Below are 57,671 nucleotides of genomic sequence, written 5' to 3'. Positions count from 1 at the left end.
GTGGATGACAGGGGCGGTCATTGACCTCAGACTGCGGGCTCAAGAACAAGCGTCGCGCACGCCGAGGAGACGGATATGAGCGATTGGGGCAGACTCGAATCCCTCATGATCGGACTCCGAACGGAGATCGCGAAGTCCTCTGACCCACGGGTGTTGGCGCTCGACCAGCACGCCGCGAAGGTCGCTCAAGACGTGGTCACGGCAAAAAATGCTGGGAACGATGCCGCTTTCGATCAGTTCGACGTCGCAGTGAGGAATCTGTGGGCGGACGTGCAGCGGCCGGTGGGCAGTGTGGCGAAAGAGTCCAAGTTGGGAATGATGGGTGGCATGGCGGGCGTCGCCGCCGTGATTATTGGCACCACCCTGTTGCTCTGGACGTTCGTCAGCAGATCCTCAGGGGGCTCCCTCCTAAACATCGACGGCGTGCGGCCCATCATCACGTTTGCAGCGATCATTTCCACAGTGGGCTTCGGAGGCAGCCTGGTGTTTGCAGCGCTGTTCGCAAGCGATGCGAACTTCGAGACCCGCTTCCGGACGGCGCGTGAGATTTTCTTGGTTTTCTCCAGCGTGTTTGCAACCGTGGTCGGGTTCCACTTTGCCGGCGGGACAGGTGTTCCGCCTCCGACGCCCGTTCCACTCACCGTCACCGAGATGAAGGACGTGGGCGGGACGATCTACCTATCCATCAATGGGGGAACGCCGCCGTACACGGTCGAAGCAGACTTCGAAGGCGTCAAGGTGGACCCCGTGACTGGATCTTCCCCTCTCGCCTTGAATATGAGCAAGGTCACCGCCTACGGAACCGTGCTGACCCCAAAAAGCCAGATCACGGTAACGGATAGTGCGAAGGGTGTACGTAAGCTGCCCATGAAAGGCATCAAGCTCGACAAAGATACGGATTTGCCCGTTCCCACACCCGCCCCGGCGGCGCCAGCGCCGGCTGCGGCCCCGCCCAATCCACCTCTAGGTCAAGCAGGGAAATAGCCCGGGTCTTAGAAAAGCCTGTCCGCGGCGCCGCGGGCAGCGCCGCTCGCCATTGTGGCGCGTGGGTCTCGCGAGAACTCGTCCGCTTCACATGCGCGGCCGCTCGGTGGGCACTGGTTGGCGTCTCGGCTGCTCTCGATTGGCTCGACAAGGCGTTCGAGGAGCGCTCCAATTGGCTCGTGTGGCTGCGCCTGGACCCGCGCTGGAAAACGCTTCGCGAGGATGACAGGTTCACCGCCATGGTCGAGCGGTTGAAGTTTCCACCATGAAGCGCGACAAGTTGCCAGGCCAAAGATCAAACCCCTGCTTGAACACCGAGGACTCGCGGGAGACTTCTCTCGGCGGCGACCAAGTTTCCAGTTGGAGGGATCGGGCATGAACGACCGTCGGACTTTCATGATTGGCGTGACCGTCGCAGCGATGCTGTTCAACCGCGGCGCGGGTGCCCAGGCAAAAAAGGCTTCGGGCGTTGGCACCGAGGGTGATTTGCGCAACGCCATCGTGCAGTTCGAGAAGCCTGGAACCAGCACGACGTCGATGCCTGGCTGGCCTTGATGACCGAGGACGTCTGGTTCACGCAGACGCTCGACTACTACGAGCGCATGAAGGGCAAGAAGGCGGTAAAAACGACCTTCGAGTACGACGTCAAGAATACAGACCTCAAATGGGACGTGCAGCGCGACCGCATGATGCCCGACGGAACAGCCAGCGTCGTGTTGCGCCAAGTCGGTTTGATTCCGCCCAAGACCGATGGCAAGTACAAGCGCGAAGACGTGAGCGAGCCGAGCTTTAGTCGCTGGCGTCTCGAGGGCGGCAAGTGGAAGCTATTCTTCTTCACATCGAACAGGGGGTGGGCTCTGGATGAAATGAAGAAGGACGGACTGAACTAGGAACAGGGCAGCGACGCGCCATGCCCAGTCACAGTCGCCTTCTGTAGAACACGCGCTCGTAGCCACTCTGGGCTCGGCGGTCATACTCGACATAGCCAATCATCGGATAATGGAGCTGGTTCTCGGTCATCCTGGAATTCGTGCAGAGATAAACAGACTCCCGCCTTGACGACCGCCATGGCGACGTTGTTCGTCGCCGCGCCGTTCATGAGAATTCCAATCCGGGGCGTGCTGCTCGGTTGCTGGGCACGGGAAGCTCCGAGGAAGAGCCCCGCAAGAGCCAAGAAACCCGCACGAGCAATGCTCTGAAGGTCCATGCTTACCTCCTGTGCGCGTTCAGATCTAGTGCCCTGAAGCTCGCCGCTGGTCGACGGCCGCGCCGGAGAGTGGACTCCAAACCTCCAGTGAACACAAGCTGCGGTCCGCCGAGACAGATTCGATTCACCACAGACTGGTTCGCTTCGAGCCGTACCTCTCGTTGGAGATCATCACGGCCGACCACAACACGCCGCGCGCCAGCGCTACATCGTAGGCATGTCTCGGCACCCTTGTGGTGTTGACCCAGTGCTGGTGCTGATCAACATTCAGGTAGTCAATGTGCAGGGAACTGGCAGCAAGACAGAAGCTGGATCTCTCGTAGCTGATGCCCTTGTCGCGCACGTCGACCAGACACCTTTCAGCCACGTCTGAGAACCGCGCGGCTGCATTGCGCGCTGCTGATGGGCTGATGCTGGTCAGCGAGATGAATGGATCTTTCTTGCTTCCGACTATCGAGAGCATGTCGTCATCACGCATCCACTCCCAGATCGTCTCGCCAGGCGGGAACGACTTTGTACTGTTCGCGGCGCCGTACCTCCGCGCCGCCGCGGACGCCGCTTTCTCAGGATGGCAAATTTCCCATCTTCATCAGAAGGGGAAAATCTCACAAGACTGCTGGAGTTGGAAGGCGCCCGCAACAAGAATTCGACGGCAAGCGGTGAGAGCTTTGGGATCGTTTTGGCTAGGTCGGCCTCACCGAGGCTAATAGCAGAGCTCACCAAACGGCTCGAAAAACTTACCTCGCCAACCTTGACCTCGTCGGCGGTACAAAGCTTGACTGCAATGGCGTCAAGCAGGCTGTAGATAGGGGCAAAAAAACAGCACGAGAGCCGCAATGCCGAATGCGGGCCAACTGGCAGCCAGTGCTTTGAAGACATCCATGCCTCGCTGTTTTTCGACGGGCGGTCTACGAGCGTTGGTAGCGTCTTCGATCTTGGATAGCCGCCGGCTGAGGTCAGTCATCGCCGCCGCCACCACGCCGGAATCTCGCTCTCTGCCAAACATGTCAGGCTCCGAGTGGTTGCGCAAGCAGCATTGTTGGTCACGTTTGAGAAACTCGCGACCATCGGGATGGGGTTGCACGATGGCGTCGATATGGCATACAGCCGCCCCCGACGCCAAGTGGTCGATGCCACGTACGTGAAGACGCGCGAGGCCGGGCGCATTGTGAGCGTGGCGGTGATAGTGGCGGTCGGCGTGAACACCGACGGCCAGCGTGAAGTGCTGGGTTTGAAGGTCGGGGCCTCGGAAGCCGAGCCCTTCTTCGGGCGCCTGAAGAAAGAGCTGTTCTACCCTCGACAGTGGCGCTCCAGAACCATCGAGCAGTTCGTGCAGGCCCTCGACTCCTACATCCGCTGGTACAACGAAAAGCGGATCAATATCTCCCTTGGCTCGCGCAGTCCACTCGAATACCGTGCGAGCCTCGGACTTGCGGCATAACCCAGACCAAGAATTCCGCCGCGCCCCCGGTGGGTCAAAGTTCAACCGGCGCGAACACCTGGCCGGCGCATTGGAAGCGCCTGCCACCCGGGCCGCCTTTCGTACTGAGCTCGCCAGTCTTCAAACCGATCTGTGTCACTACGCAGGCTCCTGTCGCAGATGGCGGGGGTAGAAGATTTGACATCCCTTGACCTTCCCAAGGAATTCCCAGGCGGCAAGAACAATCCTCTTGCCAAGCGTCCGAGTCTGATGCGATGCTCGCGCGGCGCCGCGCGGTCGCTCCGCGCGCGAAGTAAATGTACAAGAGGGGTCTCAGATGTCGGAATCCGAACTGGAGGGACGGTCGCGCGAGGAGATTGTGTTGGAGGAGAGTCGCCGCGCAGAAGTATTGGCGCAGTGCAAGGAGGCGAAAGCGGCTTGGGACGCGAAGCCGGGGCGGAACCTCGTTCTCTTCTTTGACGGCACCGGAAACATCCTCGGCAACAGCGCGGACACCAATGTCGTCAAGCTGATGCACATGTTGGTCAAGCGACGACCGTACGTACATGCACAAGAGCAGATCGTCTACTACGACCCAGGGGTTGGAACAACCAATGAGTTTCCACCCGCGGGATTCTTCGCGCGAACCAGGAGCCTATGGCAACTCGTGAAAGGGCTTGCTCTGGGGCAAGGTGCCTTCGAGAACATTGCGGAGGGATACGAATTCCTGTGCCGCACGTATGCGCCCGGCGATCGGATCTGGCTCTTCGGCTTTTCTCGAGGGGCCTTTACGGCACGTGCGGTTGGCGGAATGGTCAATATGTATGGGCTTGTCTATCCCTCAGGCCTGTCCATCGTGCGTACCCTGGTGCGAACCTATTTCGCGAATACCAGTCCTGAACGCAACAAGTTTGCCAGTGACGTGATCGAGCATTTCTCTCTCGGCCGGACGCCACTCATCCACTTTTCCGGGATGTGGGATACGGTCGAAGCCATCGGCCTCACGAGTGGGGTCGCCATCACGAACTCCACGAGTTTGACCTACAAGCGATTCGCTCACATACGTCATGCTCTGGCGCTCCACGAGACCCGTCACATGTACCGGGCCCGCGAGTACGCCGAGCCGCAATTCACGACGGATGAGAAGACCGTGCGATCGTTCAAGCAGATTTGGTTCAGAGGCGTTCACAGTGACATTGGTGGATCGTACAGGGAGTCCGGACTTTCGAACATCACCTTGAACTGGATGGTCAACGAGGCGAGATTCTGTGGCTTGGAAATCAATGATGTCTCCGTGGCGCCCGAAGATCCCAACCAGCGCATGCATGATCAGACGCTGGATAGCCCGTATTGGGTGCTCTCCGGGCTGAATACGCGCGATCGCTCGAAGGTGGGAGCCGACATCCATGCCTCAGCCAGTCCAGTCCAGGACGCCCGGCCGGCGCGCCGTTCCGCCGAGGCGTGGTTTGTCCCGACTCTCGGCATTGAGCTCTACCTGATCGCGGCGATGCTTCTGGTGATCATCTGGAACCTCGACGGTGCGCGTGCAATTGATGTGGATTTCGCACTGATTGCCGTTTACGCGGTATGGCTCCCGATCCCCGCGGCATGGGCAATTCGCCGGTGGGGTACACATGCGATTCGCGGCGGCTACGCATTGCCTGGCATCGCTGGGAAGGTCCAACTCGCGCTTGTCGGAGCGCCGCTCGCAGATCTATGCGAAAACTTGGTGGCACTTCAGCAGCCCCAGGATGGCTGGCTGAGGTTTTGGCTGGCATTTTTCTCCACCGTCAAGTTCGAGTTCCTTGCCTGGACTGCGCTTGTAGTCGCTGCGGGCGCCTCTCGACAACTGCAGATTCGGATTGAAGCGATTGGGCGATGGTTTTCTTTGCGCGCCAACGCGAAGAATGAACGAAAGCACGGGCGGAGAGCGTCCATGCGCGGTTGAGGGAGCCTTTTGCTTCGGAATGGGTCGAGCTCCGACGGTCCTCGCAGTCCGCACGTCGAAGCGATGGCAGTCGGACCGTGCCCAGACGAGATCGCGAGCGTGCTAACTCAGGCCTCTGAAGAACGGGTCGATGAGGAGTCCGCGGCGCTGGAAGCTGGACCTTTGCCGTCGCTCGTCTTGTATGCGTTGGCCGCACGCATGAGAGGGCCGCATGCTAGTACGCCAGCGAACCCGACAGCCAATAGGAATGGCGAACTATTCAGCAACGGCAACAGTGCGTTGACTTGATCGAGGAACAATCGTTGAATTCCTGTTGCGGCGCCGAAAGCCGCTGCGGCCCACCCCACGACGTAGGGTGCACTGCTAGCGGTCAAGAGTTCACCCCTGGATTGGAGCCAAGCTGTCGAGAGAGCCAGTCCACCGAACGCACCCGCCAGAATGGTCAATAGGTCCGCAGTCGGCGGTGATCGCCTTCCCCACTCGGCCTCAAGATCTGTAATGACGCGGCTCAGGCTATAGGACCCAGCTTGGTGGCCGCGGTCGCCTTTCCATACATGCACGACGAGCTCCCCGGCGGCCGGAGCCTGAAGGTTGGAAAGCAATTCAGCTTTGAGTGCCTGATAAAAGTCATGCTTTGGTAGCGCGCCCACGCCGGTCCCAAGAGCTGGAATGATGATGGCGTCTGGGAGCCCCATCTTCGCCTCGCGCACCTCATCGAACGCTCGCTTCATTCCAGTCTTCACCGTCTCGCTAATGCACGCGAAGTACTTTTCCTGTTCGCCTTCTCGCGTCGCATCGTAGCAAGGGGCCTTGTCCGAGTAGCTCTTCCAAGTGACTACCGCGACGTTGACGATTCGGTTGATTCGAAAGTCACTTCGAAGCTTTTCGGTACAGCGATGCATCGAGGCATCACCTGCGGTCAGCTTGGAAAGCGTTGCTGCTTGGCGCTCGTTCATGCACCCCTGTATCACTAGTCCGCTCATGCCTCCAGAGACGTTTTGATCTTCGTCGACAGAGTTCAGGAGTACAGCATCAGACCATGGGGCGCTGCGCCAACCCTCAGCGGGAGATGCGATGCCATCTTCCCTGCTGAACGTGCCCTCCATTACCGAGACGGTGACTTCCTGCCCAGAAGGTGCTCGGAACTTGGTGATGGGTACCCGCTCACCTTTCTCGATGTCATGAATTCGCTTCTGCAACACCTCCGCCCGATTTTCGGCGCCGGCATGCTCGATCGCCATCACCCACCGTGACTGTGTGACTCGCCATGCAAGGAACCCGCTGAGCAGGCTTAGGCCGACCAAGAGCAACGGGGCAAGGCGTATCAGCGCGATGCCGGTTGGGGTTGAGATCATCGGCTTTTCTGACATTGACCCTCCGGGGCGACAGATAGTGGCAGCGCGCAACCAGAATTTCAGCAAATCGTACAGTCAACCTCGAGATACTCAAGTGAATCTCTCCCCTTGATGGGGTACGTTGTTCGCCTCCTACCGTGGATCCCGGCGCCGGATGGGGACGAAGTCCCAGCCGTTGACCGCCTACGCTTACTGTTCGACGAATCAACGCCTGCGCGTGGTGCCGTCAGGGATCCTGAAGGACACCACCGCGCAGGAGCGGATGGTGTTTGGTGGGGTGATCTCGGTTTTCGTGTATTTTGTGGCGCTTTGGTTTCGCAGCCCTGCCGGGAAGCGCAGAATTCCAGACCTTCGTCGCTGGCTACTCTGGCACGGAGCCAGAACCGCAAGAGACCCCCGTGTCCAGCTATTACCTGCGTTTCGTCGGCGCCGACCGGCTCCCCCGGACCCTGTCCGAGTTCGATGTCGCCCGATTCTTCAGTCTGCTGCCCGACGATGCAAAGGAGATCAGAGAGCGCTTCAGGGCGGACCGGCGACTTGGCGTCGCCATGCAGTTCGTGTTCCTGTGCGCCAGCGGCCGGCCGCTGGATCGGCACGGCGCAGCCATCGCGGGGGTCGAGCACTACAACAGCAAGCACCACCACCGCCTGTCGATGCTTACGGTGGATAACCACCGGCTACACGCACGCCGGGATGGCCGGAGCAAAGCTGCTGGGCTCCGATCTGTGCCCTCGGACGATCGCATCCGGATCTCCCTGCTCGCTGTCGACACGCACGGTCTCACGAGCGTCGCGATGGCCATTGCAAAACTCCAGCCAGGGGCGGTAATTGAGCGAATGAAGGCGCAAGAAATGGCATGGCAAGTCTCCTGCCAGGATACGAAATGCGCGGGAGCCGGCGATGCCGACCCCGAACGCAATGACAGTTTGTCGCAGGCCCGCGCCAGACCGGGGTGCCCTCTTCCTCCTATGCCCTGCGGTATTCTCTTGGGCAGGGAGGGCGCGTAAAACCTTCCACTCCCCGGCCGGATCGACCTCTTCCCCCGCCCTCCCCGCTCAGCCGCGTTTTCCCAGCAGCCTTTGAGGGGACCCGGTAGAGGTTGCTTAACATAATTGTGTTTGACCGATCGCTCCTACACGACCGTGGTCACGCGGCAGTGTTGCTACCCTGCGTGGCCTTCTGCCCGAGCCTGCCGCGATTGCATCCGTCCAGCCGAAAGGCGGCTACACGCCGAACAGTCGATCCGCCCCACCAGGACCCAACCGTATAAGGATTGGATGAATCTTCTGGCTGATCTACATCCAGCCAACCAAGGTTTAGCTCTCGGACGGTGTGGCCTGGGCATCTTGCGTCGGCCTTCAAGCACTGTCGTGACGTCAGAAGTCATTGACCCGAGCGATCGGTACATGCGGTGATGGCGTACTGATCGTCATCCGACAGGATGACCTTCACCTCGGCGATCCCGGACAAGAGTTTCAACGCTTTGGGGTCATTCACTGTGGACAGCAGGACAGCCACCTGGCCAAAAGTGGCAGCTGTGACCGGCGTGTATCGGGCGGCGTTCATCGAGATGGCGCCAGCCCCCGCAAATGCATACGCCAGCTTCATGAGGGCAGTGTTGAGCTTGTACACGGTTGCACTGTATTTCTGGTCGTTGGGACTCACCGCAAGGCTCGTGTAGACACCTTGCCTGGCCAACCAGTGCAAAGACAGAGGGTCGCTTGACTCCACCAGCGCCCGCTCGGCGAGTTGGTGGCGTTGAATGATGGTGGATAGTCGCTGTGCTGCCTTGTAGGCGGTCGGGGGCGAGAGCTTGCGAAGATCCTTGGCATCCAGCCAGAAAAATCCGCTAGCCGAGTACTGGGAGAGCACAGACTCCAACTTCAGCGGGTTGCCGTCGAATAGGGCGTAAGGACGATCGTGGGAGACCAAGAAGTCATTCAGTTCGCGGTCAAAGAGGATATCGAGTTCCACCCCGACCGCGCCGCGCTCGAACGCACCTTTCACACTCTGCAGACTGTTCTCGCGTCCAGTCTCGGCGTGCCCGCGGTGCGCCCAGACCTTGTGGCATGCCGAAAAGGGAAAGGCCGGTGCTTGCGCAATAGCACGCTGATAGAGAGTCTCGCTCAGCAGCAGCAAAGAAACGAACACGAGGAGTGGGACCAGCAGGAGCGCCCACCAGCGCCGCCTGGAAGTTGCAGCAATCATAGGTCGTCCGTCGGGTGGGTGTAGTGGGTCATGGGCGATTCGAGACTCTCGATTCCGTGCGAAAGTTCATTGAAGGCCGCAGCTTCGAGGCCGACGGATACCGCACCGCGGATGCCTACGCCGAACAGTGGCGGACGAGATTATCCAGCAGGGCTCATCGTGGCACCACGGGGACGTTCAACGCATTGACGTCAGCGCGAAGCGTTCACTTGGAACATCGGCGAGCGGACTGTCGTCGAACCGCTGCGCCTTACCCGGGAGACGACATCAGGACCAGAGCGCTGTCCGATCCGGCCGGGAGCGCAGTCGTCGCTTTGATCGATCTCGGCCGCCCGAGATTGCAGTGAAGCCGGCCTGCCGGTCGCGCTGCTTGAAAAGAGCCTCAGAGGCAGTCCACTTGCTGCGGGTCAAGCTCAAAGCATGAGCCTCGCATGATCGAAGACTATTTTCCTCGACGACACTTTCGACGTTTTCGACCGCTGCCCCGCATCCGAGGCGACTACTGAATGCCGACTTCCACGCCTTGAACGGTGGCGTTGGCGACGCTCATCGACACACAAAGCGCGCGTCTTTTTGTGCCCGCGATCCTGCTTCAGGCCTCCCAAGCCGACCAAGACGCGAGGCCATGCCCAAGAGCATCCCTGAACCGCTGTAGGCGCACCACAAGGCCCTCAGCCCGCCGTGACAGTTGCGCTGGAACGCGCCCCTGCAGCGTCGGGCTACAACAGACTCGCAATCAGCTGAAACATCACCTGCTTGGGCTTTCCTTGATTGGGCGCCGGCAAGCTGTCCAGCCCCCAGGCGAAGGTCAGCCGCGCACTCAGGGACTTTCCGACTGCCGCGTTGAATCCAAATCCAACCCCGGTCAACTTTTCACTCGGCGACAGCAGCGACCCCACCGGCCGAAACGGCTCCACGTTGCCGTAGTCGGTGAATACGAACGCACTGGTCGGAACCGTCTGCGACGCCACGGTGAAGACCGGGAGCGGATGGTGCACTTCCAAATTCACCGTGTAGCCGCGATCCCCCGCGATCGTGCCGATCGGGTAGCCCCGCACACTGCCCTCCCCGCCCAGGATGAACTGCTCGGCCGAAGGCAGGTTCCTGTCCGTCGTGTATTGGCCGTTGAAGTTGGCACGCAGCGCGAAGTCTTGCGGCAGCGCCTGGTTGTAGCGCAGCCAGCCACGCTGGGCCTGGTAGCTGCGGCTTTCGACGGTGGTGGCCTCGATCCAGTTCTGCACGACGCTGGCCGAGACCGTGCTGCTGGTGCCGATCCATTGCCATTCGACGCCGAGGTTGCGGTCGTGCGAGTCGGTGCGCTGGAGGAAGGTGCCGTCGATGTAGTTGCTGCTGTCGCGCCACAGCGCGCCGCCGACCAATGTCCACTGCGTGGTCGTGTCGACCCACACGGGCTGGCGCAGGCCGAGGATCTGGGTGCTCGAATTGCCGGTGATGTTGAGACTCGACAAGGTGCCGTACTTGATCGCCGTCTTGTCTTCATAGAAGCCGACGTTCACGCGTCCGCCCCAGGGGTTGAAGGGCACCGAATAGGTCAGCGCCCCGCTGTCCTGGCCGCTCGCCCCGGTGTATGAAGCAAACAGTTCGTCGCGGAAGCCGAAGAGGCTGCGGTTGCGGTACGAGACACCCCCGCGCCATTCACCGGTGAGCGGGCTGCCGAGGTTGTCGAGCGTGAGCAGCAGTTCTTGCCGGGGCGGCTCGACCACGTTGACATTGATGTCCGTGGTGCCGAAGGCCGTGCCCGGTTGCAGGTCTGCCTGCAGCCGGATGTCGTTGGTCTCGTTGAACCAGATCAGGCTGCGCTCGAGCCGGTTCAGGTCGACGAGCATGCCGCCGCTCAGGCCGAGCCGCGATTCGATGTAGCTGTCGCGCGTGGATGCATTGCCGGACAGGCGCACCGCGCCGACCCGGCCTTCGACCAGTCGCACTTCGATCACGCCGTTGGTCACGTCCTGCTGTGGGATTGTCGCCAGCGCGGTGACCACGCCCTTGGCCTTGTAGAGCGCGTTGACCTGGTTGGCCAGTTGCTGAAGCTCGGCCAGCGACACAGGGCGGCCTCGGTATTGCGCAGCGATGGCTTCCAGTTCCTCCTTGCTCAGGATCTCGGACGGCGAGAAGCGAATCTCCTTCACCGTGATGCGCACGTCGGCATCGGAGCGCGGCACCGCTGGCACCGCGGGTGCGGCCGGCCGGGTCAACGGCTGCGCGGGTTGCGGCAGTCCGGTCTCGGCCTCGCGGCGGCGGTTTTGCTCGTCGATCTGCCGCTGCTGCTGCGCGCCGGAATCGATGGCGGGCGGCAGGACCAACTGCGCACCCGCCTGTGCGGCGGCGAGGGTCGTCAAGGCCGCGGCGGCGACGCGATGCATCCTCCTCATGGCTTGCACTCCGGCACCAGGCCGCATTGGCCGGTGAGCGACACCGGCGCGCCGGCATAGGTCACCGGCGATGCCTGGGCAGCGTCGCCTCGTCCCGGCGTTCCCGGATCGTCGGGCGGCCGGTTGGATTGCGTCGCGACGGCCAGCGAGATCTCGCTGTATTCGGCCGCGCTGCGGTTCAGGCCCATGCTCGCGATCTGGTCATGGTTGGCGTCGCGGTAGACGACGAAGCCGTCGGTGAACACGTGGTTGTCGAAGAATGAAAGCTGCATGGGCGCACCGAACGAGTAGAGCTGGAGGTCCGCACCCGCGCGAATGGAGCGGTCGTGCTGGTCGATGACGATTTGCGTTTCCGGATGTTCGATCGTGGCGCGGTCCACCACGCGCAGGTCATTCACCGAATACATGCCCTTGCCCACGCTCACCTTGGCGGTGTGCGTGTAGAACTTGTCGATCAGGAAGCCGCCCTGCCCCGCGAGCGCCAGCACCACGTCGCTGGCCACGGCGCCGCCGTAGCCGGTCACAGTGCCGCGCACAGGGTTGGCGCCGCCATGCACGGTGGCGTCGATGCGGTCGCCGGCCAGGCTGAAGAACGACGCGATGTTGAGCAGGCCCGCCTTCACCGTCCCGGCCGCGTTCAACGCCACGCCGTTCGCGGAAAGCGTGCCCGTCGTCACGTTGCCGCGCGTGGAGGTCAAGGTGAAGGTGCCCGGCGAGCTGCCGTTGCCGAGCGAGACGTCGCCGCTCGACACGAGCGTGAAATCGCGCCCGGCCGTGACCGAGCCCACCGCCAGCTGGCCTTGCGGCGCACTGAGCGTGCCGTCGAGCAGCGCGCTGAAGCGCTGCACCCTCACGTCGCCGGTGCGCGACATCGCGGCCACGCTGCCCTGCACGCTCGTCAGCTGGTCGGCCGTGAGGTTGCGGCCGGCATCGAGCGCGATGTCGCCGAGCGCGGTCACGGTGCCCAGCGTCATGTCGCCGCCGCTGGTCGCGTCGATGCGGCCCGCGCTGCTACCGAGGCTGTTGGCCTGCAACGCGCCGCCCGCCGTGAGGGCGATGTCGCCACGGGCGGCCACGCTGTCGAGTTGCATGCCGCGCGCCGCACTGGCGGTGAAGGCGCCGCCGGCCTGGCTGGTGCCGGCCTGGAGCGAACCCGCCGTGCTCGTCAACGTGATGTCACCACCCGCGGTCGTCGTGCCGAGCGTCATGTCGCCGCCGCTCGTGGCGCCGACGCGGCCCGTGCTGCTGGCGAGGCTGTTCGCCTGCAGCGTGCCGCCCGCCGTGAGTGCGACGTTGCCCTGCGCAGCCACGCTGTCGAGCTGGATGTCCCGCGCTGCGCTGGCGGTGAATGTGCCGCCGGCCTGGCTGCTGCCGGCAGTGACCGAGCCCGCTGCCGCGGTCATCGCGATGTTGCCGCCTGCCGCCGTCGTGCCCGCGTTCACGTTGCCTGTACCCGCAGTCATAGTCACGTTGCTGCCCGCCGTCGCCTGGATCATCGACAGGCCCTGTGCGGCCGTGGCGTCGATGTGGCCGCCCGCATTGGTCTGCGCCGCAATCACCGATCCGGTGGCAGCACCCAGGATGACGTCGCCCCGCGCATTCGTGCCGCCGGCATTCACGTTGCCGGCGCTGCTGGTCAGGCTGACCCCGCCGAGCGTGCTGCCGACCTGCGTCGTCGTGATGTCGCCGCTCGCGGCCAGGTGCACACTGTCGATCGCAGCGATGTGGCCGACCTGCACGCCGCCCTGAACGGCCAGGTCGGCGCTTCCGCCCGCGTCGGCGTCCAGATGCAGCAGGCGCATTTCCAGCGCGTTGCCCGGGCCGATGCTGCCACCGGCCTGCAGCGTGACGCCGGCCGCCGGGGCGGTGTCGGCCACGACGTCGAGGCGTGTGTCGCCCGCGTCGCGGATGTCGCCGCCGGCGCTGATGCGCACTGCGTTGGCCGTGCCGTTGCCGGTGGAGATCCCGGTGATGGCGGCGTCGGCCGTGGTGTCGATGCGGACCGTGCCGGTGCCGGCCACCAGTGAGCTGCCGTCGGCCATGCGCAATTCGTAAGCCTGCAGCTGCACATTCCCACCGCTGGCGTGCAACGACGTGTTGGCACTGAAGCTGAGCAGGTTGCCCGCCGACACGCTGACGTTGCCGGCCGCCATGAGCTGGCCGTCGAGCAGCGTGTCGATGAGGCCCGCGAGCCCCAGCGCACCGCCGGCGCTCAGGTCGCCGAGGAAGAAGTTGCGCCCCGCCGTGCCGTTGAGGAACAGGTCGCCCGCCGCGATCGCGGTGATGCGCCCGGTGGTGCCGGTCACCCCCACGCCGAGCGCGCCGGTGCCGGCAGCACCGATGGCGCCGCCTTGCGCGGTCAGCTCGACCTGCTCGCCGAGCACGTTGAGCTCGTCCGTGCCCACGGCGTCGGTGATCGCGCCGGCCGCGTTCAGCTTCACCGTCTTGCGCGAGAACACGGTGTCGACGTTGAGGTCGCCCTGCGCGTTGATCTCGACGTTGTCGGCCGCGCGTGCGGTGAGGGTCGCGCCGTCGCGCAGGTTGAGCCGCAACGGCTGCGAGGTGCCGGGCGTGGTCAGGTCGCCAGGCACGAAGCCGATGCCGCCCGAGGCCGCCTCGAGCACCAGGTTGCCGGTCTGCACCGCGGGTGCGCTGCCGTTCGCGTTGGTGATGGTGCCGCGCACCTTGATGCGCGTGTCGCCGGTGGTCGCGATGCTGCCAAGCGGCGCGTTCCCCATCGATGCAAGGTACGCCGCGCCGTTGTCGGTGCCGGCGACCGGCGTCGCAGTGACTGCGACCTTGAGCGCATCCACCACGCTGAAATTGACCGGTGCGCGGCGCAGCACGGTGATGGTGCTGTCGGTCACCACCACGTCGGAGCGCTCGGCCGAGGCCAGCGCGACCTTCATGGCATCGGTGAGGTTCTCCGGCGCGATGTTGGTCGGCACCACGACGGCCGCCTGCGTCTCGCCGATGGCGGTGCCGGCCTGCAGCGTCACCGTGCGGCCGGAGACGTTCGCGTTCTTGACCACCGGGTTGGTGCTGGTGACGTCCTTCAGGAGGCCGGCGCTGATCGAGATGCCGAGCTCGCGATCGGTCCACGACGCCTTGTTCAGGATGGCATCGGTCTCGGTCTTCGAGGCCACGTACTGGAAGCTGCTGTCGTAGCTGTTGCCCAGGCCGCCCAAGATCGTGTCGAGCGCGCGGTACTGGGTCGTGCGTGCCTTCTCGAACTTGTCGATCGCCACCGCGTCGTTGCCGAGCGACTGCTTCTCGGCAGCGGTGGCGGTGTAGCTGAAGTTCGGGTCGTAGACGGACGGGTCCGCCTGCGCGCTGCGGATCTGCCAGTACAACTTGTACTGCTGCGTCTGCCCCAGGTTGTAGGACTTGATGGCCTGCGCCTGGTTGGCGTCGTTCTGTGCCGTGCCCTCGCGCAGGCCGGCGGCGTTCCAGAAGGCCACCAATTCGTTCCAGGTGCGCGTGTCGACCGATTCGATCGGGTTGTTGTCGACGATGCGGCCCGGCGTGCGCAGCAGCACGTCGCCGCCGTTCGAGACGACGGTGTCCACCAGCAGGTCGCCGCCGGTGTTGCCGCTCCAGGTGCGCGACTCGATGCCGATGTCGCCCTGGGCCGAAGCGCGCAGGCCGTACAGGCCGCGCTTGGAGATGTCGTTGCTGTAGCCGACGTTGACCTTGAGCGGATCGGCGATGCTGCCGATGCCGCCGCCCTGCGAGCTCAGGTCGACGCGCTGCGCCTGGATCAGCGAGGCCGCGCTGGCGGCGACGATGCTGCCATCGGCGGCGAGCGTCACGCGGCCGTTGCCGTCGAGCACGCTGCCGCCGGCGGTGACGGTGCCGACGCGCAGATCGCCCACGGTCTGCTTGACGTTGACGTTGCCCACCGAGGCCGCGGCATCGAGCTGGCCGCCGTTCACCGCCACTTCGACCGCCCGGGCCGGGTTGCCGTTGATCGCGCCGCCGACGTCGCCGGTGGCGTTCAGCGTGACGTTCTTGCCGGTGACCAGCGCCGTGTCGTTGAGCTGCACGATCGAGCGGTCGGCCGTCGACACGCCCGCCGCCGCCGTCACGCCGCTGCCGGCATTGATGGTGGTGTTGCCGGCGCTGTTGCGGATCTCGCCCTTCAGCAGCACGCCCGCTGCCGAGTTCACCGCCACCGTGCCGGTGTCGTAGCCGCTGAACTCGATGCGGATCGGGTTGTCGGCCTTGAGCGTCTTGGTGGTGATGGTCTTCGTCGGCGTGGTTTCCGTGAAGGTCATGTGGTAGTCGCCTGCGATGCACAGCGTCCACCAGTTGCACGACGACCATTCGCCGGTCTTGACCCACAGCGGCGAGCCGTTGGAGACGGTGCTCGAGCTCGAGGTGTAGCCCTGCGCGACGCTCGTGTCCTTGTACAGGTAGGTGCCGTTGTCCAGGCGATAGCTGTCCAGCAGGTAGGGGCCGGACGTGCTCTCGACGGTGCCGGTCGGCGCGGAGCGCAGGTCGCTGGAGCCGAAGTACTGCGCGCCCTTGAACTGCCAGTAGGTGAGCAGCGAGTTGTCGGCGCCGGTGGTCCACGCGTAGCGCAGGCCGGCCTGCGGCGCGTAGGTGGTGGCGCGGCCGGTGCTGGCGGTGCTGTCGACCACGCTGTTGCGCGTGATCACGCCGTTCTCGCGCTTGTAGACGGTGGTGATGGCGGGCGTGTTGACGTCGGCGCTCTGGATGTCGGTGATCTCGATGATCCCCGCGATGCCGCGGCCGGTGCCGGTGGAGTCCTTGCCGGTGTCGAGCTTGTTGATCACCACCGCGAGGCCGGTCGGGTTGTTCACCGCGATCTGGCCGTAGCCGTCGAGCGCGCGCAGCGTGCCGCTGGTGGCCGAGGTGTTGATGATCTGGCCGTAGGCCTGGATGTATCCGCCACTGACCTGCGTGCCGTCGAGCTCGAAGCGGTTGTTCACCACGTCGTAGCGCGCGCCGATGTTGCCGTAGTCGGACACCAGCTGGTAGAGCCCGCCGGTGGCCGAGGTGCGCGTCGCCCAGCCGGCCGTGTTGCGGTCGGCCTTGGCGAAGTTCATGTCGACCTCGAGCCGGCCCAGGCTGGCGTCGTAGCGCACCTGGCCTGCCGCCACCGTGAAGCTGACGTAGCGCAGGCTGGCCTTGGTGGCGGCGTCGGCATTGGCATAGGCCGTGGACGCCGCATCGAGCGACGACTGCGCGATGCCGAAGAAGCTGGCCGTGCCGGTGAGCACCGGCGACACCGGCAGGTCGATGCGCCAGTTCTCGATGCCGCTCTGCACCAGGCTGTTGATGTTGAGGTAGCGCGCGCTCAGGAACACGCTGCCGTTGGCGATGATGCCGCCGCCGGTGGTGGTCAGGCCGTCCTGGATCGACCCCGCGTCGCCGCCGACGTGGAAGAAGTTGTCGACGTAGCTCTGCACGAAATCGCCGTTCTGGGCCTTGATGTCGACCGAGCCCGCGCGGATGGCGCCGTTCGACAGGATGCTGCCCGCGGCGCTGTGCACGGTAACCGATCCGCGCAGGTTGCTGATGTCGCCGGCCAGCTCGATGTTCGGCGCCGGCGCGAGCACGACGGTGCCCGCTGCGTTCGGGTCGTAGGTGCTGGTGATGTTGATCGACGGCTTCGGCGCCGCGCTGCTGTCGCGCGTGAGCACCGTGAGCCCGCTCGCGCCGCTGCCGCCGGCGTTCAGCCGGTCGATGTCGGCGGTGGAGTTCACCAGCACGCCATTGAAGCGCAGCGTGCCGCCCTCGTCGCTGTTCACCGTCAGGTTGCCCAGCTTCAGGAAATTGGGCGTGTTGTTGGTGATGTTGATGCTGGCGTCGCCCGGCGAGTTGAGGCTGCCGCCGCCTTCGAGCTTGTCGCCGGTCACGCGCAGGTTGCCGAGCTTGACCGTGATGTCGTCGACGGTGATGAAGTCGGCGATCGGACCGTTGGCGCGCGTGGCCGACTGGTTGGGCAGGTCCGAATTGGCCTGCGCGAGGCTGGTGGCCGCGCTGGTCTTGTTGCCGATCGCGGTGTCGAGCGCGGTGTAGCCGGTGCCCACGGTCTGCAGGTAGCCGGTGCTGCCGTCGAACTTGCCTGCCTCGGTGCCGATGGTGCTCGCCGCGGTCGCGATGCTGGTGCGCGCATTCGCGGCCGCGGTGCTGGTGCGCGAGGTGTTGATCGCGGTGACGATGCCGTCCTGCCCTGCCGCCGAGCCCTTGAAGGCGGTCGCCATCGCAGCCTGGTTGCTGCTGATGGCGGTGTTGTTCGCCGCGATCTTGGCCGAAGCGGTGTCGATCAGGTCGTTGCGGCCGTCGATGGTGGCGAGCAGCGTGCGGATGTCGCCGGCGTAGGTCTTGATGCTGGCCTGGCGGGTGTCGATCTCGGCCTGCAGCGTGCTGTACTGCGTCGAGCCGACGGTGAGCGACTGCATCGTGGTGCGGCGCGTGCCGATCTCGTCGATCAGCGTGTCGATCGCGTTGTTCCGGCTGGTGACGGTGGCCAAGTCGGTCGCGTTGAGCGTGCGCTGTGACGAGATCGTGGTCAGTTGCGTCGTGTTGTCGCTGATCAGCGCGGCGGTGGCGACGTAGGTCGCGTTGGTGGCGCTGAAGTTCGTCAGCGTGCGCAGCCGTGCGTCGATGTCGGCGTTGGTCGTGGCCAGGGTGCTGGCGCTTGTGGCGATGGTGCCGCCGCTGGTGCCGATCTGGCTGATCGAGGCGAGCGCGGTGGTGGTCGTGTCCTGGATCAGTTGGCCGCTGCCGGTGGCCTTTCCGGTTTCGCTGATTAGCTGCGTCTGGTATTGGCGGATCTGGGTCAGGGCCAGTTCGCGCGGCGACGGATTGCTCCACTGGCCGGGGTTGATGATCGGCTGGCCGCTGGCGTCGACCAGAATCTTTCCGCTGCCGTCCTCGGCGCCCTTGGCCAGGCCGAGGTCGACCAGCTTGTACATGAGGAAGTTGATCTCGGACTGGTAGGCGCCCGTGGCCACGGTGTCGCCCGCGTACTGCGCCATCAGGTCGCGCAGGCGCTGGATGCGCTCGAGGATGTCGGCGCCGATGCCCTTGCCGAGCTCAACCGAATAGGTCACGCCCTTGCTCGCGGTCGACTTCATGCGCCAGAGCACCTTGGTGCCGATCTGCACCGGCTGGCCGTTCTGCAGCACCTGGTTGCCCAGCGAATCGGTCTGGTAGATGGGCACGTACACCGGCGTCGACACCGGGTTGCCGTTGGCATCGATCAGCTCGATCTCGAAGGTGAGCGAGGCGCGCCGGTTGATGCCGGTCATCGCGATGCCGTCGACGTGCACCGTGGCCACGCCGCCCACGAAGGCGCTGCCGCCGGTGACGTCGAACGAGACGTCGCCGCCGCCGAACAGGTTGCTGATGCCGCTGGCCGCGGCGGCGAGAGCCTCGCGGTAGAGGTCCTTGCCGATGCCCTTGGCATTGGCCGTGACGATGCCCTTGTCGGCAAACAGCGAGATGTCTTCCGCGGCTTCGACCTTGCTGCCGGCCGCCAGCGTGACCTGCGCGTTGTTGGCGATCACCACCGTGGGTTCGGGCGTGATGCTGATCGGTATGGCGGTCTTGTTCCAGAGGTTGACGGTGGCATTCGCGTCGATGCGCGTGACCGAGCCGTCGGTGCCCTGCCCGCCCGACAGCAGGATCGCGCCGTCGTCTGCATGCACGAGCGCGTTGCTGCCGACCAGGGCGCGGTTGCTGCCGGTGTAGCGGATGTCGGCATAGCCCGATGGCGCGCCGGCCAGGCCGTAGACGTTGGCCGAGGCCCGCGCATCGAGCGCGACGTTGGCGCGTGCGCCCGCGCTGATGTTGCCGTTGTCGCTGGTGAGAACCGCGTCGTTGCCGACCGAGACGGTGGCGTCGGACTGCAGCACGCTGATGCGCGATGCCGCCCGCGCGATCGAGATCGCGCCGCCCGAGTCGAGCTTGGCCTTGTCGCGCGCGACGATGTCGTTCTGCGCATCGATCTGCACGATGGCGCGTCCGGCCGCAGGCATGAGCCCATGCACGACGGCGCGGTCGCCGATGCCGGCAGTGGTGACATGCCGGATGTCGGTTGCGCTGGAGGCGGCTGGCAGGTCGACCAGGCCGCCGGAGCCGGAGTCGATGTTGAAGGCGGCGGTGTCGCCGTTGGCCGAACCGATCCAGTCCTTGCTGCTCGTGTTCCTCGCCAGCAGCGTGATGGCGTTGCCGCCGACGCGGCCGTCCGCACCGACCGTCGCCGCGACCGTGCTGTCCACGCCGTTGACGGCCTGGGCGCCGCTGGCGCCCACCACCGAGGCGTTCACGCTGCTGACGGTCGCGTTGTAGTCGGTGCGGTGCGTGGCCTGCAGGGTGAGCGTGCTGGCCGAGAGGCTGTGCGCGTTGTCGCCGCTGCCGGTGGTGGCCAGCGTGTTGCTGGTGCTGCTCGTGGTGGCCGTCGCCGCCGCGCCGGAGACCAGGCCACCGCTGCCGGATTCGGCGTTGGCGATGTTGCGGTCGTTGCCGTCCGCGCTGACGAGCAGGCTGGTCATCAGCAGGGCGGGCGTGGCGATCGGCGCACCGATCTGCACGCCGTCGCCGATCAGCGCCTGCGTGACGGTGTTGGAGGTCGCGCTGGCCGCATTGGAGCCGGCCGCAACGATGCCGCCGGCCATGCCGGACACCGTGGCCAATTGGCTGGTGTCGTTGTCGGCGCTGACCACCGCATTGCCGGTGAAGGTCAGCGTGCTGCCGTTGCCGACGGAAGTGACGACACGGCTGTCGTGCGAGGCGGCCGCGTCGGTGGCCGCGAGGCCCGCGAACAGCGCGCCCGCGGCGCCATCCGCATTCGCGCGCACGTCGCCGCCGCTGCCGGCGAGTTGCTGCGTGGCGCTCAGCGTGAGGTTTCGCCCGCTGAGCACGGTGCCGGCACCGAGGCCGGCATTCACGCGCGAGACCGCTTGGGCGTTGGCGACCGAAGCGCCGGCCGCGGCGCCGAGGCCGACGTTGATGCCTTCGGCGTCGGCCTGCGCGCGGGTCTTTCCGGTGGCACTGACCGTGGCGTCCTGCGTCAGCTTGACCGTGCCGCCATCGATGGAGGCATCGACGTCGGGCGTGGCCTTGGCCGTGGCCACCGAGCCGCTCAGGGCCAGGCCCAGGCCTGCTGCCGCGGCAATGCTCTGGCTCTGCGCGAAGACGTCGCCGCTGGCGGTCACGCTGAGTGCGCGCACCGCGTCGCCCGTGCCGGAGCCGATCGCGGCGCCGCTGCCGATGGTCGCGCTGGTGGCGCCGCCGATGTTGCTGGTCGCGACCGACGCGCCGCCGGCCACCGCGCCGATGCTCGCACCCCAGGCGCTCGCATCGAGCTTGCGCACGTCGGAGGCATTGACGATCACCTCGTCGGCCTGGTGGATCGCCACGTTGTTGCCGATCGCGGCGCGTGTCAGGCTGCCGTCGCTCAGGCTGGCATAGGCCGCGTTGAGCGCGACGATGCCGCCGGTGCCCGCGAAGCCCTGCGCCGCGGCGGATTCCGCCAGCGAAGCCCGCACGCGGAAATCGCCGCCGCTGCGCACGCTGACGTTGTCGCCGACCAGTGCCTGGTCGTTCATGTGGAAGCTCGCGATGCCGACGCCGGCCCCGAGGCCAAGCGCACCCACGGCGACCGCGCCGGTGGTCATCGAGAAGTCGAGGCTGCCGCGCGCGTTGACGTCGATGTCGCGCCCCGCGCGCAGGTCCGCGCCGTTGCCCACCTGCGCGCTGTTGCCCGAAGGCAGCGCGGTGGCGAGCGACGCCGTGATGCTGACCGACGAGCGCGCCGCCTGTGCCTTGGTGCCTGCGTCACGCGCGTGCGTGTTGTCGGACGTGGCGAGCATGCGCCCCACCGTGTCGTCGCTGGCCTGCGCATCGGCTTCCTGGTTGACATTGCGCGCATTGCCGCCGTGCGAGAGCTGGTCCTTGGCGTCCTGACTCTGGGCGTCGCCGACCGCGTACACCGCCACCCCGCCGGCCAGGCCGACGAGGCCGCCTGCGCCGCTGACCACCGTGGTGTCGAACTGTTCGCGACCGAGCCCGTTGACCTGGATGTCGCGCGCGGCCTGCACCTGCGCGCCGGCACCGATGCTTGCGGCGGTGCGGTTGCTGACGTTGCCGACGTCGACGCCGCCGGCGAGCGCGCCCGCGCCGAGCGCGACCGAGCCGGTGATGACCTGTGAGCGCAGCGTGTTGCGGGCCGTGACGTTGACGTCCTGCGCGGCGTTGGCGCCGGTGTTCGACTGATTGATCCTGGCGTTGGCGCCGATGGCCGCGGTCGTGTCCGAGCGCACCGACTCGACCGAGATCGCGCCCGAGATGCCCGCATAGAGGCCTGCCGCGCCGCTCGCGGCGACGGTGAAGAGGTCTTCGGACGACGTGGCCTGCACCTGCACGCCGCGGGCGTCGCTCACGGTCGCGCTGTCGCTGTCGCCGCTGTAGGCGGTCATTCCGCTGGTTGCGTTGCCTAGCGCGTTGACGGTCGCGCCGTCGCCGATCGCGGCCTGTGTGGTCTTGTCGATGCTGCTGACGCTCACCGCTGCGCCGACGCCCGCGGCGCCGAAGCCGGCGGCGGCGGCACCGGCCGCCATGTCGACCGTGGTGTCGTCGCGCGCGGCGATACGCGCATTGCCGCCTGCGTCGATGCGCGTGGTGCCGCCGGCCACCACGGCCTGCGTCTGGTCATCGATGGACACCACCGCCACCGAGCCGGCGACCGCCACGGTGCCGGCCGCCGACAGGCCGATGCCCATGTCGAGCACCTGGGTCTTGCCTTCGGCGAGCACCTGAACATCGCGTGCGGCCTTGACCTGCGCGCCGGCGCCGATGCGCGCCGCGGTGTTGTTGTTGGCGACGAAGACGTCCGCGCCGGCACCGACGGCGACCGCTCCCGCGCCGGAGGCCGCGCCCGCGAGTCCGAGATGGAACTGCTCGTTGCCCGCGGCCACGCGCACCGACTGCGCCGCGTTCGGGGTGCCGCCGGTCTGGTTGATCTGCGCGTTGTCCGCGATCTCCGCTTGCGTGGAAGTCTTGACCGTCGTCACGTTGGCGCCGAGCGAGATCGCTGCGGCGCCGGCCGCAGCGCCGGTGACCGCGAAGGCCTTGACGCTATCGCTGTTGGTGGCGGTGACCGCCAGGCCGTTGAGGGCCTGCGTCTGGCGGTTGGCCTGGCGTTCCTGTGTCAGCGCGAGGAAGGCGTCGCGGCCGGCGATGTCGTTGCCCTGCGCATCGGTGGGTGCCAGGCCGCTCTTGCTGACGCGGCCTTGGCCGGTGATGCCCGCGCCGTAGGCGATGTGGTAGTGGCCGGTGGCCGCCTGGATGGCGGCGCCGTTGCCCAGGGCCTGCACGGCCGCGTTCTTGCCGATGCGGCCGAGCGTGGTCTTGTCGAGCACCACGACGCCGGCCGCGGCGCCGAGCGCGGCCGAACCGCCGCCCGCCGCGCTGCCGGCGATCAGGTCGACTGCCGTGCGGCCGTCCGCCGCCACCAGCGCGCTGCCGCCGGCGCGGACCGTCGCACCGTCGTCGATGCGCGCCTCGGTGTCGGTGGTCAGCACGTAGGCGGCCACGGAGCCCGCCAGACCGGCCGAGCCGCCGACGCCGAAGCCGATGCCCGTCATGCGCAGGTCTTCTTGCGAATCGGCCTGTACGGTGGCGTTGCGCGCGGTCTCGACCCAGGCGCCTTCGCCGACCGTGGCCTGGGTTCGCTTGTTCATCGCGCCGACGTCCGCCGCGGCGCCGCCGCCGACCGATCCGCCGCCGCCGGCGCCGACCACCACGTCGAACACGCTCGTGCGGTCGCTTGCCGACAGGGCCAGCGCCTGCTGGCTCAAGGTGTCGGCCTTGTTGATCTGTGCGTTGTTGCCGATCGAGGCCACCGTCCTCGCATCGAGCACGTTGACGATCGCCGCGCCGCCCACCGCCACCGAGCCCGCGGCCGCGGCGCCGATCGCATAGGTCTGCAGGTCCTCGGCGGCCGTCGCCGCGAGACCGGTGGTGCCGCCGGCATGCGCCTGCACGCCCGCGCCGATCGTGCTGCGTGTGTCGTTCTCGACCGTGTGCACCGCGCCGGCCACGCCGACGCCGACCGATCCGCCCACGGCCACGCCGCTTGCGATGTCGAGCAGCGAGAGCTGGTTGCCCGAACCAAGGTGCAGGTCGCCGCCGGTCGCGAGCCGCGTCGCGGTCGAATCGGCGACCGAGGCTTCGGCGAGGTTCTTCGCCACCAGCACGTTGGCCACGCCGGCCACGCCGACATTGCCGCCCACCGCGCCGCTGAAGCCGACAAGCGTCACGTTTTGCACGTTCTGCGCATCGAGCGAGATGCCGCCGGTACCGGTGACCGAGGCGCCGGCATCGATATGGGCGCGGGTGCTGTTGTCGCTCGACACGGAAGCGCTCGACAGCCCCACGCCGACCTTGCCGGCGACCGCGGCGCCGGCCGCCAGGCTGGTGGCGCTTGCGTCGTTGCTGCTGGCGAGCGAGACCTGGCCGCTGGTGGTGACCCTGGCGTTGCTGCCTATGGCGGTTTCGGTGGTGTCGCTGAAGACGTTGAGTGCCACCGCGCCCGAGACGGCCACGCTGTCGCCCGCGGCGCCCGAGACGGCTTCGGCGTAGTAGTTCGTGCCGCCGATCAGTGGCCCACTGGTGAGGCGGTCGGGCAGGTTCTTGACGTCGTCCACGTCACTGACCTGCAGCGACACGCCGGGGATGGAGACCTTGCGGTTCTCGGCGTTCAGCGCAAGGCTGTCGCCCTGCAGTTGCGCACCGCTGCCGATGGTGGCGCGGTAGGCGTTGTTCGACACCACGGTGGCGACCGACGCGCCGATGCCGACATTGCCGCCCACCGCACCGGCCCAGGCCTTGGCGCCGAGCATGCTGGTGTTGACCGCATCCACGCTGATCGCGCCCGCGTTCTCGATGCGCGCGTTGGCGCCGATGCTGGCAAGGGTCTGCGCGTTGGACACCACCACCGCGAAGGCGCCTGCCACGCCCACCTTGCTGCCGCCGGCACCGGCCACGCCTTCGGCGGCGAGCTTGCGCGCGAAATCCGGCGCGGTGTTCTGCGACGACTCCGCCGACACGGTGAGGCCGTCGGCACCGGTCAGGTGCGTGCCGTCGGCCAGCGACGCGGTGGTCGTGTTGTCGCTCAGGCTGATGCCGACGCCGACCGCGACGCCGACCTTGGTCTTGGGGTCGACCGCATCGCCCGCGCCGCGCGCGCTGAAATTGCTGGCGTTGGTCGCCTTGACGCTCGTCGTGCCGCCCGACGAGATCGTGCGCCCGCCGGTCACCGCCGCCTGCACGTCGTCGGCGATGTCGTTGACGCCGACGGCGGCCGCGATCGCGACCTTGCCGCCGCCCTGGGTGCCCTGGTTGCTCTGGCTCGACTGGCTCTTGTTCAGCGTCTGGCTGCCCTGCGAGCTGTCGGCCTGAGATTTGTTGTCGGAATAGGTCTTGTCGGACTGCGAGCCGCCAGCGCTGGCGGTGGCGTCGGAGGTGTAGGCGCGCTGGGCGGAAGCCGCGACGTCGAGTTGGCCGCCGGCGCCGAGGTCGCGGTCGAGCGCGGCTTGCGTCGTGCTGTCGCTGGTGATCACCGCCACCGCGGCGCCCACCGCGGCGCTGCCGGATTTGGCTTCGCCCTTGGCGGTGGCGGTGTGCGTGCCGCTGCTGCTGGCGTGCAGCATCACGTCGCCACCGGTCGTGATGCGGGCGCCCGAGGCGATCTCGGCGCGCGTGGTCTGGTTGAGCGTGCTCACCGCCACGGCCGCATCGAAGGCCAGCTTGCCGCCGTTCGCGCCGGCGGTGGCGGTGGCTTCGCTGTCGAGTTGGCTGGTGGCGGCCAGCTTCAGGTCCTGCGCGTTGGCGACGGACGCATCGGTGCCGACGCGCGCGGTGGTCGCGCCGCCGGCGATGTTGATCGCCACCGAGGCGCCGACGCCGACGCTGCCGCCGCTGGCGCCGCCGGAAGTCGTCGGCGTGGCCTGGGCGATGGCCTGGGTGGCGTCCTGCGCGGAGAGCGCCACGTTGCCGCCGAGCGCGTCGATGCGCGCGCGATCGCCGACCTGCGCGACGCTGGAGGTGTTCGCGATGTTGAGCGCGAGCGATGCCGCGATGCCGACCTTGCTGCCGCCCGCGCCCGACTGCGCGGTCGCCGACACGTCGTTCTGCTTGTCGCCCGCCACGTCCGTCATCGCGGCGCCGATCGAAAGGCCTCGGGCGCTCACGACCGCGTCCTGGCCGACGCGCGCGGCGGTGGCCGAGTCGACCTGGTTGACCGACACGCCGGCGCCGATGCCGACCTTGGCCGTCTTGCCGACCGCGGTGCCGTCGGATGCGGCGCTGGCGTCGGTCTGGCCGCTTGCGGCCAGCGAGAGCGCGCCGGTGGTGCCGACCGTGCGCCCGTCGCCGATCGATGCGATGGCCTGCGCATCGATGACGTTCACCGCCACCGCCGCCGCCACCGACACCTTGCCTTCGCTCGACGATGCGGATTGCTTGCTTCCCGCCGCGTTGCTGGAGGCGCTCTGCTGGCTGCTGCTGCCGACGCCGTTCTTCGTCTGCTGCTGCTTGCCGTAGGCGAGCTGGCCGTCGGTCTTGTCGTCGACCGTGGCGTCTTCCTGCTTCTTGCCGTTGGTGTCGGTCTTGCCGGCCTCGTCGTCGGACTTGCCGCCGGTGGAGCTGGCGCTCGCGGAGGTCGTGTGGCGCGACGACGATGCCGCGGTGAAGGCGACGTCGCCCGTTGCGGCGACGATGTCGCGCTCGGTAGTCGCGTTCGTCACGTCGTTGACCAGCGCGATCGCCACGGCGGCGCCGATCGCGGCCTTCTCGCCTTCCGCGCTGCCTTTGGACGTCGTGGTGGTGGTGTTCGATTGCGTGGCCGAGACGGTGACGCCGTTCGCGCCCGAGATCGCGGCGCCGCTGCCGATGCGCGCGGTCGTGGTGTTGTCCAGCATCGCCAGCGCGAGCGCCGGCGTGATCGCGATGCCGCCGGAGGCGCCCGCCTCCGCACTGGTGGTGGCTTCGTGCGCCGAGCGCGCGCCGAGCGTCACGCTGCCAGTGGTGGCGAGGCTGGCCGCGTCCTCGACCTCGGCGATGGTCCGGTTGCCGGTGATGTTCACCGCCACCGAGGCGCCGATGCCGACCTTGCCGCCGGTTGCGCCCTTGTCGATCGGCGCCGCCTTGGCGCTGATGCTCGTGTTGTCCTCGGCGTCGAGGGCGACGGAGCCGCTGCCGGCATCCACCTGCGCGCCGCCCACGATCGCCGCGCGGCTGCTGGTGTCGACCAGGTTCAGCGCCAGTGCGCCGGCCACGCCGACGCTGCTGCCGCCCGCGCCCGCGCTGGCGGAGGTGTCGATGGTGTGCGTGGTGTCACCGGCGACGTCGGTCATGCCGGCCGTCACGGTGAGGCCTTGCGATCTCAGCTGCCCGCTCACCAGCGCTTCATTGACCGAGGCGACCTTGTTGACCGACACGGCGGCGCCGATGCCCACCTTCGAACTGCTGCCTTCCTCGCCGACCGCGTTGCCGTCGGTGCTGAGCTTGGCATCGGTGTTGTTGCTGGCGGCCACGGTGATCCGGCCCGCGGCATTCACGTTCGTCGGCACTTGCGCGCGCGCGGTCGAGTTCTGCAGGTTGACGCCGACCGCGGCCGCGACGGCCACCTTCCCTTCGCTGGTGCTGGCGGAGCCTTCGCCGTTCTTCTGCGCGTCGACACCGTCGGCGGTGGCGGTCTTCTGCTGCGTGTCGCCGACGCCGTTGGCGGTCTGCTTCTTCTTGCCGAGCGCGAGTTGCTTGCCGATCTTGTCGTCGACATTGGCGTCTTCCTTCGGCTTGCCGGTGCTGGAATCGGTCGTGCCGGCATCGCTGCTGTCGTGGCCGCCGCTGGCGCTGGCCGTGGCGCTCACTACGCTGGACGACGCGCCCGCCGCCTTGAAACTCACCTGGCCCTTGCCGGCACCGGCGGACCCATCGGCGACGATGGCGCGCGCGGTGTCGGCCTGCACCGTGTCGTCGACGAGCGCGACCGCCACTGCTGCGCCGATCGCGGCTTTGCCGCCCACTGCACTGCCCTTGGCGGTCGTTTCGGTGGTGGAAGTTTGCGTGGCTTCGAGCGCCAGGTCGCCGCTCAACGCGAGGGCGCTGGCGGCGCTGCCGAGGCTGGCCTGCGTCGTGCGGTTGACCACCGACACCGCCACCGACGGCGTGATCGAAACGCCGCCTTCGGAGCCGGCTTCGGCTTCCGTCTTGACGTCGTGCGTCGAGACGGCCGTGACGGCGAGGTCTCGTGCGCCTTCGAGCCGAGCGCCGTCCTCGAGCGCTGCGCGCGTGCGCGTCGCGACGACGTTCACCGCCACGGAGGCGCCGATGCCGACCTTGTCGCCGCCGGTGGTGATGCCGTCGGCCGGGGTGGCGCTGGCATGACTCGCGGTGGCGTCGACCGCGCGCAGGGCAACGTCGCGCGCGGTGCCGGTCAGCGTGACACGGCTGCCGGTGCGCAGCGATGCGGTGGTGGCGCTGTCGATGGCATTGACCGACAGCGAGCCGGCCACGCCGACGCTGCTCGCACCGGCGCCCGAGACTGCGCTGGTCGTGAAGCTGTTGGTGGCCGCGGGAGTTGCCGGCACGGTGGCGCTGACGGCGAGGCTGCCGGCGGTGAGGTCTTGCGCAACATACGCCTCGTTGGCGATCGTGCCGAGGTTGATCGCCACGGCGGCAGCGACGCCAGTCGACCCGCTCGTCGCGCTGCCGTCGGCCTTGGCGTCGACGGTGCTCACCGATTGGGTACGCACGGCGGCCGCGCCGGTGACGGTCGCCGCCTGGGTCGACGCGAGGTACGCCTGCGTGGTGGCCTTGAGGTCGCTCACGACCACCGCGCCGGCGACCTTGATGCCTTCGCCATCGGCGTTGTCGGCGGTGCTGGCGTTGTCCTTGTACTGCGTGAGCACCTGGCTGCCCTGGCTCTGGCCGGTCGAGTCCTGGCTGGCGCCATGGGCCGCCGATTTGGCGCTCGCGGTGACTACGTGGCTCGAGGTGGCCGCGAGGTCGAGCGAGCCGGCGCTGACGTGCGCGTCGCCATCCACCGCCGCGACGGTGTTCGTGCTGATCTTGCTGACCGCGACCGAGGCGCCGGCCGCGCTGCTGCCTGCGGCCGATGCGTCGGCGACGGAAGTCGTGTTGACCGTGTTGGTCGCGGCCAGGCCGAGCTTGCCGCCTGCCTGCAGGTCGGTGGTGCCGGTCACGCGCACGCGCGCATTGCTGCTGACGTCCGACACGGCCACGGCCGCATCGCCCGCGAGGTTGGCGAGCGCGGACGTCGGCGTGGCGACGGTGGTCACCGTGGCGCTGGCGGCGAGGGCGGTGTCGCCGCCGGTGGAGATGGCGCTGCTGCCGCCGACGGTCACTGAAGCATCGGCGGATGCGCGCTGCACGGTGACCGCGACGGGCAGCGTGTAGGTGCCGGTCGTCACATCGGCGCGCGCGTTGGCGCTGAGTGCATCGCGTGCGTGCAACTGGCTGGACTGGATGCCGATGCTCGCGATCGACTCGGCCTTCTCGACGCCGCTGGAGACGGCGAGCGACGAATCGGTGCGGGTGGCGGTGGCCGCCAGGTCGATGTTGGCCGCCGAGAGCTTCGCGCCGTCGAGCTGGATCGAGGCGGTGCCGCCCTGCGCCTGTTCGGCCACGATGCGGATGCGCCCGTCGGCGTTGACCATCGCCGTCGCATAGCTGAGTCCGTTGGCGTTCACCACGTCGGTGAAGTCCGGTGCGCTGCCCTGGAACGCCGCGCCGCTGTAGATCGAGCCGCCTACCTTGATCGCGCCGGCGCTGAGCGTGACGCCGTTGATCGCGTTGATGCGGCCCTGGATGTTGATCACGGCGTCGCCGTTGATGGGCGCGGTGCCGTTCAGCAATCGCGTGACCGACGTCGCGTCGGGATTGCCGTTCGAGGTGAAGAAGTCGCGCACGAAGGCGCTGGTCGGCGTCGCGATGGTCAGCGAGCCGACGTTCACGACGCCGGTCGAGCCGACCACCACGCCGTAGGGGTTCGCGAACCAGACGTTGCCGCCGATGGCCCCGCCCTGGATGCCGTTGACCACGCCGTAGATGTCGGTCCGCGCGTCCCGTACGATGTTGATCAGGTTGGCGGTGCCGGCCGGCAGATGCAGGTTGGCGGTGACGCCCGCCTGCACGCCGAACGTGGAGAACGAGTTGAACGCGTTCGTCCCCCTGATCGTCGAGGTGGTGATGTTGACGACGTTGGCCGAGGGCAGCCCGAGCGTCGTCTGGGTCCGCCCGTCGAGGGTGATGGTGTCGAGCGGCCCGGCGAGCGCGCCCATCGACAGGGCGGCACCTGCGAAAAATGCCAGCACGGAGGTCGCCGGCCGCCTGCTCCTCCCGCCTTTGCCACGACCGCGTGCGGTTTCCGCTACCGCGACCCATGCGTTCAAGGCCTCGTTCCAAACAATCCGATAGACGCGGTTCATCGACGAGTGGCTGTGCATGTCTTCAACTCCTGGAACTCGGAGAGCCGCACGCAGCCGAACTCGGCGACATACCGGCAAAGGGCCTGCCGCCTAAATGGCAACATTTAGCTTACATTTTAGTAAGCAAATGAATGAAAAAGATACAAAAAGCTAACAAGGATTCTGCCAACGTGGGCAGTTTTTGGCCATCGGGCCGATCGTGAGGGTGCGACCCACAGGAATCGAGCCCTGGTTAGGCTGCTGGGTGAAGTGCCAGTTGGAGAGCTAAGTCGTTGTCACTCAATGATTTTGTAGACTTTCACTTTGCTGTCTCCTCACTACTTCGCGCTCACCACGCTCGCCCGCACTGCGCCCTCTCTGAGGGACACCAGGACCCCTTCCCGCCTGACCAGCTTCACGCAAGACTCATTCATGGGGGCCTTGTTCCACGTGGTGCAGTAGCCGCCCGCCGAATCCATGCGCCATTTGCCGACGTCGTTGTACGCGCCTGAAACCGTCGCCTTGCCGGTCGGTGCGAGTGCGACGTTGACGATCTTGCCGTCGAACATCTTCCATTCGATCGTCTTGCCGACGATCTGCGTCAGGATGTCCTGCTCGGTCAGCGGCACATCCTGGCTCAAGGCCTGACCTGCAGCGACCGAGAGTCCCATGGCAACGAGTGCTGAACGAAGCGTCATGCTGGCTCCTCGAGGTAGTGGCAAGCCAGTTTGAAGCCCGGCCGCAGTGGGCTCATCACCCCGTTGCGGCTTGACACCGCCCCAAGCCGGCCAGCGCGTGCGGAGCTCCCGCTGTAACCGGCAGGTATCCGCGCGGTATCGCCATGGCAATGAAGCTGCGTGCGCCGGCGCGGCGACCTAGACTCGGGCCATGGCTGTCCCGGAACGCCGTCCTGGCCCCACCGCCTCCCTGGCGTGGACTGACGCTGCCGACGCGATGTACCGCGCCGCACAGGCCGTGGCGGGCGCCAGCGGCCCCGGCACCATGGCCGACCTGGTTCAGGAACTCGCCCGGATCCTGGGGGTGGCGACCGCCTTCGTCGGCGTTTTCACGGACAGCTCGCGCAACAGCCTGCACACCCTGGCCGCGGTGTTCGACGGCCAGGCCGTGGCCAACTTCGACTACCCGCTGAACGCTTCGCCCTGGTCGGAGGCGGTCGGCCGGGCCTGCCGCTTCGTCATTCGCGGCATCCCCGCCGCCGAGTTCACTCCCGGGACTGTCTTCGCGGACAAGGGCATCGATTCCGGCGCCGCGTTCCCGCTCCATGGCGCCGACGGCAGGCCGCTCGGATTGCTGGTGGCAATGGATCGCCAGCCGATCGCCGACACGACGCTGGCCGAGGCGCTGCTGAAGATTTTCGCCAGCCGCATCATCGCGGAGATCGAGCGCAGCAGTGCCGACGAGGCGCTGCGCGCTGCGGCGCTGGCGGTGTCGGCCGCCAGCGGCGAGTCGGTGTTCGCCGAGCTGACGCGCTATCTGGCGATGATCCTGAATGTCGAGATGGCGTTCATCTCGCGTCACCAGGCCGAAGATGGCGACGCCCTGCACATGCTGGCGATCTTCAGCGACGGCGAGATGCGGCGCGGCCTTCGCTACCCCGTCAAGGGCACGCCGTGCGAGCATGTGCTCGGCCAGCGCTTTCGCGCCTACCCGTCGAAACTGCGCGAGCTGTTCGAGCTGAACGAGGAGGTCCGGCTGCTGGGCGCCGAGAGCTATGCCGGCCTGCCGCTGAACGATGCGCAAGGGCGGCCGCTGGGCACCATCGGCATCGTCTCGCGCCAGCCGCTGGCCAACGTCGAGCGCATCGAGTCGATGCTTCGAATCTTCGCCGGCCGTGCCGCGGCCGAGATCGAGCAGCTGGGCGCCCGCGAGGCCTTGCAGCGCTCGGAGGCCAGCTACCGCGCGATCTTCGAGGCGTCGGAGGATTCGATCTTCATCCACGACTGGGACAGCGGCGCCATCCTCGACGCCAACCCCAAGGCCTGCGAGGTCTACGGCTACGACCGCGACCAGCTGTGCCGGCTGTCGCTGGCCGACATCCGTTCGGGGGAGGCGCCCTACTCCGCCGAGCAGGGCCTGGCCCATATGCAGCTGGCCAAGCTGGGGCGCTGTCCACCGTTCGAGTGGCATCGACGCAGCCGCAGCGGCGAGTTGCGCTGGGACGAGGTCCGGCTCAAGCCGGCCATGATCGGCGGGCGCCATCACATCGTGGCCTTCACGCGCGACATCACGGACCGCAAGGCTGCCGTCGAGGCCTTGCGCTCACGCGAGGAGCAGTACCGCGTGATCTTCGCCGGCAGCGCCGATGCGCTGGCGCTGTGGAACGACGAGTTGTGCATCGTCGACGTCAACCCGGCGTTCGTGCGGATGTTCGGCTATGCCCGCGACCAGATCATCGGCAAGTCCCTGCCCCCCAACATCGGCGTCCACGAGCGCGCCCTGCGCGTCGAGCGCATACGGGCGGCGCTGGCCGGCGAGGAGGGGGTGATCGAAACCCGCGGGGTGCGCCAGGATGGCAGCGCCTTCGACATCGAGCTGCGCTACCTGCCGATCGGCTACGCCGGCGCGCCCCACGTGCTGGTGGTGGGACGCGACATCACGGAGCGCCGGGCGGCGCTGGCGGCCCTGCAGGCACAGGAGCAGAAGTATCGCGCGATCTTCGATGGCAGCGTCGACTCGATGGTGCTGTGGAGCCAGGAGCTGCGCACCATCGATGTCAACCAGGCCTTCGTGCGAATGACCGGCATGGCGCGCGAGCAGGTGGTCGGCAGGCACTGGACCGAACGCCCGGATGCCAAGGACATGGAGCGCCTGATCGGCTTCATCGAAGCGGCGCTGCAAGGCCGGGAGACACAGGCCGTCGAACCGGTGTCGCGCGCCGACGGCAGCGCCTTCCACATCGAACTGCGCTACATCCCGGTGCGCCTGGGCGACCGCCCCTACGTGCTGGGCGTCGGCCGCGACGTCAGCGAGCGGCTGGCGAGCGAGCGGGCGCTGCGCGCCAGCGAGGCCCAGTACCGCGGCATCTTCAACGCCTCGGCCGACGCGCTGGTGCTGCGCGCGGCCAACTTCAGCATCGTCGATGCCAATGCGACCTACGAACGCATGAGCGGCTACAGCCTGGCCGAGGTGCTGGGGGTGGACCGGGTGCTGGCCAACCCGCCCGAGATCATGGCGACGATACGCAGCCTGCACGAACGGGCGCTGGCCGGCGAAGCCGTGCGCCTCGAGACCGAACTCGTGCGGCGCGACGGCGAGCGCTACGACCTCGAGCTGCGCGGGGTGCCGATCGTGCACCACGGCGAACCGCACGTGCTGTACATCGGGCGCGACATGACGCAGAGCAAGCGCGCCGAGCGGGCCCTGCGCAACAGCGAGGAGCAGTACCGGGCGATCTTCAACGCCTCCGCCGACGCATTGGTGGTGCGCGACGCCGACTACCGCGCGGTCGACGTCAATCCGGCCTATCTCGAAATGAGCGGTTTCACGCGCGACGAGGTGCTGAGCGCGGCGCGGGTGCTGACACAGCCCGACATGCTGCTGCAGCAGCGCCACTGGGACCAGCACGCCGACATCCTGGCCGGCCGGCCGGTGCGCTTCGAGGCGCCGGGCATGCGCAAGGACGGCAGCCCGTTCCACCTCGAAGTCAGCGCGATGCCGGTAACCTACCGCGGCGAACCGCACGTGCTGTACGCGGCGCGGGACATCACCGAGCGACGGGCAGCCGAAAGCGAGCGCCAGGCGCTGGAGGCGCAACTGCGGCAGGCACAGAAGATGGAAGCCATCGGCCAGCTCACCGGCGGCATCGCGCACGACTTCAACAACATCCTGACCAGCGTCATCGGCTACCTCGTGCTGGGCCAGGAACGCGCCGAGCTGCTGGGCGATGCCCGGCTCACGCGCCAGCTGAGCCAGGCCCACATCGCCGCCCAGCGGGCGCGCGAACTGATCGCGCAGATGCTGGCCTTCGCGCGGCGCCAGCGGGGCCGGCGCCGGACCCTGGCCTTGGGCCCGCTGGTCGGCCAGACCCTGCAGCTGCTGCGCGCCACGCTGCCGTCTTCGGTCTCGCTGGATTTCGTTGCGCCGCCCTCCGCCGGCGGCGACGAACTGCACGTGGCCGTCGATGCCGTGCACCTGGAACAGGTGCTGTTCAACCTGTGCATCAATGCCCGCGACGCGATTGCCGGGTCGGGGTGGATCCGGGTGCGCCTGGGTCGCCATGGCGGCGGTTCGTTCTGCGCCTCATGCCGTGCGAGGGTCGAGGCCGGCCACTGGGTCGAGTTGAGCGTCGCGGACAGCGGCAGCGGCATCGCACCGGATCTGATCGACCGCATCTTCGAGCCTTTCACCTCCAGCAAGGAGGTCGGCCGCGGCTCGGGCATGGGCCTGGCGATGGTGCACGGCATCGTGCACGACCACGGCGGCCATGTGCTGGTGCAGACATCCCCGGGCGCCGGCTCGGTGTTCCGCGTCCTGCTGCCGCCGGCCAGCGGGGACGCCGCGGACGCGCCCGGCGTGCCGGCCGCGTCGAAGGACGCCGAAGCGCTCTGCGCGCGCGTGCTCGTGGTCGACGACGAAGCCATGGTCGGCGACTTCATGGTCGAGCTGCTGTCGGGCTGGGGCATCGAGGTGGTGCTGCATCGCAGCCCGCTCGAGGCGCTGGCCTGGCTGGAGGACCGGAGCCAGGCGCTCGACCTGCTGATCACCGACCAGACCATGCCGCAGCTGGACGGCCTGCAACTCGCGCAGCGCGCGGCCGCGCTGCGCCCGGGCCTGCCGGTCCTGCTGTACACCGGCAACGCCGACGGCGTCGACGAGGCCGAAGCGAAGCGCCATGGCGTCTGCGGCGTGCTGCACAAGCCGGTCGACAACGAGTCGCTGCACGCGATGATGAAGTCCTGCCTGCAGCGGGCGCGCGCCAGCGCCCTCCCCGGCTGCTGAACCCGCGCCGGCGGATACGGGCGCGATACAAAGGCGCGGCGCCGCGACACGCGGGCAATACCAACGACTTGCAGACTCCGATGCACGCCGCCGCGCCGTGTGCCCTGCTCCGGTCGGCGGCGCTGCCGCGGCTGCCTGAGCTCAGCAGCATCACCCACGCTTCGCCAGTGCGACCGGACGCTGCGCGGTGCATCCACCCCGTATCCGGCCGCACCGATGAGGAGAACTTTCCATGGTTGACTTTCACACCACCCAGGGCGGCAAGGTCGGCATCGCCGACGAGCCGATCGCGGCGCTGCGTGCCGCGCTGCGCGGCAGCCTGCTGATGCCGGCCGACGCCGGCTACGACGTGTCGCGCACGCTGTGGAACGGCATGGTCGACCGCCGGCCGGCGGCGATCGTGCGCGCCGCCGGCGCCGCCGACGTGATGCAGGCCGTGGACTTCGCGCGCACGCACCAGCTGTTGCTGGCGGTCAAGGGCGGCGGCCACAACATCGCCGGCAAGGCGGCCTGCGATGGCGGCCTGATGATCGACCTGTCGGCGATGAAGTCGGTGCGCGTCGACCCCGCGGCCAAGCTGGCGCGCGTCGAACCCGGGGCGCTGCTGTCGGACTTCGACCGCGAGACGCAGGCCTTCGGCCTGTCCACCCCCACCGGCATCAACTCCACCACCGGCATGGCCGGCCTCACGCTCGGCGGCGGCTTCGGCTGGCAAAGCCGCAAGCGCGGGCTCACCATCGACAACCTCAATGCGGTCGACGTGGTGCTGGCCTCCGGCGAGTTCGTGCAGGCGAGCGCGACGAAGAACGCCGATCTGTTCTGGGCGGTGCGCGGCGGCGGCGGCAACTTCGGCGTCGTGACTTCGTTCGAATACCGGCTGCATCCGCTGGGCCCCGAGGTGCTGGCCGGGCTGGTCGTCTATCCGCTCGAACAGGCCAGGCAGGTGTTCGAGGGCTACAGGAACTTCGCCGCCGCGGCCAGCGACGAGATGACCACCTGGATGGTGCTGCGCAAGGCGCCGCCGCTGCCCTTCCTGCCGCCGGAGGTGCATGGCAAGGAAGTGGTGGTGGTCGCCTTCTGCTGGATCGGCGAGCCGGGCCGGGGCGAGGAACTCGCCAGGCCGCTGCGCAGCTTCGGCACGCCCGCCGGCGCGCATGTGGGCCCGATGCCCTTCGCGGCCTGGCAGACCGCGTTCGACCCGCTGCTGCAGCCGGGCGCGCGCAACTACTGGAAGTCGCACGACTTCGTGGCGCTGACCGGCGAGGTCGAGCGCATCCTCTGCGAAGCGATCACCCGTCTGCCGAGCGACGAATGCGAAGCCTTCATCGGCCAGCTGGGCGGGCAGATCAATCGCACCGGGGTCGGCGACACGGCCTATCCGCATCGCGACGCCGAGTTCGTGGTCAACGTCCACACGCGGTGGCGCGATGCTGCGGACGACCGCAAGTGCATCGACTGGGCGCGCGCCCTGTTCGATGCGCTGACGCCGCATGCCACCGGCGGCGTCTACGTGAACTTCATGCCGGAGGACGAGATGCAGCGCGTGGCGGCCGGCGCCTATGGGCCCAACTACACCCGGCTGGCGGCGCTGAAGGCGAAGTACGACCCGGCCAACCTGTTCAGCCAGAACCAGAACATCCGGCCGCAAGCCTGAGCCTTCGGGCGCAAAAAAAGGGTGCCGGCGGGTCATTCCCCGCCGGCACCCTTTTTGCCGAAGCGCTCAGGCGGCCATCGGAAGTTCGCGCTGCTGCGGCACGGCGTACATCAGCGGCGCGAGCGCGGTCCCGATGCGCGCGCCCTGTGCTTCGTCGAGCATCGGGAACAACAGCTTCTGGAAGCGCGCATCCGTCACGCCCGAGACGATGTACTGCCAGCGGTAGGCCTTGAGGACCGTGTCGTGGATCTGCCCTCGTTGCGCGTCGCTGAAGAAGGTGCCCGCGATGGCGCAAAAGTAATGCGCGTCCGCCGCCGCCTGGGCCTGAAGGATGCCGTCGACCGCGCCGACGAGCGCGATCAGGTCGTCGACCGCGGCATCACGCTCGGCGGGGCCGATCTTCTCGTTCTCGGCGACGAACTCGAGCTCGTCGAGGATGGCGTGCTGCGATTCCTCGCGCCAGTGGAACAGGAAGACGTCCTTCCACAGCGCCGAGGTATCGGCATCGGGCTCGATGCTGGCGCGGTAGTGCGCCTGCGTGAACAGCTCGATGTCGAGCGTCAGCGCCAGCACCGACCAGGTGCTCTTGCCCAGCACGGCCTGCGCCACCGCGTTCGGCTCGGCCGTCATGACGTAGCCGGCAGGCATGTCGGGTGCCATCATTTCCTCGAGGCGGCGGAACAGCGCCTGGTGCTTGATCTCCTCGTCGGTCATGCGTACCAGCGCTTCCAGCGCAACCTGGTCGCCGAACACATGCTCGCGGCTCAGCTCCATGACCTTCGACGCGATGAAGCGTTCGGCCAGGCCGAAGATGTAGGCGTAGGTGCGGCCCTGAACCTGGCTCAGCAGCCGCCGGTCGGCCGCGCTCAGGAACCCGATCTCCTGCACCAGCGACAGGCCATCGGGCAGGAAGGTCTTGCTGTAGTCGAACTGGCGGCCGCGGATGACGTCGCGCTCGATTTCCCAGCGCACGCGCTTGGACACCTCGATGACCTTGGCGTAGCGGTCGGTGTGGGTGGACGGGGACATGCTGATGCTCCTTCGCTGATTGACAAGAGGCCGAACCTGGCCGGAGGTCGGGCCTTGCGGCCCCCTTGCCGGCTCCGGGCTGCGTCGAAGCGCAGTCGAAGACGGCATGGCGGCCAGTCTGCTCAGCGTTGGTATCCGGCATGCATCCGCGGATCGCGGCTGTGTCGCCGTTGTGTAGCGTCGGGCGTTCGCGCGGGCTCGGGCGCTACAAGGAGCGCATCAAGCCGCCGTCGATGCGAAGGCTCTGTCCCGTGATGTACGCGGCCTCTTCCGAGGCCAGGAAGGCAATGGTTGCCGCGACCTCGTCGCTGGTGCCGTAGCGTTGCATGGGCACGCTCTCGCGCCGCTCTTCCTTGGCGGGCAGGCTGTCGATCCAGCCGGGCAGCACGTTGTTCATGCGGACGTTGGAGGGCGCGTACTGGTCCGCGAAGAGCTTGGTGAAGGCGGCGAGTCCGGCCCGGAAGACGGCCGAAGTCGGGAACATCGAACTGGGCTCCAGGGCCCAGGCCGAAGAGATGTTGATGATCGCGCCGCCCTTCTGCTTCTCCATCACGGGCGTGACCAGGCGCGTCGGCCGGATCACGTTGAGCAGGTAGATCTCCATGCCCGTGTGCCATTGCTCGTCGGTGAGCTCGAGGACCGGCGCCTTGGGTCCGTGGGCCGCGCTGTTCACCAGCACATCGATGCGGCCCCAGCGCTCCAGGGTCTGCTCGACCAGGCGTTCGAGGTCGTCATTCGACCGGTTCGACCCGGTGATGCCGATGCCACCCAGTTCCTTGCCCAGCGCTTCGCCCTTGCCGGACGAAGACAGGACGGCGATCTCGAAACCTGCTGCTGCGAGCTTGCGAGCGGCGGCAGCGCCGATGCCGCTTCCGCCTCCCACCACGATGGCAACTTTCCCGGTCATCTTCTTCTCCTTCAGTGTCGCAAATGCCAAGCACCAGGCGGCGGCTCAAAATCGCGTCGACGCGTAGGGGGCGGGGTCGACGAAAGGTTCAGCGCCTTCGATCATCTCGGCCAGCAGCCGGCCACTCACCGGTCCCAGCGTGAATCCCTGGTGCGAATGGCCGAAATTGAACCACAGGCCCGAATGCCGGGGCGCCGGGCCGATGACGGGCTTCATGTCGACCGTGCAAGGCCGGTTGCCGAGCCAGGGCTCGGCCTCCACCGGCTCCGGCAGCGCGATCAGTTCGCGCGCCGCCTGCTCGGCCTTGTCGAGCTGCACCGGCGTCGAAGGCGCGCCGATGCGGGCGAACTCCGCGCCGGTCGTGATGCGCATGCCGGCCGCCATCGGCGCGATCACCAGGCCGCGCTCCGCATCCAGCATCGGCAGCCGCAGGCCGGGGCCGCCGCGGTAGTGGCGGTGATAGCCGCGCTTGACGAACAGCGGCAGCTTGTAGCCCAGCGTGGTCGTCAGCTCACCGGCCCAGGGACCGAGTGCGATCACCGCATGGCGTGCGTGCAGTGGGCCATCGGCCGTCTGTACCAGCCAGCCTCCACCGTCGGCGCGCAGGCTGGCGGCATCGCCCCGGGCAACATGGCCGCCGAGGTCGATGAAGCGCTGGACGTAGCGCTCGACCAGCGCGCCGGGATCGCTGACCGACCAGGGGTCCAGCCAGTGCAGCGCGCCCGCCAGCCTCGCATGCAGTCCGGGCTCGGCCTTGGCCAGCGCGTCGCCATCGAGCAGCGCGTGGCGCACGCCGTAGCGCTGCTGCAGGTCGGCAGCCCGCGCCGCGGCGGTATTCAGTGCGGCCTCGGTGCGGAAACCGAGGCGATAGCCTTCCTTGCGCACCAGCTCCGAAGCGCCCGATTCGGCGATGAGGACATCGTGTTCCGTCAGGCAGTGTTCGATCAGCCGGCTGTAGTCGCGGGCGATGGGGGCGTATCGCGGCGGCGCCGATGCATGCCAGTAGCGCGCCAGCCGCGGCGCGACCGCGGGCAAGGCGTCGAAGTGGTAGTTGACGTCGATGCCGCGCTTGAAGGCGACGTCGAACACGGCCGACCATTCGCGCGGGAAGGCGTAGGGCTCGACCGCTTCGCGCTGGATGATGCCGGCATTGCCGTACGAGGTCTCGCGGCCGGGCGCCTGGCGGTCGACCAGCGCGACCGAATGACCCCGCCGGGCGAGCTGCAGCGCGGTGCACGCGCCGACCATGCCGGCGCCAAGGACCAATACATCAGTGGGCATGGGGTCGCGCTTCCTGGTGGATCGGCGCGATCAGTCGCGCTGGGCCGCGGTGACCGTGACTTCGAGCAATGCGCCCGGCGCCAGCAGGCGCGCCACCACCGTGGTGCGCACCGGCAGCGGCTCCTGGAAGTGCTTGCGGTATTCGGCGTTGAATGCGCCGAAGTCAGCCTCATCGACCAGGTGCACGGCCACCTGGGTCACGTCGTCGAGGCCCAGGCCCGCGGTTGCGAGCGTGCCGGCGATGCGCTCGAGCACCAGCGCGGTCTGTGCGGCGATGCCTTCGGGGATGCTGCCGTCGTCGGCGAAGGGCATTTCGCCCGACAGGAAGGCCAGGCCCTTGGCCAGGCGGATCTTTGAAAAGGGAAGTGCGGGTGCTTGGGTCATGGAGAAAAATCCTCGAGATGGGCTGCGCCGATTGTGGAGTGATGGCACCGTCCGGGGTTGGCAATAAACTGAAAGCCGAATTGCGATTTTCGCAATGGAAAAGTCGACATCTCACCCTTCCTTGCGCAGCACCTCCCGCAGGTGATCGAGGAAGGCCCGGCAGGCGCCGGGCAGGGTCCGGCCGGCCATGGTCTGGATCTCGAAGTGGCGCTCGTTCATCTCCCGGTCGCGCAGCGGCACGGCGACGATGCCCCCCGCCTTGAGCCGGTTGCGCAGCGCAGCCTCGCCGCTGAGCGCGATGCCGCCGCCGGCCGCGGCGAACGAGATCGAGGCATCGAGCCGGTTGGCCAGGAGCGCGGGCTCGCACTGCAGCCCCTGGCGGCTGCAGCTGATGTCGAACAGCTGGCGCAGCGTCGAATACGGCCCCGGCAATGCCATCGGATAGCCGACCAGCTGCGCGAGCGCCAGCTGCCGCCGCGAGGCGAGCGGATGGTCCTTCGCCATGATCGCGAGGATGGGCGAAGGATGCCGCAGCTCGACGTTGATCTGGCGCTCCGAGCTGGTGCTGAGCGTGACGCCGATGTCGACATCGCCATCGCGAACCAGCTGCGGGATCTCGGCCTGCATGTGAACGTTGAGCGCGAAGCGGATGCCCTTGTACTCGCGCTGGAACTCGGCGATGAGGTTCGGGAGGAACTCGGACGCGAAGCCCTCGGTGCTCGCGATCCGCACCAGGCCGGTCTGCAGGCCGCGCAGCGCCTGGATGTCGTCGGTCACGCGCTCGATGTCCTGCCAGGCGCGCTTGGCGTGCGCGGCCAGCAGTTCGCCTGCGGGGTTGGGCACCATGCCGCGCGAGCGGCGCTCGAACAGCAGGGTGTCGAGCTCGCTCTCGAGGTGCGCGATGTGGCGGCTGACCGCCGAGGGCGCGACATTCAGGCGCTCGGCCGCGGCGGTGACCGAGCCGGTGCGCACGACCTCGAGGAAGTGGCGCAAGGCGGTTTCCTGGAGCACGCGGCGGTTGACGTTCTTGGACACGGGTTGACCCCTATTCGAATTGCGATTATCGCAACGAAACATTCAAATCATGCTGATTGCTGGGAAGGTTTCATCTTCCTACGATGAGGTCTCGCCCCGCCAACACTCCCCACCCCGCCGCCATGCACACCCTCTCCCTGCGTACTTTCGGGCTTGCCGCCCTCGGCGCCTTCAGCGCCTTCGGACTCTCCGCCGCCGCAGTGGCGGAGGACAGCTTTCCCACGCGACCCATCACGATGGTCGTGCCCTTCCCGCCGGGCGGTGGCGGCGATGCCCAGGGCCGGCTGCTGGCCCTGAAGCTGGGCGAGAAGCTGGGCCAGAGCGTCGTCATCGACAACCGGCCCGGCGCCGGCACGGCCATCGGCGCCGCCTTCGTCGCCAATGCCAAGCCCGACGGCTACACGCTGCTGATGAGCTCGGCCTCCACCTACACCCTCAACCCGGCGATCCGCAAGTCGCTGCCCTACGACCCGATCAAGCGCTTCGAGCCGATCGGCATCGTCAGCCGGGTCGGGCTGGTCATGCTGGCCAATCCAGCCGTACCCGTGAACAACGTGAAGGAACTGGCGGCAGCCGCCAAGGCGGCGCCCGACAAGTACGCCTATGCCTCCTTCGGCTCCGGCACCAGCTCGCACTTCGCGGCCGAGATGGCGCTGCAGGCGATCGGCGTCAAGCTGATGCACGTGCCCTACAAGGGCAGCGGCCCGGCCATGACGGACCTGATCGGCGGACAGGTGCCGTTCTCGTTCGACACCGTGACCGCCGCCCTGCCCCAGATCAAGGCCGGCAAGGTCAAGGCGATCGCGATCACGACGATGAACCGCTCGCCGCTGCTGCCCGCGGTGCCCACCTTCGCGGAGTCGGGCTATCCGGCCGCGGTGCTCGACAGCTGGGGCATGGTGGTGGCGCCGCGCGGCCTGCCGCCCGCGGTGCATGCGAAGCTCGAAAAGGCATTGGCCGAAACGATCGCCGATCCGGCCGTGCGCAAGGGCTTCGCCGACCAGGGCGTGGAGGCTCGCTTCGTCGATTCGGCCAAGGCGGCCGCGCACCTCGAGGCCGAACTGCCGCTGATGCGCGCCATTGCCGTGCGCGCCAACATCCAGCCGGAGTGAGCCGATGAGCAACAACGCCGCCCGCCCCGCCCTGGTCGAGCATTCCGCCGTCGCGCTGCGGCAGATGATCGGCAGCCGGCAAATCTCGCCGGTCGAATTGCTGGAGGCCTGCATCGAGCGCATCGAGGCGGTCAACCCGTTCGTCAACGCCGTCACGGCGACCTGTTTCGACCGCGCGCGCGAGGAGGCCCGCGCCGCCGAGCGGGCGGTCCTGAAGGGCGAGCCGCTGGGCCTGCTGCACGGGCTGCCGCTGGGCGTGAAGGACCTGGAACCCACCGCCGGCCTGCTGACCACCTTCGGCTCGCCGGCCTTCCGTGGCCACGTGCCGGCCCAGGACATCGAACTGGTGGCCCGGCTGCGTCGCGCCGGGGCCATCGTGGCCGGCAAGACCAACGTGCCCGAAATGGGCGCCGGGGCGAATTCGCGCAACCCGGTGTGGGGCGCCACCGGCAATCCCTTCGATCCCAACCTGAACGCCGGCGGTTCCTCCGGCGGCTCGGCCGCCGCCCTGGCCTGCGACATGCTTCCCGTGTGCACCGGCTCGGACACCGGCGGCTCGCTTCGCATTCCGGCCTCGAAGTGCGGCGTGGTCGGCTTTCGCCCCTCGCCCGGCGTGGTGCCGAGCGTGCGCAAGCTCCTGGGATGGACGCCGATCTCGGTCGTCGGCCCCATGGGCCGCACGGTCGAGGACGCCTGCCTGCAGCTGGCCGCCACCGCCGGCATGCATGCCGGCGATCCGCTCAGCCATCCGCTCGATCCGCTGGTTTTCCTGAAGCCGCGTGCCGCCGAGCTGGGCCGCTTGCGCGTGGCCTGGACCACCGACTTCGGCAGCTGCGATGTCGACCCCGACATCCGCGCCACCTTCGCCGCCCGGATCGCGGCGATGCGGCACCTCTTCGCCCGCTGCGACGAGGTGCGCTTCGAGCTCGGCGAGGTGCACCGCTGCTTCGACGTGCTGCGCGCCGAGGCTTTCGTCGCCGGCATGCGCGAGGCCTACGACAAAGACCCCGCCAGCCTGGGCGAGAACCCGCGCGCCAACTACGAGCTCGGCGCCAGCATGACCCTGCTCGACAGCGCCTGGGCGCAGGCCGAGCAGACCCGCATCCTGCAGCGCTTCCAGGCCACCTTCGCCGACTACGACCTGGTGCTGGCGCCGACCACGCCGGTGTCGCCCTTCCCGTGGACGCAGCCTTACGCGCGGGTGGTCGACGGCAAGACGCAGTCCAACTACTACCGCTGGCTGGCGCTGACCTACGTCACCACGCTGACCACCCATCCTTCGCTGGCGCTGCCCTGCGGCACCGACGCCAGGGGCATGCCCTTCGGCCTCCAGGTCGTCGGCCCGTTCCGGGGTGACCTGCAGGTGCTGTCGGCCGCCCTCGCCATGGAACAGGCCTTCGCCGGGTATCCTGCGTTGCGGCGCCCCCGCCCCGACCTGGCGGCCCTGCGGATGCCGCAGCCGGCGCTGGACTCGATCGTCACCGCGCCGCCGCCCGCGAACTGGCGCGAGCCCGGCTTTGCGGGCGGCCCCGCCACTTCGGTGGTCTAGGAGAACCATGTCCCCCGAAACACGAACCATGACCCCCGCCACTCAAGACCTGGACTCGGCACTGGCCGCATTGCTCGATACATTCACCGCGTCCAACCCGGCCAGCCGCGAGTGCTTCGACACGAACGCGCGCTTCCTGCCGGGTGCCAACAGCCGCTCGGTGCTGTTCTATGCGCCCTTCCCCCTCACGATGGCGCGCGGCGAGGGCGCCGTGCTCTGGGACGTCGACGGCCATCGCTATGACGACTTCATCGCCGAGTACACGGCGGGGGTGTACGGCCACTCGGCACCCGAGATCCGGCAGGCGGTGATGGAGGCCATGGAGGGCGGCATCAACCTCACCGGCCACAACCTGCGCGAAGGCCGGCTCGCGCAGCTGATCTGCGAACGCTTTCCCCAGGTCGAGCGGGTGCGCTTCACCAATTCGGGCACCGAAGCCAATCTGATGGCCATCACGGCGGCGCTGCGCTTCACCGGGCGCAAGCGGATCGTCGTGTTTTCGGGCGGCTACCACGGCGGCGTGCTGGGCTTCGGCGCGCAGCCCTCGCCGACCACCGTGCCCTTCGACTTCCTGGTCTTGCCCTACAACGATGCGCAGAGCCTTGGCGCCGCCTTCGCGCGCGAAGGACCGGAGATCGCGGCCGTGCTGGTCGAGCCGATGCTGGGCGCGAGCGGCTGTATCCCGGCGCTGCCGGGCTTTCTGCAGGCCTTGCGCACGGAGACCGAGAAGGCCGGCGCCTTGCTGATCCTCGACGAGGTGATGACCTCCCGGCTGGCCCCGCACGGGCTGGCTGCGCTGCACGGCATCCGGCCGGACCTGACCACGCTGGGCAAGTACATCGGCGGCGGCATGCCCTTCGGCGCCTTCGGAGGTCGCCAGGACATCATGGCGCTGTTCGACCCGCGCAGCGGTCCGCTGGCCCATTCCGGCACCTTCAACAACAACGTGGTCACCATGGCGGCGGGGCACGCCGGCCTGACGCGGCTGTTCACGCCGGAGGCGGCCGGCGCCCTGGCGGCCCGAGGCACGGCGCTGCGGGAGCGGCTCAACGCCCGCTGTGCGCAGGCTGGCGTGGCGCTGCAGTTCACCGGCGTCGGGTCGGTCATGAACGCGCACTTTGCCGACGGCGAGATCCTGCGGCCCGAAGACCTGGAGGCAGTCGACGCGCGACTGCGCAGGCTCTTCTTCTTCCACCTGCTGGCCCGGGGCATCTACGCCTCCCCGCGCGGCTTCATCGTGCTGTCCCTGCCGCTGGACGACGAGGCGATCGCCCGCATGGAAGACGCGGTCGAGGATTTCCTCGCGGTCCACGCGAGGCTGCTGCCGCTCCGATCGCGCCCGGACCGGGGGTAGGACCCCGGGCCGGCCTCGAATCTGGCGCGGTGCCGTTGGCTGAATTCCGGGCCCTTGGCGCAAAATCGCGCCATGGACGCGCTGTCCCGCCTGCTCATCGTCGACGATGACCCGTCGGTGCGCGCGATGCTGCGCGAGTACTTCGAAGCGCACGCCTTCACCGTGGCGGAAGCCGGGAGCGGCGTGCAGATGCGCGAATGCATCGAGCGCGAATTGCCCGACGCCGTGCTGCTGGACATCAGGCTGCCCGGCGAGGACGGCCTGAGCCTGGCCAAGTACCTGCGTGAACGCTACGACCTGGGAATCATCATGGTCACCGCATCGGGCGACGTCATCGACCGTGTCGTCGGCCTGGAGGTCGGGGCCGACGACTACATCGCCAAGCCCTTCGATCCGCGCGAGCTGCTGGCGCGGGTGAAGAGCGTGCTGCGCCGCCTGCAGGCCAAGCCCCCGGCCGGCGCGGCGACGCCGGCCGTGCCCGCAGGCTCGCGCCAGCGCTTCGGCCGCTGCGAGCTGGACGTCGACGCGCGCCGCCTGTTCGAGGCCGACGGCGCCGAAGTGGCGATGACGGCGATGGAGTTCGAACTGCTTCGCGTGTTCCTGGCCAACCCGAACCGCGTGCTGTCGCGCGACCAGCTGCTGATGCACACGCGCAACCGGGAGTGGGAACCCTTCGACCGTTCGATCGACATCCGCATCGGCCGGCTGCGCCGCAAGGTCGAGCCCGAGCCGGCGCACGAGCCGCGTTGCATCCGCACGGTGCGCAACGCCGGCTACATGTATGTGCCGCAGGACTGAAGGGACGAGACTCTATTCGTGCGTGCCAGTGCCCGGATGCATCGCGTGTCTAATTGTTCCCGGGTAAAATATGGCCCCTTATGTCGGACACCCAACTCACCCAGGATGGCCTGCGCTACCTCAAGAAGGCGCCAGGCTCCATCATCACCACCCCGCGCGCCGAATCGATGATGTCGTGCTTCAAGTGCGGCAAGTTCGTCCTGCGCACCTCGATGGCTTCGCGGCGCTTCCTCGGCAAGAACCACCTCGTCTGCGCGCCGAAGTGCGCCTAGGCGCGCCGCGGTCCGACGTCCTCAAGCGCCCGCGCCATGCAGTTCGGCACGCCTTGCCAGCGTCACGGCCGCGACGACCTGCTGGACTGAAAGCGGTCCTTCCAGGTCCACCTCCCCTGTCAGCACGCTCTCCAGCGCCTCCTGTCCGAAGCGGCCGGCCAGCCACGCAAAGGCCGACGTGATCGAGCCGCCGCCGAACTTCGCGCGCAGCGCGGTGGTGGCGGCACGGCTCACTTCGGTGAATGCGTCGTGATCGGCCGCCTCCGAGGCCGCGCGAACGACCATGCTGAAGGCTTCGAGCTTGTCGGCCTCGTTGCGCAGACGGCGGGCCTTCGCCGCACTGTGCGGCGCGCAGCCCAGAAGCGCGGGTTCCAAGAGCTCGCTGAAGATCAGGATCTCGCGCCCTTCCAGCCAGGAGGCGTCGGCTCGCGGCAACGCCTGGACCGCGCGGCCGCGGGCCCTGGATGCGCGCTCGGCGGCAGCTTGCGCAGCGGCACCATCCTCGGCTCGCCAGGCCAGCAGCGGAGACTGCGCCGACCCGTGGAACGCCCATCGGCCCGCGCTGTTGAGACAAGGCGGGTCGCTGGCCGGCGGTCGAGGGTCGGTGAGCGAGAGCAGCAGGTAGGAGGCGGCAGGCATCGGTGCGGGGTCTTGAGCGGAACCGTCGATTGTCACCGCGCGGCCGCTGCTAGCCGTCGATCGGAACACCGCCGCCGAAATGCGCGATCCATTGGTCGAACAGCTCCTGATTCAAGGCCAGCGGGCTGCGCCAGGCACTGAGCATTTCGAGTTGCAACTTCTGGGCCTGCATCAGGCCGTCGAGCCAGGCCGCCTGCCATTCGACAAGGGGCTGGAAGTTGCCGATCAGGTGAGGGAATGGGCCTGTGGTCGGGATGGTCATGCCGGTCTCCGTCAGGTTGTCGGGCAAGCCTAGGTCATGGCCGGGTGCAGTTCAAGCGCGCCAGGGGTCTACTCACTCGCCCGGTTCCACGTAGTAGGTCTGGATCGGCTCCGCCTTGCCCTTGACGCTTGCCGGCGGCATGGGGCGCAGGCGGAACTGGTCACCGACCGTGCGGCGGATGTCTTCCGTGATCAGCAGATCGACCTGGTACGTGCTGGTCAAGCCCTCGACCCGGGAGGCGACGTTGATCGGGTCGCCGGTCACGCTGAACTTCGACAGCCCGGCAGTGCCGATCACGCCCGCCACCACTTCCCCGCCGTGGATGCCGACGCCGAAGCGCAGTTCGGGCAGGCCCTGCTCGCGCAGGGTGGCGTTGTAGCGCGCCAGCGCCGCGCGCATTTCCACGCCGGCCAGCACGGCGTCCCGCGCCTGCCAGGGGTTGGATTCCATGGCACCGAACAGGGCCAGCAGGCCATCGCCCACGAACTCCGTGACGTGCCCGTGGTGGTGGGCGATGGCCGCCGTCATGTGGCGGAAGTAGTCGTTCAGGATGTTCACCGTGACCGCGGGGTCGAGCCGATCGCACAGGGCGGTGAAGCCGCGCAGGTCGGCGAACAGCATCGTCACCTGGCGTCGTTCGGGCGTGAAGGCGTCACCGGTGCGGGTCAGCCGCTCCACCACGTCGGCCGGCACGAAGCGCTCGAACTGGCGTTGCAGCCGCTCCAGTCTTTCGTCGGCGGCCAGCAGCAGGCTCTCGAGCTGGTCGGCCTGGCGCCGGCTGCGCAGCACCAGCGCCGCCAGGCCCGAGAGGACGATCGCCCCGACCCCGGCAAGGACCCAGGCCAGCGCCGTCATTCCAGCAGCATGGCCAGCCGGACGGTCCCGTTCGCCAGGGATGCCACGCCGATGGCTTCGAGCAAGGCGTCGGCGTCGCCCAGTTCGGCACCGAGCGCGCGCGTCTTTTGCTGGATCGACGAAGGTTCGTAGTAGACGGTGTCGCGCGCCCAGGCCAGCAGCCCGGCTTCGCGCTGCGCCAGGCGGGGGCAGTGCAGCGTCGCGATGGCGCTCTCGATCTCCGCCGGGCGCAGCCCCTCTTCGGCCAGCAACCGGTTCGCGTCGGCTTCGCAATGCGGGCAGCCGAGGGTGCGCGCGACCACGGCGAACATCAGCAGCTTCGCGCTGCGGCTCAGCCGGCCCGACTCGAACGCGCCGTCGAGCGCCGCCTTCATGACGGCGCCCGCGCGCAGGCCGGCCAGCGGCGCCGCCACCATGCCGAAGGGGCCGGCGGCCAAGGCGGCCCGATCCGGCGCCGCCTGCACCGGCCTGCGTGGCCCGAACTTCTTCATCAGCGGCAGCGCGAGCTGGAGCACCCACCGGAACGGCCCGCTGGCCATGCGCTCGAACTTCTGTTCCGACGGCACGGCCAGCAGGGTGCTGACGCGGTTGTAGAAGCACCCGATCGAGATCGCGAAGGCGATCTCGCCGATCTGGTCCGGGGTGTAGCCGAGTTCGAGCAGGGCCGTGCGTTCGGCCGCGGCCGGGCGCGGCCGCGAGCGCGCGAGGCTCCGGCAGAAGGCGATGTAGGCGCGTTCCTTGGCGTCCAGCTCGGCCGTCTGGACGTCGCGTTCGACTTGCTGGATGAAGGATTCCGAATAGCCCAGCACCTTCATGTAGGCGCGGTTCGCGCCGTAGCAGTAGCGGCAGGCGTTCTCCTGTGCCGTCACCATGTTGCCCATGCGGTGCAGGCGCTCCGACAGGGCGATCGGCACGTAGTTGGTTGCCTCGTAGGCTGCCTCGCGCAGCCAGCGGTTCGGTGCGACCCGGCGGTCGACCTCCAGGATCTGGGCGCCGCGGCGTTTCAGCTCGGCTTCCCACTCCAGATCGTGGGTCGCCGGCAGGACCGGGTCGCCCCATTTGATTTCGCTCAGCAATACAGCCATCAGCCACTCCACCGAGATCGAACACGAGCGTTCGCCTTGAGGCGAATTCTGCCGCAGCGCCGAGCCGGCCGTTTCCGGCACCGTCGAGCGACCCCGCGTGTGGGGGCGAAACGACAAACACCGCGACTCCCCTTTTGTGTGTGAAATTGCGCAGGCTTCGCAAGCCGGCGCGCCCCACAATTTCTCCATGTCCAGCCCTCGCCTGCCGCTCATCTATCGCCACGCATGGTGGCTCCCGGGCGCCTTCTCGGCACTCGCGGTCGCGCTGGGCGCGGCGGCGCTGCGGCCCTCGGAGCAGGGGCTCCTGCTGACCCTCGCGATCCTGTGTGCCCTGCCCTGGACCTTCCTGCTGCTGCTGCTGGATTTCGGCCCGGGCTTCGCGGATCGCGCTGCCGTCGTCGTCTGCCTGGGGCTGGCCGCGAACGTCGCGCTGCTGTGGTGCTCGACGGCCCTGCTGCGGGCCCGCTTTCGCCAGCGCCGGGGGCTCGCGTTGAACGCGATCGAGGCCTGAGGGCGGTCGGCCAGACCAAGGGTTGTCCCGTATCTTGCGGAATGTCGATTTCCCGCAGGCTCGTTCGACGTGCCACTGAGGGTCATCCTCTGCACATCAGGAGAACACATCCATGTCGACCAATACCGTCCGCCTGCACCGCGTGCTGCGCACCACCCCGGACCGCCTCTATCGCGCCTTCATCGAACCCAGGGCTTTCGAGCGCTGGCTGCCGCCCTTCGGATTCACCGGCCAGGTCCACGCCATGGAGGCCGTGGTCGGGGGCGCCTGGCGCATGTCCTTCACCAATTTCGGCACCGGCCACAGCCATTCGTTCGGCGGCAAATACCTGGAACTGAGCCCCGGCCGGCGCATCGCCTACGACGCGGCCTTCGACGACCCCAACCTGCCCGGCACCATGAAGACCAGCGTGACGCTGACCCCCGTGTCCTGCGGCACCGACCTGTCCATCGTCCAGGAAGGCATCCCCGAAGTGATTCCGGTCGAGATGTGCTACCTGGGCTGGCAGGAGTCGCTGATCGCGCTGGCCCAGCTGGTCGAGCCGGACATTCCGGGCTGACGAGTCCCGCCTTCGGCCGAGGCGGAGGCATCCTGGTCGCTCAAGCGGGGGCGTCTTGTGCTGGCAGGCCCAACCGGTGTACAAGCGTCGAGGTTCCACCCCGACTGGGAAAATCGCCATGGCCGACAACAAGCCGCCCGCCGAAGGATCGGACATCGGGCTTGCCGAGATGCTCGAGAACCTCCGCAGCGAACTTCAGGCCTCGCTGGAGTCGGGCTCGAAGAAGACCGTGCAGTTCGACATCGAGAAGGTCGAGCTCGAACTCAAGGTGGCGGTGTCGAGGAAGGCGAAGGCCGAAGGCGGCATCGCCTTCTGGGTGGTCAAGGCGGGCGCCAATGTCGAGGCCGGGCGCGATGCGGCCCACACCTTCAAGCTGACGCTCACGCCGATGGACCCGGCCACGGGAGCCCGCCTCAGGGTCTCCTCGACCACCCGGCAGGCGCCGTCCGGAGATTGACCACGTGGCCGGCCTCGCGCGCGAACGCCTCGTGCTCGTCAAGGCCACATCGACAGGCGCGCAGGGCGAGTCGTACAGCATAGGCACCGGGTACCTGCTCACGGCCGGCCTGGTGCTGACCGCGAGCCATGTCGTTCCCGAGCTCGAGCTCACCCGGCTCGAGGTGCGCACCGACGACCCGGCCCAATGGCTCGCGGTCCAGCTGCAGCCCGTGTGGCGCGACGCTGCCCTCGACGCCGTGCTGCTTCGCCTGGAGGCGCCCCTGGCCGAGCTGGCCGAGGTGAACTGGGTCGAAGCCGCCTTCGAAGACGACGCCGTGTGGCACTCGAGCGCCTACCCGAAGGCCGGCAGCGTCGACCAGGCCGGCAAGATCGCCTGGAAGACGGTCGGCCTGGGCGGCAAGCTGCAAGCGCTCGGTGGCGGCGGCCAGGGCGCGCGCGAGCTCGAGCTCACCGTGGATGCGCCGCCGCCGGCAGACGAATGGGCCGGCATCTCGGGCGCGCCGGTGTTCGTCGGCGACCGGCTGGCAGGCCTGGTGAAGGAGGTGCCGAAGAGCTTCCAGGGCGGACGGCTGGCTGCCGTGCCGGCCAGCCTTCTGCTGCTGAATCACGGCTTTCGCCTCGCCCTGTCCAAGCCCTGGCTCGATCCTTTGCCGGCGGGCACCTGGGTGCTGGTGGTGGAGGCCGAGAGAAAGAAGAGCAAGACCGGCCTGGCCGACTGGGTCGACGGCGCACTCACCAAGGAGGCGAAGGCGCTGGAGGCCGCGACCGGTGTCCGCTTCGAACCCGCTGCGGTCAGGGTCCGGATCGCGGACGCCCTGGAATCGCCGGGGCACTGGCTGCGATTCGTCAGGGCCCTGTGCCTGGCGCCGGTCGCAGTCTTCGATGCCACCGGCTTCGAGCCCGCCGTCATGCTGGCCCTGGGGGTGCGCGCGGTCGTGCACCGCGGCATCACCTTGACCAGCGTGGCCGACGTGCTGACCCACGACCAGCTGTCGCGGCTGCCGTTCAACATCCAGGAGACCCGGCTCATCCACCACGGCAGCGGCTACCCGCCCAAGGATGTGCGCCATCCCCTGGTCGCGATTCCGGCCGCGATCAAGCGCGGCTGGCAGGAACTCGCGGCGCAGCCCGCCTACCTCGATCTGCCGGCCTACGACGCGGTTCGCTGCCCCTTTCCGTCGACCGATGTCGAGGGTCGAAGCGCGCTCGACCGGGTCCTGATGCTGTGCTCCTTCGGCAAGGAGCACGAGGACAACTGGCTGCGCCTGTCGAACTCGGTGCTGGCCCACTATCCGGACGGCGAGGTCGCCCGGATGCTCGACATGGCATCGCCGCGGCTGGTCGGCCAGGCCCTGTACGAGGGCATCCGCTGGGCCCGCACCTGCCTGGTCGACTGGACCGGCTGGCGCGCCAACGTGTTTTTCGAGTTCGGTGTCCGCCTCGCCTGCTCCGACATGGACGCGGTCGTGCTGATCGAGCAGAGCGCGCACGAAGCCGCGGCCGCCCCTGGCGCGCTGGTCCAGCTGCAGCGCATGGAGGCCCTGTGGTCGCCCGCGCTCTATCGGGCCGCGCCCGAGGACCCGGTCGCCGATGACGAGGCGATCGCGGCGGCACTCGGCGTGCACGATGCGATCGTGCGCCAGCAGCCCGCTCCGGTGGCCGCGACCGCGTTGCCGCACGACGCCACCTTCCGCACCTGCCGCGATCACTTCGACTGGAAGCAGGAGCACATCACGATCGAACCGCACGACCTGCTGCGTTCCACCATCGAGTCGCCCTTCGGCAAGGACCCGCAGGCGGGCGGCCGCTCGCCGCTGCTCTACTCGGCCAACGCAGGCTACGGCAAGGATCTGGACCACAGCATCAAGGAGCGCTGGATCGCGGCCTGGTGCTACCTGTCGCAGCGTCACCCCAAAGAGCAATGGGCGAGCGATCCCGGCCTGCGCGCGGCGCTGCGCAAGCTGGGCAACGACGTGTTGCAGTTCGGGCTTCCCGCGCCCGCCGGCGCTCACCTCAAGGCGATGCGCGATCAGATATTCGAAGTGCTCGACGAACTCGACGACCTGGACGGAGCCGCACCATGACCCCAGAACTGGAGCGCATTCGAGAGCTGAAGACCAGCGCCAAGAACCAGCGCGACCGCGGGATCAAGGGCTACCCCCGGGCGCTCGCGTCGCTCAGGGAGGCCATCGCGCTGGGCGAGGAGGCGGTCCAGGCGCCGCTGCCCGAACTGGCGGCAAGGAGCGCAGCGGAGCTTTGCGACTGTTTCGGGCTGACCGGCGGCATCGAGCGCCGTTGGGCCGACGAGCTCGAGGGCGAGGACCGCATCGCGCACCTCAAGCTGGCGGTGCTGGCCTACGACGCCGGCCATGGCTACGAGAGCGATCCGCGCTACGGCATCTCCAATTCCTACAACCTGGTCAACCGGCTGATCGCGCGCTTGCTGCTGGCGCCGAAAGCGCTGCAGGCCGACCAGCCGCTGGCGCTGGACGGCATCGCCGCGCTGCAGCTGGCGACCGAGTTCGACCGGGCCGCCGCTGTCATCCGCGAGCAGGTGGCGGGCCCGCGCCGCGGCGACTACTGGGCCTGGGCCGACCTGGCCATGATCGAGGTGCTGCTGCTGCGCAGCGCGCCGGAGGCGGCCTATGCGCAATTCCTGGGCCTCGGGCCGCCCGACTTCGCCTACGTGAGCGCCCTGGCGGGGCTGCGTCCGCTGGCGGCGCTGGACATCGGCAGCGCATCGGCGCTGAAGGCTGCGGTCGATCTGCTGGAGGCGCAGCTGCTGCGCCTGCGTGCATGATCGGCCGGTCGCGTTGAAGGAGGCATCCATGTCATTGTTTTCGCTGGCCGGCAAGGTCGCCATCGTCACGGGTTCGTCGCGCGGCATCGGCCGCGCGATCGCGCATCGGCTGGCCGAGCACGGCGCCAGGGTCGTGATCTCCTCGCGCAAGGCCGATGCCTGCGCCGCAGTCCGCGACGAGATCAACCGCGCGCAGGGCGACGGCGCGGCCATTTCCATCCCCGCCAACATTTCGTCGAAGCACGAACTCAAGCACCTGGTCGACCAGACCAACGAGCAGCTCGGGCGGATCGACGTCGTGGTCTGCAACGCGGCGTCGAACCCTCATTTCGGCCCGCTGGGCAGCATCGAGGACGACCAGTTCCGCAAGATCCTCGAGAACAACGTGATCGCCAACCACTGGCTGATCAATTTCGCCGTGCCGCAGATGATCGAGCGCAAGGAAGGCTCGATCATCATCGTGTCGTCGATCGGCGGCCTGCGCGGCTCGCCGGTGATCGGTGCCTACAACATCTCGAAGGCGGCCGACTTCCAGCTGGCGCGCAATCTCGCGGTCGAGTACGGCCCGCACAACGTGCGGGTCAACTGCATCGCGCCCGGACTCATCAAGACCGACTTCGCGCGGGCGCTCTGGGACGATCCCGAGAACCTGCAGCGCCGCACCGCCAGCACGCCGCTGCGGCGCATCGGCGAGCCCGACGAGATCGCCGGCGCAGCGGTGTTCCTCGCCTCGCAGGCCGGCGCCTTCATGACCGGCCAGAGCCTCGTGATCGATGGCGGGGTCAGCTGCTGATTCGCCGCCGCCGGGCGCTTCCAGCCGACCGCTCGGCTGCCGGCGGCTTCGGCTGACGCCGCGAAGCCCCCCGGCGGCGGCATCGTTCGCCTTGTCGTCTCATGCGAGGTATCCCATGTCCGAAGCAACGATCCCCATGCTGCGCCATCTCGCGGGCTGTGCGGCCCTGGCCGCCTGCGTTCTGGCGCTGCCGTCGGCGGCCGCCGCCGAGCCGATCTTCAAATGCGGCAAGACCTACACCAACATGCCGCCGGGGAGCAGCCAGTCGCAGCTCAAATCCAGCGGCTGCGTGCTGGTCGACCCCGCGGGCGGCAGTGCCAAATCGCAGGACATCGCCATCGACGGCAGCCGGCAGATCACGGTTCCGATCGGCGAAGACGGCCGCTTCTGGATCCGCGGCTCGGTCAACGGCTTCCCGGTGCAATTCGTGATCGACAAGGGCGCGACCGTGGACGCCGGCGTCGTCGTCACCGAGGACTTCGCGGCGCGCGCCAATCTGATCGGTGGCGCGCCGGCCCATGTGCAGACCCGCGGCGGCGTGATCGAGGGGCGGCGCATCCAGGGGGTGCCGGCAACCTTCGGGCCGTTCCGGGTTCCGCAGGCCACGGTGGTCGTCGGGCCGCTGGACAGCAAGTCGTCGACCGCCCTGCTCGGCCAGGAACTGCTGTCGCTGTTCGAGGTCACCGCCAACGATCGCGAGATGACGATCGTCAGCAAGGCGGGTGTCCCGGCGCAGACGTTTCAACATGTTGACACAACAAGGCCGCGAAGGTAGAGTACGCGATCCAGATGAATGGAGTTCCGATGCCCGCCGTCAACATCAACGTCAAAGCCGAGCAGACCGTGCAGGAATGGGGCAACGGGCTGGCCGTGCGCCTGACTGCGCCGGTCGCCCGGGCGGCACGGCTGGCGCGGGGCATGCCGATCACCGTCGAAGTCGTCGAGGGCGGCATCTTTCTGCGTGTCGCTGGCGAACCCAAGTTGTCCCTGGCCCAGAAACTGAAGGCATTCGAGCCGTCCAGGCACGGCGGAGAAGTCATGGCGACGGAACGCCTGGGCGCCGAGCGCTTCTGATGCCGAAGCCGGCGCCGTGGGTTCCCGATCGCAGGGACGTCATCTGGATCGACTTCAATCCGCAGGTCGGCCGGGAAATGAAGGACATGCACCCCATGCTGGTGCTCTCGCCCAAGGCGTTCAACGATCGCACCAGCCTCGTGATCGGCTTGCCGATGACGACGGCCTCATACAACGACACCAATCCCTTCGCCATCCGCTTCAGCGGGCCCAAGGACGTGCATAGCTACGTGCTCGCCCATCAACCCAAATCCTTCGACTGGCGGCTGCGCAGAGCCAAGGCACATCCCTGGAAGCAAGTGCCGCCGTCGGTCTTCGAGGCGGCCTGCGAAACGCTGAATCAGATCATCGAGGTCTGAGGCAGCGGCGGCCTTAAGCCAGGGCCGCGGCCGACACCTGCCGGATCCCCATCGCCTTCAGCGTCTCCGCCACGGCGGCGACGGCGCCGGGAATGCCGGCCTCGCCGAAATGCCCCATGCAGCCGACGCGGAAGGTCTCCACCTGCGTCAGCTTGCCCGGGTAGAGGATGTAGCCGCGCTTCTTCACCTCCTGGTAGAAGGTCTTGAAGTCGTACTTCGGGTCGTCCGGCGCGTGGAAGGTCACGATGATCGGCGCCTGGATCGCCGCATCGAGGTAGGTGCGAAAACCCAGCGCGGCCAGTCCCGAGATCAATGCATCGCAATTGCGTGCGTAGCGGCCGCCGCGAGCCTCGAGGCCGCCCTCCTCGAAGTACTGCGTGATGGCCTCGTCGAGTGCCGCCACCACGTGGGTCGGCGGCGTGAATCGCCACTGGGTCGTCTTGCCCATGTAGACCCACTGGTCGTGCAGATCCATCGCGAGCGAATGCGAATTGCCCTCGCACTTTTCGAGCGTGCTGCGCCGGACGATGACGAAGCCCATGCCGGGCACGCCCTCGAGGCACTTGCCGGAAGCCGCGACCACGGCATCGAAGGGCGTCTTGCGCGCATCGATCTCGAGCGCGCCGAAGGAGCTCATCGCATCGACGATCAATCCGCGGCCGTGCCTGGCCACCACCAGCGCGATCTCGTGCAGCGGATTGAGGACGCCGGTCCCGGTCTCGCAGTGGACCAGCGCGACGTGCGTGATCGTCGGGTCCGCCGCCAGCGCGCGGTCCACGTCGGCCGCCGACACCTGCCTGTCCTCGGTGTAGTCGATCGTGGTCAGCTGGCGGCCGAGCACCTTGCAGATGCGCGCGATGCGCTGGCAGTAGGCGCCGTTGTTCGGCACCAGCACGTGGCCGCCGCGCGGCACCACGGTGCCGATGGCCGCCTCGACCGAGAAGGTGCCGCTGCCCTGCAGCGGAACGCATTCGTGCGTGCCCTCCCCGTGCACGATCCGCAGCACCTGCTGGCGGATGCGCGCGGTGATCTGGTTGAAATCCGAATCCCATGATCCCCAGTCGCGCAACATCGCGGCCCGGGTGCGGTCGGACGTGGTCAGCGGACCGGGCGTGAGAAGAATCGGGTGGGAGGCTTGGCTCATGGTGTCTCCAGGTGAGGAAAGATCAGGATGCGATGCGGGGGAGATGGGGTTCAGGTCCGGCGCAGCTGGCGCCAGGCCTGGGTGCGGGCGAGCATCACGCGCGTGAGCAGCGAGTAGGCGATGCAGACCACGGTCGAGGTGGCGACGATCAGGCTCGCGAGCGCCGCCGCGGGACCGATGTCGCCGGCCTCGTCCAGGTGCATGATCGCGACCGAGGCAAGGATGGTCTCCGGCGAGTAGAGGAAGATCGCGCACGAGAGGCTGGCCATCGAGACGACGAAGAAATAGCGACCGATGTCCAGGATCGCCGGCAGGCAGACCGGCACCGTGACCCGCACGAAGGTCTTGAAGAACGGCACCTTGAGCGATGCCGAGACGGCCTCGAATTCGTTGTCGATCTGCTTGAGCGCGGTGATCGCAGTGAGGTGGCTCGAGGTGTAGTAGTGGACGATGGTCGAGACGATCAGGATCGCCATCGTCTGGTAGAGGAAATTGAGCGGGTTCGCCGGGTGGTTGAAGAACATCACGTAGCCCAGGCCCAGCACCAGGCCCGGCACCGCCATCGAGAGCACGGCCATGAGGTGCATCGCCCGCCGCATCAGGCCGAGGTTGCGCGTCTTCTCGATCAGGTAGGCGCCGACGAAGACGATCAGCGAGCCGCCGACCGCGGTGGAGATCGCGAGGATCAGGCTGTTCGTGTAGGCCGCCGCCATGTCGCTCTCCACCAGCGCGAAGTGATAGTGCTTGAGCGTGAAGGACAGGTCGTAGGGCCACAGCTTGATGAGCGAGGTGTAGACCGCCATGCCGATCGTGGC

Annotated in this window: 41 protein-coding genes (1 of these 41 only partly in view); 22 read left to right on the top strand and 19 right to left on the bottom strand. The window is 67.9% G+C overall.

Translation table 11 applies throughout. The features are described from left to right. The first annotated feature begins 75 nt into the window (after positions 1 to 75). The 3 genes from QTI45_RS31190 to QTI45_RS31180 all read left to right on the top strand — a co-directional run bounded on the left by QTI45_RS31190 (position 76) and on the right by QTI45_RS31180 (position 1,874). Positions 76 to 984 (top strand): hypothetical protein, encoded by a 909-nt coding sequence (locus tag QTI45_RS31190; protein WP_286657110.1) that lies wholly within the window; start codon positions 76 to 78, stop codon positions 982 to 984. 375 nt (positions 985 to 1,359) lie between these two features. After that, positions 1,360 to 1,539 (top strand): hypothetical protein, encoded by a 180-nt coding sequence (locus QTI45_RS31185; RefSeq protein WP_286657109.1) that lies wholly within the window; start codon positions 1,360 to 1,362, stop codon positions 1,537 to 1,539. Further along, positions 1,536 to 1,874, top strand: a complete 339-nt coding sequence (locus tag QTI45_RS31180; protein ID WP_286657108.1) for a hypothetical protein — start codon at positions 1,536 to 1,538, stop codon at positions 1,872 to 1,874. The genes QTI45_RS31185 and QTI45_RS31180 overlap by 4 nt, the downstream gene beginning before the upstream one ends. Before the next feature lie 80 nt (positions 1,875 to 1,954). On the opposite strand, the gene QTI45_RS31175 is transcribed toward QTI45_RS31180, so the two are convergent. From QTI45_RS31175 to QTI45_RS31165, 3 genes are all read right to left on the bottom strand, one after another. Then, entirely contained in the window at positions 1,955 to 2,191 is a 237-nt protein-coding gene (locus QTI45_RS31175) for a hypothetical protein (protein WP_286657107.1), read from the bottom strand. 124 nt (positions 2,192 to 2,315) lie between these two features. Further along, a complete protein-coding gene (locus tag QTI45_RS31170; protein ID WP_286657106.1) occupies positions 2,316 to 2,669 on the bottom strand; it encodes a hypothetical protein in 354 nt (117 codons plus the stop codon). 312 nt (positions 2,670 to 2,981) lie between these two features. Continuing rightward, a complete protein-coding gene (locus tag QTI45_RS31165; RefSeq protein ID WP_286657105.1) occupies positions 2,982 to 3,197 on the bottom strand; it encodes a hypothetical protein in 216 nt (71 codons plus the stop codon). A 66-nt stretch (positions 3,198 to 3,263) separates the two neighbouring features. On the opposite strand from QTI45_RS31165, the gene QTI45_RS35545 reads away from it, so the two are divergent. Further along, on the top strand, positions 3,264 to 3,632 hold the full coding sequence (locus tag QTI45_RS35545; RefSeq protein ID WP_444813332.1) for an IS3 family transposase: 369 nt from the start codon (positions 3,264 to 3,266) through the stop codon (positions 3,630 to 3,632). A gap of 316 nt (positions 3,633 to 3,948) precedes the next feature. Continuing rightward, complete coding sequence (locus tag QTI45_RS31150) at positions 3,949 to 5,559, top strand: T6SS phospholipase effector Tle1-like catalytic domain-containing protein (RefSeq protein ID WP_286657104.1); 1,611 nt, start codon at positions 3,949 to 3,951, stop codon at positions 5,557 to 5,559. 107 nt (positions 5,560 to 5,666) lie between these two features. Here the strand turns inward: QTI45_RS31150 and QTI45_RS31145 are convergent, their stop codons facing one another. Then, a complete protein-coding gene (locus QTI45_RS31145) occupies positions 5,667 to 6,929 on the bottom strand; it encodes a hypothetical protein (protein ID WP_286657103.1) in 1,263 nt (420 codons plus the stop codon). 383 nt (positions 6,930 to 7,312) lie between these two features. Here QTI45_RS31145 and QTI45_RS31140 point away from each other — a divergent pair, with 383 nt between their 5' ends. Then, on the top strand, positions 7,313 to 7,921 hold the full coding sequence (locus tag QTI45_RS31140; RefSeq protein ID WP_286657102.1) for a DUF4158 domain-containing protein: 609 nt from the start codon (positions 7,313 to 7,315) through the stop codon (positions 7,919 to 7,921). A gap of 376 nt (positions 7,922 to 8,297) precedes the next feature. On the opposite strand, the gene QTI45_RS31135 is transcribed toward QTI45_RS31140, so the two are convergent. The 4 genes from QTI45_RS31135 to QTI45_RS31120 all read right to left on the bottom strand — a co-directional run bounded on the left by QTI45_RS31135 (position 8,298) and on the right by QTI45_RS31120 (position 30,680). Next, positions 8,298 to 9,122 carry a glycerophosphodiester phosphodiesterase gene (locus QTI45_RS31135; protein ID WP_286657101.1) on the bottom strand — a complete coding sequence of 275 codons (825 nt, stop codon included), beginning with the start codon at positions 9,120 to 9,122 and terminating at the stop codon, positions 8,298 to 8,300. A gap of 719 nt (positions 9,123 to 9,841) precedes the next feature. Beyond that, a complete protein-coding gene (locus QTI45_RS31130; protein WP_286657100.1) occupies positions 9,842 to 11,515 on the bottom strand; it encodes a ShlB/FhaC/HecB family hemolysin secretion/activation protein in 1,674 nt (557 codons plus the stop codon). Continuing rightward, positions 11,512 to 30,003 carry a leukotoxin LktA family filamentous adhesin gene (locus tag QTI45_RS31125; RefSeq protein ID WP_286657124.1) on the bottom strand — a complete coding sequence of 6,164 codons (18,492 nt, stop codon included), beginning with the start codon at positions 30,001 to 30,003 and terminating at the stop codon, positions 11,512 to 11,514. The genes QTI45_RS31130 and QTI45_RS31125 overlap by 4 nt, the downstream gene beginning before the upstream one ends. A gap of 317 nt (positions 30,004 to 30,320) precedes the next feature. Beyond that, entirely contained in the window at positions 30,321 to 30,680 is a 360-nt protein-coding gene (locus QTI45_RS31120) for a hypothetical protein (RefSeq protein ID WP_286657099.1), read from the bottom strand. Between the two features lie 190 nt (positions 30,681 to 30,870). Here QTI45_RS31120 and QTI45_RS31115 point away from each other — a divergent pair, with 190 nt between their 5' ends. Together QTI45_RS31115 and QTI45_RS31110 are read left to right on the top strand one after the other, a co-directional pair. Further along, a complete protein-coding gene (locus tag QTI45_RS31115; protein WP_286657098.1) occupies positions 30,871 to 34,941 on the top strand; it encodes a PAS domain S-box protein in 4,071 nt (1,356 codons plus the stop codon). 232 nt (positions 34,942 to 35,173) lie between these two features. Beyond that, positions 35,174 to 36,595: an FAD-binding oxidoreductase gene (locus QTI45_RS31110; protein ID WP_286657097.1), complete on the top strand. Its 1,422-nt coding sequence runs from the start codon at positions 35,174 to 35,176 to the stop codon at positions 36,593 to 36,595. A 66-nt stretch (positions 36,596 to 36,661) separates the two neighbouring features. On the opposite strand, the gene QTI45_RS31105 is transcribed toward QTI45_RS31110, so the two are convergent. The 5 genes from QTI45_RS31105 to QTI45_RS31085 all read right to left on the bottom strand — a co-directional run bounded on the left by QTI45_RS31105 (position 36,662) and on the right by QTI45_RS31085 (position 41,273). Next, positions 36,662 to 37,624 carry a hypothetical protein gene (locus QTI45_RS31105; RefSeq protein ID WP_286657096.1) on the bottom strand — a complete coding sequence of 321 codons (963 nt, stop codon included), beginning with the start codon at positions 37,622 to 37,624 and terminating at the stop codon, positions 36,662 to 36,664. A gap of 205 nt (positions 37,625 to 37,829) precedes the next feature. Beyond that, a complete protein-coding gene (locus tag QTI45_RS31100; RefSeq protein ID WP_286657095.1) occupies positions 37,830 to 38,531 on the bottom strand; it encodes an SDR family oxidoreductase in 702 nt (233 codons plus the stop codon). 45 nt (positions 38,532 to 38,576) lie between these two features. Beyond that, positions 38,577 to 39,812 carry an NAD(P)/FAD-dependent oxidoreductase gene (locus QTI45_RS31095; protein ID WP_286657094.1) on the bottom strand — a complete coding sequence of 412 codons (1,236 nt, stop codon included), beginning with the start codon at positions 39,810 to 39,812 and terminating at the stop codon, positions 38,577 to 38,579. A 30-nt stretch (positions 39,813 to 39,842) separates the two neighbouring features. Then, positions 39,843 to 40,196, bottom strand: coding sequence for a RidA family protein (locus QTI45_RS31090; RefSeq protein WP_286657093.1), 354 nt, complete (start codon positions 40,194 to 40,196; stop codon positions 39,843 to 39,845). Positions 40,197 to 40,307: 111 nt separating this feature from the next. Further along, complete coding sequence (locus QTI45_RS31085; RefSeq protein WP_286657092.1) at positions 40,308 to 41,273, bottom strand: LysR family transcriptional regulator; 966 nt, start codon at positions 41,271 to 41,273, stop codon at positions 40,308 to 40,310. 80 nt (positions 41,274 to 41,353) lie between these two features. Here QTI45_RS31085 and QTI45_RS31080 point away from each other — a divergent pair, with 80 nt between their 5' ends. The 5 genes from QTI45_RS31080 (at position 41,354) to QTI45_RS31060 (ending at position 46,316) form a co-directional block, all read left to right on the top strand. Next, positions 41,354 to 42,343 carry a Bug family tripartite tricarboxylate transporter substrate binding protein gene (locus QTI45_RS31080; RefSeq protein WP_286657091.1) on the top strand — a complete coding sequence of 330 codons (990 nt, stop codon included), beginning with the start codon at positions 41,354 to 41,356 and terminating at the stop codon, positions 42,341 to 42,343. Between the two features lie 4 nt (positions 42,344 to 42,347). Next, entirely contained in the window at positions 42,348 to 43,892 is a 1,545-nt protein-coding gene (locus QTI45_RS31075; protein ID WP_286657090.1) for an amidase, read from the top strand. A 28-nt stretch (positions 43,893 to 43,920) separates the two neighbouring features. Continuing rightward, positions 43,921 to 45,246, top strand: coding sequence for an aspartate aminotransferase family protein (locus QTI45_RS31070; protein WP_286657089.1), 1,326 nt, complete (start codon positions 43,921 to 43,923; stop codon positions 45,244 to 45,246). A gap of 72 nt (positions 45,247 to 45,318) precedes the next feature. Next, positions 45,319 to 46,044 carry a response regulator gene (locus QTI45_RS31065; RefSeq protein ID WP_286657088.1) on the top strand — a complete coding sequence of 242 codons (726 nt, stop codon included), beginning with the start codon at positions 45,319 to 45,321 and terminating at the stop codon, positions 46,042 to 46,044. A gap of 80 nt (positions 46,045 to 46,124) precedes the next feature. Beyond that, positions 46,125 to 46,316, top strand: coding sequence for a hypothetical protein (locus tag QTI45_RS31060; RefSeq protein ID WP_286373599.1), 192 nt, complete (start codon positions 46,125 to 46,127; stop codon positions 46,314 to 46,316). A gap of 21 nt (positions 46,317 to 46,337) precedes the next feature. On the opposite strand, the gene QTI45_RS31055 is transcribed toward QTI45_RS31060, so the two are convergent. From QTI45_RS31055 to QTI45_RS31040, 4 genes are read right to left on the bottom strand one after another with little or no spacing between them, the layout of a single operon-like run. Continuing rightward, entirely contained in the window at positions 46,338 to 46,955 is a 618-nt protein-coding gene (locus tag QTI45_RS31055; protein WP_286657087.1) for a hypothetical protein, read from the bottom strand. 49 nt (positions 46,956 to 47,004) lie between these two features. Beyond that, on the bottom strand, positions 47,005 to 47,244 hold the full coding sequence (locus QTI45_RS31050) for a hypothetical protein (protein ID WP_286657086.1): 240 nt from the start codon (positions 47,242 to 47,244) through the stop codon (positions 47,005 to 47,007). A 45-nt stretch (positions 47,245 to 47,289) separates the two neighbouring features. Next, entirely contained in the window at positions 47,290 to 48,072 is a 783-nt protein-coding gene (locus QTI45_RS31045) for an adenylate/guanylate cyclase domain-containing protein (protein WP_286657085.1), read from the bottom strand. Further along, a complete protein-coding gene (locus QTI45_RS31040) occupies positions 48,069 to 49,157 on the bottom strand; it encodes a carboxymuconolactone decarboxylase family protein (protein WP_286657084.1) in 1,089 nt (362 codons plus the stop codon). Before QTI45_RS31040 ends, QTI45_RS31045 begins: the two co-directional genes overlap by 4 nt. Before the next feature lie 187 nt (positions 49,158 to 49,344). Between QTI45_RS31040 and QTI45_RS31035 the strand changes: the two genes are divergently transcribed. From QTI45_RS31035 to QTI45_RS30995, 9 genes are all read left to right on the top strand, one after another. Then, positions 49,345 to 49,668: a hypothetical protein gene (locus QTI45_RS31035; RefSeq protein ID WP_286657083.1), complete on the top strand. Its 324-nt coding sequence runs from the start codon at positions 49,345 to 49,347 to the stop codon at positions 49,666 to 49,668. Positions 49,669 to 49,780: 112 nt separating this feature from the next. Then, the gene (locus tag QTI45_RS31030) at positions 49,781 to 50,227 is read left to right on the top strand and encodes an SRPBCC family protein (RefSeq protein WP_286657082.1); all 447 of its coding nucleotides are present in this window, start codon (positions 49,781 to 49,783) and stop codon (positions 50,225 to 50,227) included. A 118-nt stretch (positions 50,228 to 50,345) separates the two neighbouring features. Next, complete coding sequence (locus tag QTI45_RS31025; protein ID WP_286373606.1) at positions 50,346 to 50,684, top strand: trypco2 family protein; 339 nt, start codon at positions 50,346 to 50,348, stop codon at positions 50,682 to 50,684. Between the two features lie 4 nt (positions 50,685 to 50,688). After that, positions 50,689 to 52,770 (top strand): S1 family serine peptidase, encoded by a 2,082-nt coding sequence (locus QTI45_RS31020; protein WP_286657081.1) that lies wholly within the window; start codon positions 50,689 to 50,691, stop codon positions 52,768 to 52,770. Continuing rightward, positions 52,767 to 53,486 (top strand): hypothetical protein, encoded by a 720-nt coding sequence (locus tag QTI45_RS31015; protein WP_286657080.1) that lies wholly within the window; start codon positions 52,767 to 52,769, stop codon positions 53,484 to 53,486. Before QTI45_RS31020 ends, QTI45_RS31015 begins: the two co-directional genes overlap by 4 nt. 28 nt (positions 53,487 to 53,514) lie before the next feature. Further along, positions 53,515 to 54,279, top strand: a complete 765-nt coding sequence (locus tag QTI45_RS31010; RefSeq protein WP_286657079.1) for an SDR family oxidoreductase — start codon at positions 53,515 to 53,517, stop codon at positions 54,277 to 54,279. Between the two features lie 115 nt (positions 54,280 to 54,394). After that, entirely contained in the window at positions 54,395 to 55,054 is a 660-nt protein-coding gene (locus QTI45_RS31005) for a retropepsin-like aspartic protease family protein (protein ID WP_286657078.1), read from the top strand. A gap of 29 nt (positions 55,055 to 55,083) precedes the next feature. Then, positions 55,084 to 55,353 (top strand): AbrB/MazE/SpoVT family DNA-binding domain-containing protein, encoded by a 270-nt coding sequence (locus tag QTI45_RS31000; protein WP_286657077.1) that lies wholly within the window; start codon positions 55,084 to 55,086, stop codon positions 55,351 to 55,353. Continuing rightward, positions 55,353 to 55,712: a type II toxin-antitoxin system PemK/MazF family toxin gene (locus tag QTI45_RS30995; RefSeq protein ID WP_286657076.1), complete on the top strand. Its 360-nt coding sequence runs from the start codon at positions 55,353 to 55,355 to the stop codon at positions 55,710 to 55,712. Before QTI45_RS31000 ends, QTI45_RS30995 begins: the two co-directional genes overlap by 1 nt. Positions 55,713 to 55,725: 13 nt before the next feature. Here QTI45_RS30995 and QTI45_RS30990 read toward each other — a convergent pair whose 3' ends face one another. Together QTI45_RS30990 and QTI45_RS30985 are read right to left on the bottom strand one after the other, a co-directional pair. Further along, on the bottom strand, positions 55,726 to 56,856 hold the full coding sequence (locus tag QTI45_RS30990) for a 2-aminoethylphosphonate--pyruvate transaminase (protein WP_286657075.1): 1,131 nt from the start codon (positions 56,854 to 56,856) through the stop codon (positions 55,726 to 55,728). A gap of 50 nt (positions 56,857 to 56,906) precedes the next feature. After that, positions 56,907 to 57,671: the 3' portion of a putative 2-aminoethylphosphonate ABC transporter permease subunit gene (locus QTI45_RS30985; RefSeq protein ID WP_286657074.1), read on the bottom strand. 969 nt of this gene lie beyond the right edge of the window; only the last 765 of its 1,734 coding nucleotides appear in the window; the start codon falls outside the window, past its right edge; the stop codon is at positions 56,907 to 56,909.

This window comes from Variovorax saccharolyticus (assembly GCF_030316765.1).
Lineage (GTDB): Bacteria > Pseudomonadota > Gammaproteobacteria > Burkholderiales > Burkholderiaceae_C > Variovorax > Variovorax saccharolyticus.
Note: the sequence above shows the minus strand (reverse complement) of the source record. Positions and strands in the feature narration are given on the sequence as shown.

What these genes read in the sequence shown, in the direction of transcription:
- QTI45_RS31025 (WP_286373606.1), top strand. Translation starts at nt 50,346, where the DNA reads ATGGCCGACAACAAGCCGCCCGCCGAAGGATCGGACATCGGGCTTGCC.
- QTI45_RS31110 (WP_286657097.1), top strand. Translation starts at nt 35,174, where the DNA reads ATGGTTGACTTTCACACCACCCAGGGCGGCAAGGTCGGCATCGCCGAC.
- QTI45_RS31115 (WP_286657098.1), top strand. Translation starts at nt 30,871, where the DNA reads ATGGCTGTCCCGGAACGCCGTCCTGGCCCCACCGCCTCCCTGGCGTGG.
- QTI45_RS31065 (WP_286657088.1), top strand. Translation starts at nt 45,319, where the DNA reads ATGGACGCGCTGTCCCGCCTGCTCATCGTCGACGATGACCCGTCGGTG.
- QTI45_RS31145 (WP_286657103.1), bottom strand. Translation starts at nt 6,929, where the DNA reads ATGTCAGAAAAGCCGATGATCTCAACCCCAACCGGCATCGCGCTGATA.
- QTI45_RS31035 (WP_286657083.1), top strand. Translation starts at nt 49,345, where the DNA reads ATGTCCAGCCCTCGCCTGCCGCTCATCTATCGCCACGCATGGTGGCTC.
- QTI45_RS31095 (WP_286657094.1), bottom strand. Translation starts at nt 39,812, where the DNA reads ATGCCCACTGATGTATTGGTCCTTGGCGCCGGCATGGTCGGCGCGTGC.
- QTI45_RS30995 (WP_286657076.1), top strand. Translation starts at nt 55,353, where the DNA reads ATGCCGAAGCCGGCGCCGTGGGTTCCCGATCGCAGGGACGTCATCTGG.
- QTI45_RS31125 (WP_286657124.1), bottom strand. Translation starts at nt 30,003, where the DNA reads ATGAACCGCGTCTATCGGATTGTTTGGAACGAGGCCTTGAACGCATGG.
- QTI45_RS31100 (WP_286657095.1), bottom strand. Translation starts at nt 38,531, where the DNA reads ATGACCGGGAAAGTTGCCATCGTGGTGGGAGGCGGAAGCGGCATCGGC.
- QTI45_RS31000 (WP_286657077.1), top strand. Translation starts at nt 55,084, where the DNA reads ATGCCCGCCGTCAACATCAACGTCAAAGCCGAGCAGACCGTGCAGGAA.
- QTI45_RS31165 (WP_286657105.1), bottom strand. Translation starts at nt 3,197, where the DNA reads ATGTTTGGCAGAGAGCGAGATTCCGGCGTGGTGGCGGCGGCGATGACT.
- QTI45_RS31010 (WP_286657079.1), top strand. Translation starts at nt 53,515, where the DNA reads ATGTCATTGTTTTCGCTGGCCGGCAAGGTCGCCATCGTCACGGGTTCG.
- QTI45_RS31130 (WP_286657100.1), bottom strand. Translation starts at nt 11,515, where the DNA reads ATGAGGAGGATGCATCGCGTCGCCGCCGCGGCCTTGACGACCCTCGCC.
- QTI45_RS31060 (WP_286373599.1), top strand. Translation starts at nt 46,125, where the DNA reads ATGTCGGACACCCAACTCACCCAGGATGGCCTGCGCTACCTCAAGAAG.
- QTI45_RS31040 (WP_286657084.1), bottom strand. Translation starts at nt 49,157, where the DNA reads ATGGCTGTATTGCTGAGCGAAATCAAATGGGGCGACCCGGTCCTGCCG.
- QTI45_RS31120 (WP_286657099.1), bottom strand. Translation starts at nt 30,680, where the DNA reads ATGACGCTTCGTTCAGCACTCGTTGCCATGGGACTCTCGGTCGCTGCA.
- QTI45_RS31135 (WP_286657101.1), bottom strand. Translation starts at nt 9,122, where the DNA reads ATGATTGCTGCAACTTCCAGGCGGCGCTGGTGGGCGCTCCTGCTGGTC.
- QTI45_RS31005 (WP_286657078.1), top strand. Translation starts at nt 54,395, where the DNA reads ATGTCCGAAGCAACGATCCCCATGCTGCGCCATCTCGCGGGCTGTGCG.
- QTI45_RS31175 (WP_286657107.1), bottom strand. Translation starts at nt 2,191, where the DNA reads ATGGACCTTCAGAGCATTGCTCGTGCGGGTTTCTTGGCTCTTGCGGGG.
- QTI45_RS31185 (WP_286657109.1), top strand. Translation starts at nt 1,360, where the DNA reads ATGAACGACCGTCGGACTTTCATGATTGGCGTGACCGTCGCAGCGATG.
- QTI45_RS31075 (WP_286657090.1), top strand. Translation starts at nt 42,348, where the DNA reads ATGAGCAACAACGCCGCCCGCCCCGCCCTGGTCGAGCATTCCGCCGTC.
- QTI45_RS31055 (WP_286657087.1), bottom strand. Translation starts at nt 46,955, where the DNA reads ATGCCTGCCGCCTCCTACCTGCTGCTCTCGCTCACCGACCCTCGACCG.
- QTI45_RS31080 (WP_286657091.1), top strand. Translation starts at nt 41,354, where the DNA reads ATGCACACCCTCTCCCTGCGTACTTTCGGGCTTGCCGCCCTCGGCGCC.
- QTI45_RS31085 (WP_286657092.1), bottom strand. Translation starts at nt 41,273, where the DNA reads ATGTTTCGTTGCGATAATCGCAATTCGAATAGGGGTCAACCCGTGTCC.
- QTI45_RS31105 (WP_286657096.1), bottom strand. Translation starts at nt 37,624, where the DNA reads ATGTCCCCGTCCACCCACACCGACCGCTACGCCAAGGTCATCGAGGTG.
- QTI45_RS31015 (WP_286657080.1), top strand. Translation starts at nt 52,767, where the DNA reads ATGACCCCAGAACTGGAGCGCATTCGAGAGCTGAAGACCAGCGCCAAG.
- QTI45_RS31150 (WP_286657104.1), top strand. Translation starts at nt 3,949, where the DNA reads ATGTCGGAATCCGAACTGGAGGGACGGTCGCGCGAGGAGATTGTGTTG.
- QTI45_RS31090 (WP_286657093.1), bottom strand. Translation starts at nt 40,196, where the DNA reads ATGACCCAAGCACCCGCACTTCCCTTTTCAAAGATCCGCCTGGCCAAG.
- QTI45_RS31045 (WP_286657085.1), bottom strand. Translation starts at nt 48,072, where the DNA reads ATGACGGCGCTGGCCTGGGTCCTTGCCGGGGTCGGGGCGATCGTCCTC.
- QTI45_RS31030 (WP_286657082.1), top strand. Translation starts at nt 49,781, where the DNA reads ATGTCGACCAATACCGTCCGCCTGCACCGCGTGCTGCGCACCACCCCG.
- QTI45_RS30990 (WP_286657075.1), bottom strand. Translation starts at nt 56,856, where the DNA reads ATGAGCCAAGCCTCCCACCCGATTCTTCTCACGCCCGGTCCGCTGACC.
- QTI45_RS35545 (WP_444813332.1), top strand. Translation starts at nt 3,264, where the DNA reads ATGGGGTTGCACGATGGCGTCGATATGGCATACAGCCGCCCCCGACGC.
- QTI45_RS31170 (WP_286657106.1), bottom strand. Translation starts at nt 2,669, where the DNA reads ATGCGTGATGACGACATGCTCTCGATAGTCGGAAGCAAGAAAGATCCA.
- QTI45_RS31190 (WP_286657110.1), top strand. Translation starts at nt 76, where the DNA reads ATGAGCGATTGGGGCAGACTCGAATCCCTCATGATCGGACTCCGAACG.
- QTI45_RS31070 (WP_286657089.1), top strand. Translation starts at nt 43,921, where the DNA reads ATGACCCCCGCCACTCAAGACCTGGACTCGGCACTGGCCGCATTGCTC.